This is a genomic window from Inquilinus sp. Marseille-Q2685 (assembly GCF_916619195.1).
Lineage (GTDB): Bacteria > Pseudomonadota > Alphaproteobacteria > DSM-16000 > Inquilinaceae > Inquilinus.
On record NZ_CAKAKL010000007.1, the window covers coordinates 1 to 55608 of the forward strand.

The following is a 55608-nucleotide window of genomic DNA, read 5'->3' on the forward strand; positions in this document are numbered from 1 at the left end:
GGGCCATCGGGGATGCGGGGCGGCATTCGCCTGCCCGCGATCGGCCGCTCGGGCCGCCGATAGGACGGGATCAACAACGCGGTATGCGTTCGGGTGGTTCCCGTCGCGCGCAAATCCATGTATGTCGTGGGGTCGCCTCGGGCCGCGTCGTCCAGCCTTGCAACCCCGAATCAGAGTGGCACTATGCTGAGAACCCGTCCTCGCAGTTTTGTCCTCGGTGCCCTGGCCGGCCTCGCGGTCGCGGTCGGCGTCGCCGTGCCGGGAACGGCCTCGGCGCAGAATGTGCAGTACATCTCCTCCAGCCGCGACTGGCACGCCTTCCAGTTCACCGAAAACGGCGGCAAGGCCTGCTACATCGCCTCGAAGCCGACCAAATCCGAACCCGCCAATGTCCGCCATGGCGACGTGTTTATCCTGGTCACCAACCGGCCGGCGGAGAAGCAGAAGAACGTGGTCAGCCTGCAGGTCGGCTACACGCTGAAGCAGGGCGCCGACGTCACCGCCACGATCGGCGGCAAGAACTTCCAGCTGTTCACCGACGGCAACACCGCCTGGTCACGCGACGCGGCGGCGGACGACGCGCTGGTCAACGCGATGAAGGCCGGCTCGACCCTGACGGTCAAGGCCACCTCCTCGCGCGGCACCGGCACCAGCTACACCTTCTCCCTCGCCGGCATCTCGGCGGCGCTGGGCGAGATCAACAAGGCCTGCGGCGCCTGACCGCAGGTCCCGTTCCCGGCGGTCGTCAGGCCGCCGCGGTTGATGTAAAACGGCTCGGCCCCTTCCGCATGGAAGGGGCCATCGCCATTTGAAGGCCCATTCGAGATTGCGCTGGAGTGAGTCGAATGGCGGCGAGGTTGAGAACCGGCGCGCAGCGGACCTGAAGGTCCGTGAGCACCGGAAGCGGAAACGTCGCCGCCAGGCGGCCACTCCAGTAGCATTATCGGATGGGCCGAAGGGGTCCTCTGGAGGTCCCGACCTATGGGTATCGAAACGCACGCCACCACCTTCGCGCCGCCGGCGCCCCGCGCCGACGGCCGCATCAACCTGGTCGGGCTCGACCGCGCCGAGCTGGCGGAGACGCTGGCCGGCCTGGGCGAGCCGGCGTTCCGCGCGCGCCAGCTGTTCGGCTGGATCTACAAGCGCGGCGCCACCGATTTCCAGGCGATGAGCGACCTGGCCAAGGGTCTGCGCGCCAAGCTGGCGGACGGTTTCGCCCTCGACCGGCTGCAGGTGGTGCGGCAGCAGGACTCCTTCGACGGCACGAAGAAGTGGCTGGCCCGGATGGATGACGGGCAGGAGATCGAATCGGTGCACATCCCGGAGGAGGATCGCGGCACGCTCTGCGTCTCCTCCCAGGTCGGCTGCACCCTGACCTGCAAGTTCTGCCACACCGGCACCCAGCGCCTGGTGCGCAACCTCGAGGCGGCGGAGATCGTCGGCCAGGTCATGCTGGCCCGCGATATCCTGGAGGATTGGGGGCGGGAAGGGGACGACCGCCGGCTCACCAACATCGTCATGATGGGCATGGGCGAGCCCCTCTACAATTTCGAGAACGTCAAGCGTGCGCTGAAGCTGGTGATGGACCCGGAGGGCATCGCCCTGTCGCGCCGCCGCATCACCCTGTCGACCGCCGGCGTGGTGCCGATGATGAAGCGCTGCGGTGAGGAGCTGGGCGTCAACCTGGCGGTGTCGCTGCACGCGGTGACGGACGAGCTGCGCGACCAGATCGTGCCGATCAACAAGAAGTACCCGGTCAAGGAGCTGCTGGACGCCTGCCGCGAATATCCCGGCGTCAACAACGCCCGCCGCATCACCTTCGAATACGTGATGCTGAAGGACGTCAACGACACCCCGGCCGATGCCCGCCAGCTGGTGCGCATCCTCAAGGGCATCCCGGCCAAGATGAACCTGATCCCCTTCAACCCCTGGCCGGGCGCGCCCTTCGAATGTTCGACGCCGGAGGCGATCGAGCGCTTCGCCGACATCCTGATGGAGGCCGGCTATGCCAGCCCGATCCGGACGCCGCGCGGCAGCGACATCCTCGCCGCCTGCGGCCAGCTGAAGTCGGACAGCGTGCGCCAGCGCGCCTCGCAGCGCGTCGCCGCCCCGGCCGCCGCCGTGCATTGACCGGCCACGCATGACCTTCGCCGATTTCCTCCACACCCCGGGCGCCTGGGCGCTGCTCTTCGCCCTGCTGGCGATGCCGGCGCTGGCCCGCATGCGGGCCCGCGCCGGCCTGGCCCGCGGCTGGGCGCTGCTGGCCCTGGTGCCGCATGTCGGCGTGCTGCTGGTCTTCGCCGTCCTGCTGTTCCGGCGCTGGCCGGTGGTGGCGTCGGCCGGGGAGGGGAAGCGATGAGCGGCGTGCTCGAGACCCTGTCCTCGCTCTACGGCCCGGGCTGGATGGCGTCCCTGCCGCATTGGGGCACCAACCTCGTCATCGGCGTCTACATCGTGCTGCTGATGAGCTTCGCCGCCTACGCCCTGGTCAAGGCGCGGGTGACGCCGCTGTGGTCGATCCTGCTGCTGGTGCCCTATCTCGACGTCGTCGTGCTCTGGGTCATCGCCTTCATCCGCTGGCCGCGCATCGACGGGCCGCGGCCGCATGTCGTGCACCGGGGATGAGGCGCCTGGGCCTGGCGCTGCCGCTGGCCTGGAATCTCCTCTCCTCCCCTGCCTTCGCCGCGGAGAGCGACATCCGTGGCTGGGACGGCCTGACCTGGGGCATGACCGCGCAACAGGTCGAATCCGCCCTGCCGCGGGCCGTGCCGCTGTCGCCGCCCTGGGATTTCGGCCCGCTCTATGCCGAGCGCATGGTGCGCGACGTGGTGGTCGGCGGCATCGCCTTCGACCTGGTGCCGGAGCTGGCGAGGAAGGACGGCCGCCTGGTCCAGATCCTGTTCGAGCGGCGCTCGCCGATCCCCGGCCCGGACGAGCTGCAATCCTTCGTCAACGACCTGCACGCCCGGCTGGGGCCGCCGGCCGAAAGCTGCGTCGTTCAGTCCGGCCTGGTGACCCGGCTGTGGCGCTTCCCCTCGGCCCAGGTGGCGCTGACCATGGTCGACTTCTCCGCCGACGGCAGCCGCGGCCGGCTGCAGCGCCTGCTGCTGCGCTACACCGCCGCCGGCCATGCGCCGGCCTCGCCGTGCGAACGGAACAAACCCAGATCATGAACGTGATGGCAACGGAAACGCTTTTTTCTGAAACCGTCGCGGTCTAGGGTCAACACCTGAACGAACGCCGCCATTCCCTCTCCGCCCCACCGGGAGCCAAGAGCATGAGTGATTCCTCCGACTACGTGCCGCCGAAGGTCTGGACCTGGGACAAGGCGAGCGGTGGCCAGTTCGCCAACATCAACCGCCCGATCGCCGGGGCGACGCATGAGAAGGAGCTGCCGGTCGGCCGCCACCCGTTCCAGCTCTACTCGCTGGCGACGCCGAACGGCCAGAAGGTCACGATCATGTTCGAGGAGCTGCTGGCCGCCGGCCACAGCGGTGCCGAATACGACGCCTGGCCGGTCCGGATCGGCGACGGCGAGCAGTTCGGCAGCGGCTTCGTTGCAATCAACCCGAACTCCAAGATCCCGGCGCTGGTCGACCGCAGCGGCCCGACCCCGGTCCGGGTGTTCGAATCCGGCGCGATCCTGATGCATCTCGCCGAGAAGTTCGGGGCCTTCCTGCCGGCCTCCGGCCCGGCCCGCGCCGAGACCCTGTCCTGGCTGTTCTGGCAGATGGGCAGCGCGCCTTTCCTCGGCGGCGGCTTCGGCCATTTCTACGCCTACGCTCCGACCAAGATCGAATACGCGATCAACCGCTACGCCATGGAGGCCAAGCGCCTGCTCGACGTGCTCGACCGACGGCTGGCGGAGAGCGAATACGTGGCCGGCGACCAGTACACCATCGCCGACATGGCGAACTGGCCCTGGTTCGGCGGCCTGGCGCTCGGCCGGGCCTACAACGCGGCGGAGTTCCTGGACGTGCAGAGCTACAAGCACGTGCAGCGCTGGGCCAAGGCGATCGACGCCCGGCCGGCGGTGAAGCGCGGCCGCATCGTCAACCGCCTCACCGGCGACCCGTCCGAGCAGCTGCACGAGCGCCACGACGCCGGCGACTTCGAGACCCGGACCCAGGACAAGCTCGCGCCGCAAGGCTAGCCGCCGCAGCAGGCCGGCCGGAGCCCGGTGCGCCCGGGCTCTGACCGGGCCGCATGGCTCGTCTGTTGCCCCACCGCCGCGATGCTCCTAATGTCCGGCGGTTTTTCCTTGTGGAGGCAGGCATGGCGGCGGATGGACAGCAGCAGGTCAAGAAGGTGGTTCTCGCCTATTCGGGCGGGCTCGACACCTCGGTCATCCTGAAATGGCTGCAGGAGACCTATCGCTGCGAGGTCGTGACCTTCACCGCCGATCTCGGCCAGGGCGAGGAGCTGGAGCCGGCGCGGAAGAAGGCCGAGCTGCTCGGCATCAAGCCGCAGAACATCTTCATCCGCGACGTGCGCGAGGAGTTCGTGCGCGATTTCGTGTTCCCGATGTTCCGCGCCAACGCGCTCTATGAGGGCGTCTACCTGCTCGGCACCTCGATCGCCCGGCCGCTGATCTCCAAACACCTGGTCGAGATCGCGGCCGAAGTCGGCGCCGACGCCGTGGCCCATGGCGCCACCGGCAAGGGCAACGACCAGGTCCGGTTCGAGCTGTCGGCCTATGCGCTCAACCCGCACATCAAGGTGATCGCGCCCTGGCGCCTGTGGGACCTGACCAGCCGCACCCGCCTGCTCGCCTATGCCGAGGAGCGGCAGATCCCGATCGCCAAGGACAAGTACGGCGAGCCGCCCTATTCGACCGACGCCAACCTGCTGCACATCTCCTACGAGGGCAAGGCGCTGGAGGACCCCTGGGTCGAGCCGGATGAGGCGATGTACACCCGCTCGGTCAACCCGGCCCAGGCGCCGGACGAGCCGACCTATGTCGAGATCGAGTTCGAGCGCGGCGACGCGGTGGCGATCGACGGCGAGCGCCTGTCGCCTGCGGCGCTGCTGACCAGGCTGAACGAGCTCGGCGGCCGGAACGGCGTCGGCCGGCTCGACCTGGTCGAGAACCGCTTCGTCGGCATGAAGAGCCGCGGCGTCTACGAGACCCCGGGCGGCACCGTGCTGCTGGCCGCGCACCGCGCGATCGAGTCGATCACCCTCGACCGCGGCGCCGCGCACCTCAAGGACGAGGCGATGCCGCGCTACGCGGAGCTGATCTACAACGGCTTCTGGTACTCGCCGGAGCGCGAGGCGATCCAGGCGCTGATCGACAAGACCCAGGAGCGGGTCAACGGCACCGTCCGGCTGAAGCTGTGGAAGGGCAACGTCATCGTCGCCGGCCGCAAGAGCCCGAACAGCCTGTACCGCCTCGACTACGTCACCTTCGAGGAGGATTCGGTCTACGACCAGCGCGACGCCCAGGGCTTCATCAAGCTGAACGCCCTGCGCCTGCGCCTCGGCGCCATGGCCCGCGACAAGTAGGAAAAGGAAGCGCCCCGCTGCAAGCAGCGGGGCGCGGTTCTGCCGGTTGGTCCGGCTTAGACGTAGGTGAAGTCCGAGGCCGTCAGGCCCAGCGCCGCCAGGTCGGCCACGCTGTGGACGTTCGACAGTTGGACGAAGGTGTCCGCGTGGTTGGCCGAGGTGACATAGGCCAGGTTCGCGGTACCGGTCGCGCTGTCGTAATAGGCGATGATGTCCCCGGCGGTCTCGCCCGAGATCCCCGCGGCGGCGGCATCGGCCGACGCGAAGCCCTTGTCGGTGACCACGACCACAGCCTCGCCATTGGCGTCGGCGGCAGCCCCGCTGAAGAAGCTGGTCACCGCGCTGCCCGAGGTGCCGTCGCCGTTGTCGACGAAGTTCGCGCCCGCGCCGTCGCGGCCGACGCCGACGGCGTCGAAGGCGAAGGTGTCGTGGCTCGGGTCGAAATCCGTGACCGTGCTGAAGCCCTGGATCGAACCGAACTTCGGGTCATGGAAGCGGAACAGGAAGCTGTCGTCGCCGGCGCCGCCGACGAGATAGTCCCTGCCGTCGCCGCTGATGAGGGTGTCGTTGCCGGCATCCCCGTAGAGCTTGTCGTTGCCTTCGCCGACATCGGTGCGCGCCGTGTCGCGGCCGTTGTCGCCGGCAAGGGTGTCGTTGCCGATGCCGCCATAGACGGCGTCGTTGCCCTCGCTGCCGAAGACGTGGTCGTTGCCAGCGCCGCCATAGACATGGTCGATGTTCTGGCCGCCGAAGACGAAGTCGTCGCCGTCCTCGCCGTAGACGTAATCGTTGCCCTGGTCGCCGTTGATATGGTCGGCCCCGGCGCCGCCGCGGACGGTGTCGTCGCCGAGATTGCCCGTGAGGGTGTCGTTGCCGTCGTCACCGCGGACGGTGTCGTTGCCGGAGCCGGCATCGATGTTGTCGTTGCCGCTGCCGCCCTTGGCGACGTCGTTGCCCCACCCGGCCAGAATGGTGTCGTTGCCGAGGTCGCCGTTGATGCGGTCGTGACCCCAGGGATCGATGATCAGATCGTCACCTGCGCCGCCGACAAGAATGTCGTCGCCCAGTCCTCCCACGATCGGATTTGGCATGACTGATTACTCCTTTATGCGGGAAACCTTATGCCCAAAGGCATAATACTCAGAATCATGACCGTTGCATGAATCATCACAAGATTTCCCTGATGTCTACACACAGAGTTCGGTGTGGAATCTGTCAAAAATGCGCCCGGCATTTTGTTAATGTTCGTTTCAAAGCCTGGATGTCACCGCAGGCTTTGTGTTGAGAGATCCAAGGCGGGATCTGCCTAAAACATGGTCTCCGAAAATCTCTTATCCGGAGGTTCAAATTTGTCACAGTCGAATCTCGCTTCGGCCGGAGGCTCGTTAGCCGAGTCGAGATCGAAACCAGAATCGGGAGAAGTCAGGGTGCCGTCGGCGCGTCGAAACCTGATTCCGTCAGGATCGTCTGGCCGGCCGGGGACAGGATGGACAGCGCCAGGCGATAGGCCTCCGGCGGAGCGTCCTTCAGCACGGTCAGGCCGTAGGCGGCGCCGACAGCCAGCGCCTTGGGCAGCGGCACGACCACGAGCTCGGGCCGCTCCGCCTGTGCCGCCTTGCCGCTGGTGCAGTAGCCGAGGAACATGTCGGCTCTGTCGTGCCGGATCAGCCAGGCGGCGGCGTTGGCGTCCTCCGGCAGGCCAAGCTTCCGGGCGCTGTCGGCGGCCCCGACCAGCTGCAGCGCCTTTCCGTCCAGCGTCGCATAGGCGCCGGGGCGCACCGCCTCGGCCTTGCGGAACATGGCCCAGGTGTAGTCGCCGGACGGGTCGCTGCCGGGGGTCGAGGTGCCGAGCCTGACCGCCGGGTCCAGCGCGCGATCGAGCACGTTGTCCGCCGTCAGCCCGACCTTCGGCGCGGCAATGGCGCAGAGCCGGTTGCGGGCGAACACGACCGGCGGGCCGCCCAGCCCCTCCCTGGCGAGCCTCTCGGGATGGCCGGTGAGGTGAAGATGTCGACCTTGTCCCCGGCCTCGATCCGCTCCCGCATCGCGCCGGAGAGGCCGAAGCGCGCGCTCACCTCCGTGCCGCCCGACTGCCGGAAGGCCTCGATGATCCGCAGCATCGCACCGCGCAGGCTGCCGGCGCCGTACAGGGTCAGGGCCGGATCCGCCCCCGCGGCGGGCGTCGCCAGAAGCACGCATCCGATGACAGCAGCCGCCAGCCGGCGCATGGCTTTCCTCCACCGCTTTCCGTCGCCGGACGCTAGCGGTGTCCTGCGATATGTTCAATCAGATATAACGAGAAGCCTGCGGCCATATCCGCGTATTCCGGCCGGTTGCGGCTTGCGCCGTTGCGCGGTCCATGCGCGCAAGTTTCGGTCGAATCCATATCGGGTGACTAGGCGATGGTCGAAAGGCTGCCTATGTGACTGGCTTCGGCTCACTTGGCCGACCGGCCGGGATCTCATTCGGCCGTGAACGACGGCGGCTTCGGCTGCCTATGGAGTGAAGACGTATGGCGACTGGTACCGTGAAGTGGTTCAACACCACCAAGGGCTTCGGGTTCATCCAGCCGGACAACGGCGGCAAGGACGTGTTCGTCCACATCTCGGCGGTGGAAGCGGCCGGGCTGCGGACCCTGAACGAAGGTCAGCAGGTCACGTTCGAGCTGGCGCGCGGCCGTGACGGCCGGGAGTCGGCGGCGAACCTGCAGGTTTCCTGACGGTCCGCATCGAAGGCTGAATCAAAAGGGCGGCATCCCCGAGGGATGTCGCCCTTTTTGCTTGAAGCGTCGCGGCGACCCGCGTCAGCGGTATCGCGAGCGGAAGCGCTCGCGGGGGGTCTCGCCGATCCGGGTGCCGGCCCGCAGGCCGCGCAAGGCCGTGGTCTCGCGCCAGGGCAGCGCGGCGTCCGCCGGCGGCTCGGCGATCTGGCGCCGGGGCGCATCGACCACGGGACGGGGCGCCTCCTCCGCCCCGGAGCCCTCGACCAACTCGGTCAGGGCGTCATAGACCTGCCGGATGATCTCCGGCACATGCGCGGCCTTGGTCTCGGTCCCGCGCAGATGCGCGGCCACGATCGCCGCAGTGACTTCGAGACCCTGGTTCGGCGTCGCCAGCGCCGCGCCGATCTCATCGATGGGCATCCGGCCCCCTCGTTGCTGTTGCTCTATCCGGTGACCTTCCAAGGACGTCCGGGCGGCGACGTCTATTCCGCCGGAAAACGAATTCCGGCCGCGCCGTCGCCACCGCCATCAAGGATCGAAAGGCCTATCGGTTCCCTCCTTCGGCGTAGGTGCGCCGGATCGTCGCTGCTGCCGGCGCGGTCGGTCGCGCCGGACCCCGAAAACAGAAAAGCCCGGCGCAAGCCGGGCTTTTCCAAAGGCTTGGGTGAAGAAGGGCTTATGCGGCCTGCTTCACCATGCTGCGCAGCACATATTGCAGGATGCCGCCGTTCTTGAAGTACTCCAGCTCGTCCAGCGTATCGATGCGGCAGAGCAGGGGCACGTCCTGGCGGCTGCCGTCCGCGCGGGTGATGGTCAGCACCATCTCCTGCCGCGGCTTCAGCCCGGCGGCGATGCCGAGGATGTCGAAGGTCTCGGTGCCGTCCAGCTTCAGGTCCAGGCGGGTGGTGCCGCCCGTGAACTGCAGCGGCAGCACGCCCATGCCGACCAGGGTCGAACGGTGGATGCGCTCGAAGCTCTCCGCCACCACCGCCTTGACGCCCAGCAGGCGGGTGCCCTTGGCGGCCCAGTCGCGGCTGGAGCCCGTGCCGTACTCCTTGCCGGCGATGATCACCAGCGGCACGCCCTCGGCCTGGTAGCGCATCGAGGCGTCGTAGATCGGCAGCGTGTCGCCCGAGGGCTGGTGCTTGGTGAAGCCGCCCTCGACGCCCGGCACCAGCTCGTTCCTGATGCGGATGTTGGCGAAGGTGCCGCGCATCATCACTTCATGGTTGCCGCGGCGGGCGCCGTAGCTGTTGAAGTCGAGCGGCCGGACCTGGTGCTCCAGCAGGTACTCGCCCGCCGGGCTGTCCTTCTTGATCGAGCCGGCCGGGGAGATGTGGTCGGTGGTGACGCTGTCGGCCAGCACCGCCAGCAGGCGGGCGCCGCGCACGTCGGTCACCGGCTCCGGCTCCTTCTGCATGCCGGTGAAGAAGGGCGGGTACTGGACGTAGGTGGAGCCGGGGTTCCAGTTGTAGGTCTCGCTCTCCGCCGTCTCGATGCTCCGCCATTCCTGCGGGCCCTCGAACACGTTGGCGTAGCGGCTGCGGAACATCTCCGGCGTCAGGCACTGCTCGATCGTCTCGGCGATCTCCTGCGCGGTCGGCCAGACATCCTTCAGATAGACCGGCTGGCCGTCGCTGCCGGTGCCCAGCGGCTCAGTGGTGATGTCCTTGGTCATCGTGCCGAGCAGGGCATAGGCCACCACCAGCGGCGGCGAGGCCAGGTAGTTCGACCGCACATGCGGGCTGATGCGGCCCTCGAAGTTGCGGTTGCCCGACAGCACGGCGGCGACGTTCAGGTTGCCCTTCTCGACCGCCGCGGCGATCTCGTCCGGCAGCGGGCCGGAATTGCCGATGCAGGTGGTGCAGCCATACCCGACGGTGTTGAAGCCGACGGCGTCGAGATCGACGTTCAGGCCGGCGGCGTTGAGGTATTCAGTCACCACCTGGCTGCCCGGGGCCAGCGAGGTCTTGACCCAGGGCTTGCGGGTCAGGCCGCGCTCGCGCGCCTTGCGGGCCACCAGGCCGGCCGCGACCATCACCGACGGGTTCGAGGTGTTGGTGCAGCTGGTGATCGCCGCGATCACCACATCGCCATGGTCCAGGTCATGGTCCATGCCCTCGACCTTGGTCGGGGCCGGGGCGGTGCCGGCATCGGCCAAGAGCTTGTTGAAGGCGGTCGCGGCCTGGGTCAGGGCGACCCGGTCCTGCGGCCGCTTCGGGCCGGCCAGCGACGGCTCGACATCGCCCAGGTCCAGCTCCAGCGTGTCGGTGAACACCGGGTCCGGGGTGCCGGCCTCGCGCCACATGCCCTGGGCCTTGGCATAGGCCTCGACCAGGCGGACGCGGTGCGGGTCGCGGCCGGAGAATTCGAGATAGCGCAGCGTCTCGGCGTCGATCGGGAAGAAGCCGCAGGTGGCGCCGTATTCCGGGGCCATGTTGCCGATCGTGGCGCGGTCGGCCAGCGGCATGTGGTCCAGGCCCTCGCCGTAGAACTCGACGAACTTGCCGACCACGCCCTTCTTGCGCAGCATCTGGGTGACCGTCAGCACCAGGTCGGTGGCGGTGCGGCCTTCCTTCAGCTTGCCGGTGATCTTGAAGCCGATCACCTCGGGGATCAGCATCGACACCGGCTGGCCCAGCATCGCCGCCTCGGCCTCGATGCCGCCGACGCCCCAGCCCAGCACGGCCAGGCCGTTGACCATGGTGGTGTGGCTGTCGGTGCCGACCAGCGTGTCGGGATAGGCGACCTGGTTGCCGGTGTTGCGGTCCTTCTCCACCCACACGGTCTGGGCCAGGTATTCCAGGTTCACCTGATGGCAGATGCCGGTGCCGGGCGGGACGACGCGGAAATTGTCGAAGGCGGTCTGGCCCCAGCGCAGGAAGGCGTAGCGCTCGTGGTTGCGCTCGAACTCCAGGTCGACATTCTTCTGGAAGGCGGTCGGGGTGCCGAAGGCGTCGACCATCACCGAGTGGTCGATCACCAGGTCGACGGCCGAGAGCGGGTTGATCCGCTGCGGGTCGCCGCCCAGCGAGACCATCGCCTGGCGCATCGCCGCGAGGTCCACCACCGCCGGCACGCCGGTGAAGTCCTGCATCAGCACGCGGGCCGGGCGGTAGGCGATCTCGCGGTCGGACCGGCGGTCCTTCAGCCACTGCGCCATCGCCTTGACGTCGTCGACCGTGACCGACCGGTCATCCTCGAAGCGCAGCAGGTTCTCCAGCAGCACCTTCAGCGAGAAGGGCAGGCGGGCGACGTCGCCGAGCTGGGCTTGGGCGGCCTCGAGGCTGAAATAATCGTAGCTCTTGCCGTCGACCGTCAGCTGGCGGCGGGTCTTGAGCGTGTCATGTCCGGTGAAGGTCACGGAAGGGCTCCTTCGGTCGAAGGCTGGTCGCAGATGGGCTGTGCGGCCTTCATGTAGCGCGTCCGCGCAAGCCGTTCAAATGCAACGGGTTAAGAACCGTTCGCAACTGCGAAATCGGCGATCCGGGGCAGCACCCGGTCGGCGGCCTCGAAATGCGGGGCATGCCGGCAGTCCGGCACCAGCCAGGTCTCGCAAGGCCCGGAGACTCCGGCCTTTATGGCGTCCAGCTGGGCCGGCGTGCCGTATTCGTCCTCCGCCCCCTGGATCGCCAGCACCGGGCAGCGGATCGAGGGCAGCAGATCGCGCATGTCGAAGCTGCGGAATCCGGGGGTCGGCCACAACTCGGCCCAGTTAGCGAAGGTGAAGTCCGTCTTCTCGCCGTGATAACGGGCCAGGACGGCACGCAGTTTCGACGCCGGGGTGTGGTAGGCGGCATGCGCGGCCGCGATGCCGGCCAGGGTCTCGTCCTCGACCATGACATGCGCCGCCTCGGTCGCCACCCAGGCGGTGCGATCCGGATGGGACGCGGCGAAGATCAGGGCGATGCTGCCGCCGTCGCTGTGCCCGACCAGCCCGGCGCGGCCGATGCCGAGCGCGTCCAGCACCCGCGGCAGCGCCTCGCGCCCCTCCCGATAGAGGTAGTCGTCGCGGCGCGGCGCCGGCAGCGGGTCGGACCGGCCGAAGCCCAGCCGGTCATGCGCCAGCACGGGATGGCCGGTGGCCTCGGCCAGCCGGGCCGCGACATCGACGCCGCGCCGCGTCCATTGCGCGACGGAGCCGAGCCCTTCGTGTAGAAGAAGGATGGGGAGGCGCCCGGCGCTGCCGGGCGGATCGAGGCGCTGCCAGTACAGGCTGTGCCCGTCGATGCGGACGAAGCCGTCGCTGCGCCGCAGCGCGGCGGAACCGTTCGCCGGGGTGGCCGCCGGGTTGTCCATCCGCCGCTCCGTCATCAAGCCAACACGTACTCGTCATGCCGTTGTCGCGCCGCCGTGGTCAACAGGGGCGCGAAAGTCGGGGGAGAATGTCCATGGGCAGGTTCGGGATCGTCGTGCTCGGCGCGCTGCTGGCCTGTGCCGCGCCGCCGGCCGGGGCGGAGGGCATCGGCCGGTTGCGGCTGATCGGCGAGGCGGCGCTGCCGAAAGGGCTGGACGTCCAGGGCACCATCGTCGGCGGCCTGTCGGGGCTGGACTGGGACCCGGCCGCCCGGCAGTGGATCGCGCTCAGCGACGACCGGTCGGAGAAGGCGCCGGCCCGCTTCTACGCCCTCTCCATCGACTACGATGCCGATGCGGTGCGCGGCATCGCCGTCACCGGCGTGACCACGCTGCGCGACGCGGCCGGCAACGGCTTCGCGCCGAAGAGCATCGATCCGGAGGCGATCCGCCGGGACCCCGCCACCGGGCTGCTCTACTGGAGCAGCGAGGGCGGGGTAAAGGCCGGGATCGACCCGGCGATCAGCGTCGCCGCGCCGGACGGGCGCTGGCAGCGCGGCTTCGACCTGCCGCAGCGCTACCGCGTCTCCGAGGACAGGGCTCTCGGCCCGCGCGACAACCAGGTGTTCGAGGGGCTGGCGCTCTCGCCCGACGGGCGCACCCTGTTCGCGTCGCTGGAGAACGCCCTGGTCCAGGACGGGCCGGCGGCCTCGCTGGCCGAGGGCAGCCCGGTGCGCATCGCCGCCTTCGACACGGCGACTGGCGCGCCGGGGCCGGAGCATGTCTACGTCACCGATCCGATCCCGGCGGCGCCGCTGCTGCCGGGCGGTTCGGCCGACAACGGCGTGTCGGAAATCCTGCCGGCCGGCGACGGCACGCTGCTGGTGCTGGAACGGGCCTATGCCCAGGGCCGCGGCAACTCGATCCGGCTGTACCGGGCCGATCCCGCCCTGGCCACCGACGTCTCCCGGCTCGATTCGCTGCTCGACGGCAGCTGGCTCGCCATGCCGAAGACGCTGCTGCTCGACTTCGGCACGCTCGGCGTCGCCCTCGACAATTTCGAGGCGATGGGCTGGGGCCCGGACCTCGCCAACGGCCACCGCAGCCTGGTCGTGCTGTCCGACGACAACTTCAACCCGATGCAAGTGACCAAGGCGCTGGTGTTCGAGGTGCTGCCCGACTGAGCGGCCACGAGGCGCATGAGCCCGGCTCATCCGCGGGTGAGAAACCACGATTGGACGGCCCTCGGCCTCCGCCTCACCTTGGCCTTCCGAAACGGAGGAGCCGAGGAATGGACACTACCCCACGGATTAACGGCCTGGCCGAGACCTGTCTCTATGTCGAGGACGTCGACCGGTCGGCCGAGTTCTACCAGCGCGTGCTGGGGCTCGAGGTGCTGTCCCGCTCGCCGCGGCTGGTGGCGCTGGACGCCGGGCGTCAGGGCGCTCTGCTGCTGTTCCGCCACGGTCTGACCTCCGACGGCATGGTCGACGACGAGGGCACGATCCCGGGCCATGAAGGGCAGGGGCGGCTGCACATGGCCTTCGCCGTCGCCATGGAGGACCTGCCGGCCTGGCGGGCGAAGCTGGAGCGGGAAGGCATTCCGCTGGCCGGCGAGACCCGGTGGCGGCAGCGCGGCGGCCGCAGCCTGTATTTCCGCGATCCGGACGGCCACGCGATCGAGCTGGCGACGCCGGGGCTGCGCTCCAACTACTAGGCGGCGAGCGCCCCGAGCTTTCCGCCGCGCCGCCACGAAGCGGCCATCGGCGGCCCGGACCCTGCGGGCTTCGCATCCATGAGCGAGGCCGCCATGAGCATCGACTCCCTCCCGCCCGCCGCCGCCTGGCCCGTCCGGCGTCTCCGCGCCGGGTCGCCGGCGCTGAAGGTGCTGGCCATCGTCTTCCTGACCGTCGCCTTCCTGCTGCCGGTCTTCCTGGTCACCGACGTGATCGGCGAGCGCGAGGACCGCTACCGCGCGGTGGTTGCCGAGATCGGCGGCAGCTGGGGCGGGCCGCAGCGCGTCATCGGGCCGATCCTGGTGGTGCCGTTCCGGGTGCCGTCCCCGCCCCATCTGGACGGCACGGCGGTGCCGCCGATGGAGCGCCAGCTCGTCATCCTGCCCGACCGCTACGAGGTCGAGGCCAAGGCGGCGCCGGAGACGCGCCGGCGCGGCCTGTTCGAGGCCGTGGTCTACACCGTCGACCTCGCCGTGTCCGGGCAGTTCCTGATCGGCGACGCCGCGTCCCTGGCCGGGCCGGAGGCGACGATCGACTGGGCAGGCGCCTATCTCTATGTCGGCGTCGCCGACCCGCGCAGCATCCGCGAGGGCGCGTCGCTGCGCTGGGGCGGGCGCGACCTGCCGTTCCAGCCCGGCGCGCCGGGTGAGCTGGGCCAGCGTTTTGGCGCCGGCATGACCCTGCGCGTGCCCGGCCTCTCGGCGGCCTCGGCGCAGACGGCGATCCCCTTCGCCACCACGCTGCGGCTGAACGGCAGCCAGCGCCTCGACTTCCTGCCGCTCGGCCGCTCCACCCGGGTGACCGCCAGCTCGAACTGGCCGGACCCCAGCTTCGACGGCGCCTTCCTGCCGGTGCGCTCCGGCATCGGCCCGCAGGGCTTCACCGCGGAGTGGGAGCTGTCCTATTTCGGCCGCGGCTATCCCCAGGCCTGGGTAGGCGGGGAGGGCGACTATCTCTCCGCCGTCTCCGGCTCCGGCTTCGGCGTGCGCTTCTTCCAGCCGGTCAGCGCCTATCAGCAGACCGAGCGGTCGGCGAAATACGGCATGCTGTTCATCGTCTTCACCTTCACCCTGTTCTTCCTGTTCGAGGCGGTGGCGCGGCTGCGCATCCACGTCTTCCAGTACGGGCTGGTCGGGCTGTCGCTGTGCCTGTTCTACCTGCTGCTGCTGTCCTTCGCCGAGCAGATCGGCTTCGCCGCCGCCTATGCCGTGGGCGCGGCCGCGGTGGTGGCGCAGATCGTCCTGTACTGCCGGCCGGTGCTCGGCACCTGGAAGCGCAGCCTGGTGCTGGGCGCGCTGCTGGCGATCCTGTACGGCGCCCTCTACGCGCTGATGCAGCTGGAGGACCTGGCCCTGCTGCTCGGCTCGGTCGGCCTGTTCCTGGCGCTCAGCGGCGTGATGTACGTGACCCGCCGGATCGACTGGTACGCCGCCGCGCCGGGGATGACCGAGACCGCCCGCGGCGAGCCGCCGGCCGCCTCCTGACCGGACCGGGATGGCCGCGCGACCCGGCGGCCCTCCCGAACTTCCGGTCTCATCGGCCCATCCGATCCCCTCTATGAACACGTGTCCGATCGTCATGAACACGTGTTCAAATCGTCACGCGGCCGTCTTCGAAGCCGCCTAGCATCGCCGTCGCGCCGGCCGGCTCGGTCGGCCGCGGCACCTGACGAAGGGGGGAATGATGGAACGGAGCACATTGTCCGGGATGGCCGTGGCGGCCGTCCTGCTGCTGTCGGGCGGGGCCTCGGCCGACGTGCCGGCGGGCCAGCCGTTGGCCGGGACCACCGCCTACAACGCGGCCTACTGGTCGCGGCCGCACAACGCCTATGAGAAGGCGCATTTCGCCAGGCTGACCGACGTGCTGGACCGCGGCAACCAGGTGGTCGAGATCGACATCTACGACCAGAGCGGCTTCCCGGTGAAGCACGACCTGGGCGATTCGAGCACCGACAACAACTGCAAGGCCGGCGCCGGCGGCCTGCTGCAGGATTGCCTGCGCGACATCAAGGCGTGGAGCGACGCCCATCCCGGCCACCTGCCGATCACGGTGCAGTTCGACCTCAAGCCCAGCCAGGGCCTGTGGGGCTGGGACGCCAGCTATATGGCCGGGCTGAACTCGCTGGTCGCGAACGAGTTCGGGGCCAAGGTCTACAAGCCGGAAAACCTGCGGGCCTTCACCGGCTACGCCTCGCTGCGCGAGGGTGTCTACCGCGCCGGCTGGCCGACGGTGGATTCGCTGCGCGGCAGGATCCTGGTGCTGATGATGGGCGGTCCCATCGGCGACAAGAACGACACCCAGGAAGAGTATGTGAACCAGTTCGGCAGCGCGGCGCAGATCTTCGTCTGCCCCGAGGCGCATGAGCCGAACGACTTCTATTGGAACGGCAACGCCAATGATTTCGACGACGCGAACACCAACAAATGGGTGGTCTGCGGCAACCACGAAGCGGTGCAGTACTGGTACAAGGACACGCTGACCGCCCAGCAGAACGGCCAGATCGTCAATCTCTGGTCCAGCACCGAGACCCAGTTCGATGCCTTCCACCAGATGTATCTGGCGGTGGGCTGGGGCGCCTCGATGATCAGCCGCGAGAGCCTCGACACCTGGTCCGGCAAGCTGCCGCTGAACGGCGTCCGTCGCTCGGTCTGGACCGGCTTCAGCCTGCGCAGCGCCCAGAGCGGCTATTGCGTCGAGATCCAGAGCGGCCTCTACGCCAACGGCTCGGACCTGAACCAGCGCCCCTGCACCGGCGGTGTTCCGCAGCAGTGGATCTATAGCGACGAAACCCAGCTGCGCTCGGTCGGCAACGCCGAATACTGCTTCGATATCGAGGGCGGCAACGGCAACAACGGCGACCGGCTGCACATCTGGGATTGCGACGGCGGCTCCAGCGAGAAGTGGCAACTGCAGCCCGACGGCCGGCTGATCGGCATGAACGGCCGCTGCGCCGACGTGGTCGACGGCACCAACGGCACCCGGCTGCAGATCCGCAACTGCACCAGCGGCGCCAGCCAGCGCTTCGACATCATCGGCAGCTCGAACGCCAACAACCCGCATTACTGACCGGTTGCGGGGGACGCCCTGCCGTCGGGGGGCGGCGCGGCACGAAGGGCAGGGCCGTCCGCGGTCCTGCCCCTTCCGTTCGGGGGCGTCGGGCTGCTATTGGCGGAGGATGACCGCCGCGACCATGCCCGAGCCGATCCTGACCGCCGACGGCCTGGCCTGCCTGCGCGGCGGGCGGCTGGTCTTCGCCGGGCTGTCGTTCCGGCTCGGCCCTGGCGAGGCGCTGGTGCTGACCGGGCCGAACGGCAGCGGCAAGTCCAGCCTGCTGCGCCTGGTCGCCGGGCTGGTGCCGGCCTTCGCCGGGACGCTGGGCTGGACCGGCGCCTCCGGCTCGATCGCCTATCTCGGCCACCAGGACGCGGTGAAGCCGGCACTGACCGTGCGCGAGGCGCTGCGCGTCTGGATCGCCCTGTCCGGCGCGGCGGCGGGGGAGGGGGCCGTCGACGCCGCCCTCGTCGCGGTCGGGCTCGAAGAGCTGGGCGACCTGCCGTGCCGCTACCTCTCCGCCGGCCAGCGCCGCCGCCTGGCCTTGGCGCGGCTGGAGCTCGGCCGCGCCGCGCTGTGGCTGCTGGACGAGCCGACGCTCGGTCTCGACGCCGCGTCGGTGGCGCGGCTGGAAGGGCGCATCGCCCGCCACCGCGCCTCCGGCGGGCTGGTGATGCTGGCGACGCATGTGCCGCTGGCGCTCGACGGCGCCCGCGGCCTGGCGCTGCAGGATTACGCGGCGGAGGACCTGCCGCTGTGAGCGCCTTCCTCGCCTTGCTGGCGCGCGACCTGCGCCTGGCCCTGCGCTCGGGCGGCGACGTCGCCGCGGTGCTGGCCTTCTTCGTCATCACCGTGGTGCTGTTCCCGCTCGGCGTGGGGCCGGAGCTGGCGCTGCTCGGCCGGATCGCCGCCGGCGTGGTCTGGGTCGCGGCGCTGCTGGCGACGCTGCTGGCGCTCGACCGCCTGTTCGCCCAGGACTACGAGGACGGGTCGCTCGACCTCTTGATGCTGTCGCCGCTGCCGCTGGAGGCCGTGGTGCTGGCCAAGGCGCTGGCCCATTGGCTCCTGACCGGCCTGCCGCTGATCCTGCTGTCGCCGCTGATGGCGGCGATGCTGGGGCTGCAGGCCGGAGCCTGGCCGGTGCTGGCGCTGTCGCTGCTGCTGGGCACGCCCTGCCTCAGCCTGATCGGCGCGGTCGGGTCGGCCCTGACCCTCGGCGCCCGGCGCGGCGGCGCCCTGCTGGCGCTCCTGATCCTGCCGCTGTTCGTCCCGGTGCTGATCTTCGGCGCCGCGGCGGTTGAGGCGGTGGCGACCGGCCTGACCGCCCGGCCGCACCTGCTGCTGCTCGGCGGCTGCCTCGCCGCCGCCCTGCCGCTGGCCCCGATCGCCGCCGCCGCCGCGCTGCGCCAGGCGCAGTCGTAGGGCTGCCCTTCTTATTGTCACCCTCGGGCTTGAGGAGGATCCAGGGGCGGCCAGAGCAGTTCGTGGTGGCCCTGGATTGCCGGGTCAAGCCCGGCAATGACGGGAATGAGGGGGCGCACTCTTAATCTCTCGCCTCTCGGCCTTCGTCCTAGATGACGCGGCGGTCCGCCTCGCGTAATGCTTGGGCAAAAGGAACCCGGCCGATGCTTCTCGTCCCCACCACCGTCGGACCCAGCCGGATCGAAGGGCTGGGCCTGCATGCCGCCGAACCGATCGCCGCCGGCACCGAGGTCTGGCGCTGGCACCCGGTGTTCGACGTCTTCATCCCGGACGCCGCCATCGCCCGGCTGCCCGAGCCGGCGCGCGACTTCCTCGACCGCTACGCCTATCCGGCGCCGGAGCTGCCGGGCGGCCTGTCGCTGAACCTGGACGACGCCCGCTTCATGAACCACAGCGACGACCCGACGCTGGAGACGGTGGGCGAGGTCTGCGTCGCCCGGCGCGACATCGCGGCGGGGGAGGAGCTGACCTGCGACTACGGCGCCTTCCATCCGGAGCTGCGCGACCTGATCCGGGCCGGCACGGCCGCGGGGCGCGGCAATTGAGCCGGCCGACACGCGGCCTAGCTTTGTCTATCGTAGGATCCAACGACCGCCACGCCACGCCATGCATCGCTTCGCCAATCCGGCCCGCTTCCTGCGCCTGAGCGCCGCCCTGCGGCCCTGGGCCCTCGGCGTCGCCCTGCTGACGCTCGCCGCCGGGCTGTGGCTGGCCCTGTTCGATTCGCCGCCGGATTACCAGCAGGGCGAGACGGTGCGGATCATGTATGTCCATGTGCCCTCGGCCTGGATGGCGATGATGGTGTACGCCACCATGGCCGTGGCCTCCGCCGTCGGCCTGGTCTGGAAGCATCCGGTGGCCGAGCTCTACACCAAGGCCGCGGCGCCGCTCGGCGCCGGCTTCACCGCGTTGTGCCTGCTCTCCGGCTCGCTCTGGGGCCAGCCGATGTGGGGCACCTGGTGGGTGTGGGACGCGCGGCTGACCAGCGTGCTGATCCTGTTCTTCATCTATCTCGGCTACATCGTGCTGGTCTCCGCCTTCGATGACCCGCAGCGCGGCCTCAGGGCCGGCGCGGTCCTCACCCTGGTCGGCGCCGTCAACCTGCCGATCATCAAGTTCTCGGTCGACTGGTGGAACACGCTGCACCAGCCGGCCTCAGTGATGAAGCTGGGCGGCTCCACCCTCGACTCGTCGATGCTGTGGCCGCTGCTGCTGATGGCCGTCGCCTTCACCGCGCTGTTCGCCTGGCTGGTGCTGCTGCGCACCGAGACCGAGATCGCCGAGCGGCGGATCCGCGCCCTGCGCCTGGCGGCCGCCACGGCCGCCCGGCGCGACGACACGCCGGGGCTGGAGCAGCCGATCGGATGACCGAATTCCTCGCGATGGGCGGCTACGCCCTGTATGTCTGGACCGCCTATGGCGCCGCCTTGGTGGTGCTGGTCGGGCTGACCGTCGGCACCCTGGCGCGGCGGCGCAGCAGCCGGCGCAGCCTGGAGGCGCTGGAGCAGCTGCGCGGCCGCGGGGGACGGGCATGACTCGCAAGCGCCGCCGGCTGATGCTGCTGGGCCTCGCCGCCCTCGGCCTCGGCACCGCCTCCGCCCTGGCCCTGACCGCCTTCCAGGACAACCTGCTGTTCTTCTACAGCCCGACCGAGCTGCATGACGGCAAGGTCGCGGAAGGGCAGCGCTTCCGCCTCGGCGGCCTGGTGGTGCAGGGCTCGCTGCACCGTCTGCCCGACGGGCAGACCATCACCTTCACCGTGACCGACACCGCCTTCGACGTGCCGGTGCGCTACGCCGGCATCGTCCCCGACCTGTTCCGCGAAGGGCAGGGGGTGGTGGCGCATGGCCGGGTCGGGGCCGACGGCACCTTCGTCGCCGACGAGCTCTTGGCCAAGCACGACGAGAAATACATGCCGCCCGAGGTCGCCAAGGCCCTGCGGGACGCAGGCCATCCGGGCGCGCCCGGGGCATCCGGCAAGCCGGCCCTGCCCACCGGAACGGTGGCCGCGCAATGATCCCCGAGCTCGGCCACTATGCCCTGGTCCTGGCGCTGATCCTCGCCCTGGTGCAGTCGACCCTGCCGCTGTGGGGCGCCGCCCGGCGCCATCCCGGGCTGATGGCGATCGCCGAGCCGGCGGCGACGCTGCAGCTGGCGGCCATCGGCATCGCCTTCGCGGCGCTGACCTGGGCCTATGTCGTCTCCGACTTCTCGGTGGCGCTGGTCGCGAACAACAGCCTCTCCACCAAGCCGATGCTCTACAAGGTCACCGGCGTCTGGGGGAACCACGAAGGCTCGATGCTGCTCTGGGTCCTCATACTGGCCCTGTTCGGCGCAGCGGTGGCCCTGTTCGGCGGCAACCTGCCGGCGACGCTGAAGGCCCGGGTGCTGGCGGTGCAGGGCATGATCGGCGTCGGCTTCCTCGCCTTCATCATCCTGACCTCGAACCCGTTCCTGCGGCTCGACCCCGCGCCGCTGGACGGCCGGGACATGAACCCGCTGCTGCAGGATCCGGGCCTGGCCTTCCATCCGCCCTTCCTCTATCTCGGCTATGTCGGCTTCTCGATGGCCTTCTCCTTCGCCGTCGCGGCGCTGATCGAGGGCCGGGTCGACCCCGCCTGGGCGCGCTGGGTGCGGCCCTGGACGCTGGCCGCCTGGTCGTTCCTGACGATCGGCATCGCGCTCGGCTCCTACTGGGCCTATTACGAGCTCGGCTGGGGCGGCTGGTGGTTCTGGGACCCGGTCGAGAACGCCTCGCTGATGCCCTGGCTGGCCGGCACCGCGCTGCTGCACTCGGCTCTGGTGGTCGAGAAGCGCGACGCGCTGAAGAGCTGGACCATCTTCCTCGCCATCCTCGCCTTCGGCCTCAGCCTGGTCGGCACCTTCCTGGTGCGCTCCGGCATCATCACCTCGGTGCACGCCTTCGCGGTGGATCCGGAGCGCGGCGTGTTCATCCTGCTGCTGCTGGCGCTGACCGTCGGCGGCGCCTTCACGCTCTACGCCATGCGTGCGCCGCGGCTGAAGCTGGGCGGCGTCTTCGCCCCGATCAGCCGGGAAGGGGCGCTGGTGCTGAACAACCTCTTGATCTGCACCGCCACGGTGACGGTGTTCATCGGCACGCTGTACCCGCTGCTCGACAAGTCGGTCTCGGTCGGCAAGCCCTTCTACCAGCTCACCTTCGTGCCGCTGATGACGCCGGTGGTGGCGGTGATGGTGATCGCGCCCCTGATGGCCTGGAAGCGCGGCGACCTGCCCGGCGTGCTCGGCCGGCTGAAATTCGCCGCCGCCGGCACGGTGGTCGTCACCCTCGCCGCGCTCTGGCTGCAGGGCCGCGGGCCGGTGCTGGCGCTGCTCGGCATCGCCTTCGGCGCCTGGGTCGTGCTCGGCGCCGCCACCGAGATCGCGGAGCGGGTGCGGCTGTTCCGGATTCCGCTGCGCGACAGCCTGTCCCGCGCGACAGGATTGCCGCGCAGCGCCTGGGGCACCGCCTTCGCCCATGCCGGGCTCGGCATCGCCCTGCTCGGCATGATCGCCTCCAGCTACTGGTCGACCGAGCGGCTGGTGCTGGCCAGGCCCGGCGACCGCCTCGGCCTCGCCGCCGGCTACGAGATCGTGTTCGACGGCGTGCAGGCGCGGCAGGGGCCGAACTACGAGACCCGCCTCGGCGACCTGCAACTGCTGCACGACGACGCCTTCGTCACCGACCTCGCGCCCGAGAAGCGCTTCTACCCGGTGGCGCAGATGCCGACCAGCGAGGTGGCGATCCACACCACCCTGGCCGGCGACGTCTATGTCGCCCTGGGCGAGGAGCAGGCGGACGGTCGCTGGAGCCTGCGGCTGTACCACCACCCGCTGGTGCCGTGGATCTGGGGCGGCGCCCTGGTCATGGCCTTCGGCGGCGCGCTGTCGCTCAGCGACCGCCGGCTGCGCGTCGGCGCACCGCGGCGCGCGGCGGCGCCGGCCGTCGGATCACCGGCTTAAGGATCGTCGATGCGCCGACTGCTGTTCCTCCTGCCGCTGCTGCTGCTCGTCGCCCTGGCCGTCGGGGTCGGCACCAGGCTCCTGTCCGGCAGCGACCCGCAATCGCTGCCCTCGGCCCTGATCGACAAGCCGCTGCCCACCTTCGACCTGGCGGCTCTGCCCGGCCGGTCGGACGGCCTCGCCAATGCCGATTTCGGCGGCGCGCCGATGCTGCTGAACGTCTTCGCCAGCTGGTGCGTGCCCTGCCTGGCCGAGCATCCGGTGATCACCAAGCTCGGACGCGAGGACGGCATCCCGGTGCTGGCCATCAACTACAAGGACAAGCCGGAGGACGCGCTGGCCTGGCTGAAGCGCAACGGCGACCCGTATCGCCGGATCGGCGCCGATGCCGACGGCCGCACCGCGATCGACCTCGGCGTCTACGGCGTGCCGGAGACCTTCGTGATCGACAAGGCCGGCCGCATCCGCTACCGCCACCCCGGCCCGCTGACCCCGGACATCGTCGACCGCGAGATCCGGCCGCTGCTGGCGGAGCTGGCGAAGTGAGGGGACGTGCCGTCCTCGCGGCGCTGTTTCTGGCTGTCGCCGCGGCCGCCCCCGCCGGCGCGATAGAGCCGCAGGAACAGCTGGCCGACCCGGCGCTGGAGGCGCGCGCCCGCACCATCAGCCAGGAGCTGCGCTGCCTGGTCTGCCAGAACGAGTCGATCGACGATTCGAACGCCGACCTGGCCCGCGACCTGCGCCGCATCGTGCGCGAGCGCCTGACGGCGGGCGACACCGACGACCAGGTGGTGGGCTTCGTCACTGCGCGCTACGGCGACTACGTCCTGCTGCGCCCGCCGCTCCGCGCCGGCACGCTGGTGCTGTGGTTCGGCCCGGTGGTGCTGCTGTTCGCCGCCATCGCCTTCCTGATCCTGCGCCGCCGCCGGCGCCCGGCCGAGGCGGCGCCGCTGTCGGCCGAGGAGAGCCGCCGCCTGGCCCGGCTGATGGACGAGGAACAGGCGCCGTGACCGGCTGGATCTTCTGGATCGTCGCCGCGGTGATGACCGGGGGCGCCGTGGCGCTGCTGCTGCGGCGCCTGTTCGCGACCGATGCCTCGCTCCCCTCCGGCTCCGACGCGGCGATCTACCGCGACCAGCTGAAAGAGTTGGAGCGCGAGCGCGCCGCCGGCGAGATCGGCGCCGCCGAGGCCGAGGCGGCGAAGGCCGAGATCGGCCGCCGCCTGCTGGCCGCGGCCGGGCAGGCGCAGCCGGCGGTCGCGGCCCCCGCCGTGCCGCCGCGCCGCGTCGCGTTCGGCCTCGCCGTGCTGCTGCCGATGGCGGCGCTGGCGATCTACCTGGCCGAAGGCACGCCCGGCCTGCCGTCGCAGCCCTTCGCCAGCCGCGACCCGGGCGAGCGCGAGGCGGTCCAATCCGCAGTGGCCGAGGCGCGGGCGCTGGAGCAGCGCCTGGCCGCGAACCCGCAGGACCGCGCCGGCTGGGTGGAACTCGGCCGGCGCTGGAGCCAGCTGGGGGAGAGCGCGAAAGCGGCCGACGCCTATGGCCGCGCCATCGGTTTATCGGGAGGTGGCCTGGATGGAGCCGATCCGGAGCTGATCAGCCTCTACGGCATGGCCTTGGTCGGCGCCAATGGCGGCACCGTCACCGAGACCGCCCGCGCCGCCTTCCAGCAGGTGCTGTCGCTGCGCCCCAACGACATCCGCGCCCGCTACATCCTGGGGGTGGGCAACGCCCAGGCCGGTGACGACCGGGCGGCGCTGGAATTGTGGCAGGGCGTCGTGCGGGATTCGCCGGCCGATGCCCCATGGCTGCCAGAGCTCCGGCAACGCCTGACCGATATGGCGCAGCGCCTTGGCCTCGACCCGAAGACCGCGATCCCGGAACCGCAGCCGGCAGCCCGGCCGGCGAACGGCCCGGCCGCCGCCATCGCCTCGCTGCCGCCGGACGAGCAGGCCAAGGCGATCCGCGGCATGGTCGACGGCCTGGCGGCGCGGCTGCAGCAGTCGCCCGACGATCTCGAAGGCTGGGTCCGCCTGGCCCGCGCCCGCGGCGTGCTGGGCGAGGCCGATGCCGCCGCCGACGCCTATGCCAGGGCCGCGGCGCTGGCGCCGGACAACAACGACCTGCTGCGCGCCTATGCCGACGCCCTGCTGGCCGCCGGAAAGGGCGAGGAGGTGCCGCCGCTGCTGGAGACCGGGCTGCGCCGCATCCTGGCGTCGGATCCGAACGACCTGCAGGCCCTCTGGTTCCTCGGCGTCGCCGCGCAGAAGGCGGGCCAGCCGGAGGAGGCGCGGCGGCTCTGGAGCCGGATGCGCGACCAGTTCCAGGAAGGCAGCGCCGAGCGCCGGGCGATCGAGGGCCGCATCTCCCAGCTGCCGGCCCCTGGCGCGGGGTGAGAAGGCGGCGCTCTATTTTCAGGAGATGCCATATCTAGATTGTCTATTAAGGGTTGAATTTACGCTGGCTCCGGCCTAGTGTGATCGGGACGTCCACCTGCCCGGAATTCCGATATGTCTCGATTGGCGATCCGTTGGCGGGGGGCGGGCAGGGTGGGGCTGGCCGGCCTGCTGCTGGCTGCCTGCACCCACTCCCTGATCGTGGTGAAGCCGGACATCCCCGGCGATCTGCGCCCGGCGCGGACACACGACTACCCGGTCGGGGAATATTTCGGTCCGTCGGTCACCTGGATCGCCGGGACGGCCATCTTCAAGACGTCGGATTGCAGCGCGCACGAATTTCCCTACTCCGTCGGGTCGGACATGGCCGATCTCTTGAAGGAGATCGACAGGGCGTCGTTCTCCCGGGTCGATCCCCTGACCGGGCCCCGGCAGGAAATCCCGGGGGTTCGGCGCACCATCGCCTTCGAGCTCGCCCTGATGCGGGTCTCCCTCAGCAGCGAGCGTATCAGCTGGGGGACGGCGCGGCGGACCGTCGAGGCCGAGCTGGAGATCCGGGTCGTGCTCTCGACCGACGGACACCGTGTTCCCCTGGACAAGGTGATCGGTCGCGGCGAGGCGCAGGCGCTGGGGTCGGTCTTCGCGGGCTGCGGCGCGATCGGCGACCTCATCCCCACGGCGATCGGCCGCAGCCTGCAGGCGGCCGCGGCGGACTACATGACCAGGATCGCCGATCCGCGGCGGTTCTGATGCCGCGGGGACATACGGCCTTCGTCACGTTCCGCCCGGCCGCCATCGGCCGCCGGGGACGATGTGGCCAAGATTCATCGATGCCCTGCAATTTACGCGATGAAATCCGGTGCCGGACTTTCGTCTTCGCGGCTGCGGCGTCGCGGCGTCGGGCCGCGGTTGACCGGCACCGGGAAACAATGCTTGTTTCGACTGCAACGAGAACTCGGGTGAGGCTCTTTTATCGTGGTCTCTGTTGCTGCCGCCGCGGCGCCCTCGGACGGGGCGATCGTCGTCGAGGATATGCACAAGCGGTTCGGCAAGCTCGAAGTGCTGAAGGGCGTTTCGCTGCGGGCCCGCCAGGGCGACGTCATCTCGATCATCGGCTCCTCCGGCTCGGGCAAGAGCACGCTGCTCCGCTGCATCAACCTGCTCGAGATCCCCAATGACGGCCGCGTCTGGGTCAACGGCGAGCTGATCCGGATGCGGAAGCTGCGCTCCGGCGAGGCCGAGCCCGAGGACAGCAAGCAGGTCGACCGGATCCGCGCCTCGCTCGGCATGGTGTTCCAGAGCTTCAATCTGTGGTCGCACATGACCGTGCTCGAGAACGTGATCGAGGCGCCGGTGCATGTGCTGAAGGTGCCGCGCACGGAGGCGGTCGAGCGCGCCGAGGCGCTGCTGGCCAAGGTCGGCATCGCCGACAAGCGCGACCACTATCCCAGCCATCTCTCCGGCGGCCAGCAGCAGCGCGCCGCGATCGCGCGGGCGCTGGCGATGCAGCCCAAGGTGATGCTGTTCGACGAGCCGACCTCGGCCCTCGACCCCGAGCTGGTGGGCGAGGTGCTGCGGGTGATCCGCCAGCTGGCGGAGGAAGGCAACACCATGCTGCTCGTCACCCACGAGATGCGCTTCGCCCGCGAGGTGTCGAGCAGGGTGATCTTCCTGCACCAGGGGCGGACGGAGGAGGAGGGGACGCCGGCCGAGGTGTTCGACAATCCGCGCTCGGAGCGGATCCGCCAGTTCCTGAAGGCGCAGCATTGATGGGTGCCGCTTCGCCGTGATGCTTGACCGCGCGCGGCAGTTTCGGAGAAATCGGCCCATCCAACCCGGGACCGCAGGGTCCCAGTTCTGAACGGGAGACTTCATGATGAAGAGCTGGTTGTCGCTGGCCGCCGCCGCGGCCCTCGCGCTGGCCGCCGGCACCGCCTCGGCGGAGACGCTGCGCGTCGGCACCGAAGGCGCCTATCCGCCGTACAACGCCACCGACGCCTCGGGCAAGCTGGTCGGCTTCGAGATCGATCTCGCCAACGAGCTGTGCAAGCGCACGAACATGACCTGCGAGATCATCCAGCAGGACTGGGACGGCATGATCCCGGCGCTGCTGAACAAGCGCTACGACGCGATCATGGCCGGCATGTCGGTCACCGAAGAGCGGATGAAGCAGATCGCCTTCTCCAAGCCCTACAGCACCACCCCGGCCTGGTTCGTCTCGGCCAAGGACGGCGTGCTGAAGGACGCCAAGACCCTGGCCGACATCCAGGCGGCGCTGAAGGGCAAGTCGGTCGGCGTGCAGCGCTCGACCATCCATCAGAACTTCCTCGAGGCCAAGGTGCCGGGCGCCGATGTGAAGCTCTACGACACCCAGGACGACCTCAACCTCGACCTGCAGAACGGCCGCATCGACGCCGGCCTGGCCGACAGCCTCGGCTGGAAGGACTTCCTGGCCAGCGACGCGGGCAAGGGCTACAGCAATTTCGGCCCCGGCCTGACCGGCAAGGACGACCCGATCTTCGGCCTCGGCGTCGGCATCGGCCTGCGCAAGGAGGACACGGCGTTGAAGGAGAAGCTGGACAAGGCGCTGGACGAGGTGAATGCCGACGGCACGATGACCAAGCTGTCGGTGCAGTGGTTCGGCTTCGACACCTCGATCAAGTAAGCGGAGAACGGGCGCCGGCCGATGCGGTGCCGGCGCCCGGCCTCAAGCGGGACGCGGGTCCCAGAACGGAAAAGACCATGACCAAGATCTGGTTGTCCCTGGTCGGGGCGGCGGCGCTGGCGCTGGGTGCCGGCGCGGCATCCGCCGACACGCTGCGCATCTGCATGGAAGGCGCCTACCCGCCCTTCAACAACACCGATTCCACCGGCAAGATCATCGGCTTCGAGGTCGACGTCGCCAATGATCTGTGCAAGCGGGCCGGCCTGACCTGCGAGATCGTGGCGCAGGATTGGGACGGCTTCATCCCGGCGCTGCTGAACAAGCGCTGCGGCGCCCTCATGGACGGCATGTCGATCACGGCCGAGCGGCTGAAGCAGATCGCCTTCTCCGTGCCTTACACCGACGCGCCGGCCTGGTTCGTCGCCGCCAAGGACGGGATCCTGAAGGACGCCAGGACCCTGGCCGACGTGAAGGCGGCGCTGAAGGGCAAGACCATCGGCGTGCAGCGCTCGACCACCCATCAGAACTTCCTCGAGGCCGAGTTCAAGGACGCTGAGATCAAGCTCTACGACACGGTCGACGAGCTCAACTTCGACCTCGTCAACGGCCGCATCGACGCCGGGCTGGGCGACAGCACGTCCTGGGCTTCGTTCCTGAAGAGCGACAGCGGCAAGAACTACGCCCATTACGGCCCGACCTTGACCGGCAAGGACAATCCGCTGTTCGGCCAGGGCATCGGCATCGGCCTGCGCCAGGAGGAGAAGGAGCTGAAGGCCAAGCTCGACACGGCGATCGAATCCATGAAGGCAGACGGGTCGCTGTCCAAGCTGGCGATGCAGTGGTTCGGCTACGACCCGCTGGCTCCAAGCAACTAAGAAGTTCCCGGGCGGCCTTACCGGCCGCCCGTTCCGTTCCAGGCAGCGGTAAGGCATGCAAGGACTGATCGATTCGCTGCTCCACTGGGCACAGCTCTTCGACTGGGGCGACCAGGGCTGGGGGGACGAGTTCGTCCTGGCCGCCGGGATGACCGTCCTGCTCTCCACGGCCAGCTTCATCTTCGGCATCGTGGTCGGGCTGATCGCCGCCTGCCTCAAGGTCTGGGGCGGCTTCGTGCTGCGCGGGCTGATGGAGGTCTACACCACCGTCGTCCGCGGCGTGCCGGAGCTGCTGATCATCTATCTGCTGTTCTTCGGCAACGAGCGGGCGATCAACGCCATCCTCGGCCTCATGGGCATCGCCCAGCCGTTCCAGCTGAACGAGTTCGCGATCGGCGTCCTCGCCGTCGGGCTGATCTCCGGCGCCTATTCGACCGAGGTGCTGCGCGGCGCCATCCAGGTCATCCCGCACGGCCAGATCGAGGCCGGCCGGGCCTTCGGCATGCACGGCTTCATGGTGTTCCGCCGCATCATCCTGCCGCAGACCATCCGCCTGGCCCTCCCGGGGCTCGGCAACATCTGGCAGCTGATCCTGAAGGACACGGCCCTGGTCTCCGTCGTCGGGGTGACCGAGCTGATGCGGATCAGCCAGGTGGCGGCGCGGTCGACGCGTGAGCCGTTCCCGTTCTTCATCACCGCGGCGGTGCTGTTCCTGGTCATCACCACCTTCTCGACCAAGATGTTCCGCAAGGCCGAGGCGCATTACGACCGCGGCGTGCGGCGGGCGGGCTGACCATGGATCTCGACCTGATCCTCGACACCTTCGGCCGGCTGCTCGGCGGCGCCCTGGTGACCGTCCAGCTGATCGTGCCGGCGCTGGCCATCGGCGTCGTCATGGCCATGGTGCTGGCGGTGATGCGGATGTCCGGCAACGGCATCCTGTCTCGCCTGTCCCGCGCCTATGTCTTCGTGTTCCGCGGCACGCCGCTGCTGGTGCAGATCTTCCTGATCTATTTCGGCCTCGGCCAGTTCCGCCCCTTGTGGGAAGCGCTCGGCGTCTGGAACTGGCCGCTGCGCGAGGCCTTCCCCTGCGCCGTGATCGCCTTCGCCATGAACACCGCCGCCTATACCAGCGAGATCATCCGCGGCGGCCTGCAGGCCGTGCCCTTCGGCCAGATCGAGGCGGCGCGCGCCTGCGGCATGTCGCGGTCGCTGGTGTTCCGGCGGATCACCGTGCCGATCGCCATCCGCCAGGCGCTGCCGGCCTATGGCAACGAGATCATCCTGATGGTGAAGGCCAGCTCGCTGGCCTCGATCATCACCATCATGGAGATCACCGGCATCGCCAAGCAGATCAACTCGCGCACCTTCGCGCCCTTCGAGGTGTTCACCGCCGCCGGCATCCTCTATCTCGCCATGAACTTCGTGGTGGCGCAGGGCGTGCGGGCGGTGGAATGGAAGATCACCCCGCATCTGCGCCGGCGCAGCTGACCGCCTCGTTCCGGCACTGTCGGGCGGCCGGGAAACGCGGCTAGACTGGCGCCGATGTTCACCTTCACGCCGCTCCGCCCCGCCGACCTGCCGCGCCTGCGCCTGTGGCTCGCCATGCCGCATGTCCGCGCCTGGTGGGGCGACCCGGACACCGCGATCCGCGAGATCCGCCGGCTGATGGCGTCGGACTGGGCCGAGCCCATGCTGGTCGCCTGGCAGGGCCGGCAGATCGGCTATCTGCAGGCCTATGACGCGGTCTCCGCGGCGCCGGGCGGCGCGGAGCCCGGCAGCTTCGGCATCGACCTGTTCATCGGCGAGCCGAGCTATGTCGGCAAGGGGCTCGGCACCGCCTTCCTCGGCGCCTACACCGACCGGCTGCTGAAGGGCGGCCGGGCCGCGCGCATCCTGGCCCGGCCGGCCCGCAGCAACCACCGCGCCGTCCGCTGCCTGGAAGGAGCGGGGTTCCACCGGCTGGACGATCCGGGCGGACCGATCCTGCCGATGGCCAAGGACCGGCCCGGCCTTTAGGACGAGCCGGGAAACTGCCGAGTCGCGGTCCGGCGCAGGCGTGTTATGATTCCCCAAAACCAGAACAGATCGGGGAATCGCCATGAACGTTGCCCGCATTCTGAATGTGAAGGGGAACACCGTCATCCATGTCGCGCCGGACCTGCGGCTGGCCGAGGCGGTGGCGCTGCTGCGCGACAAGCGCATCGGCGCCGTCGTGGTCAGCGGCGACGGCCGCCGGATCGACGGCATCCTGTCCGAGCGCGACGTCGTCCACCGCCTGGCCGACAAGGGGCCGGCCCTGCTGGACGAGCCGGTCTCCGCCATCATGGTCCGCACTGTCATCACCTGCGGCCTCGACGACACGGTGGCCGAGCTGATGGGAATGATGACCCAGCGCCGCTTCCGCCACCTGCCGGTGGTGGACGGGCAGGGGCTGCTCTGCGGCATGATCAGCATCGGCGACGTGGTGAAGGCGCGGCTCGACGAGATCGAGAGCGAGGCCGAGAGCCTGCGCGAATACATCACCACCAGCTGACTGCCCCGATCCAGCCGAACGAAGCGGGAACTGTCGGGCGGCAGGCCCTGTTCTTGCGAGTGAACGTCCGTGCCGGCGCCGCCGGCCGGCCGGCTCACAAGAACGAGGTGTCCGACATGTTCGGCAGTCTGCTCCACTGGGCCATCGTGTTCCTGATCGTCGCACTGGTCGCGGCGCTGTTCGGCTTCGGCGGCATCGCCGGCACGGCCATGGCCGGCGCCAAGCTCCTGTTCTGGGTCGCGATCGTGATCTTCGTGATCATGCTCGTCGCCGGCCTGGTCAGGCGCGGCTAGCGCGGTCCCGTCAGGCCTGCACCAGCGGCCGGATGCCCCGACAGGCGTCCGGCCGTTGTGGTGACAGGCCGTCCCGTCCTGTCATTGCCGGGCTTGACCCGGCAATCCAGAAGATGTCGACGCTCTCTGGATGCCCGGGTCAGGCCCGGGCATGACAATGAGGAGTTCGCTGGACACAACAAGTCCGTCCAGCAGCCGATCAGCAGGAATGTCATCGGAGAGATGGTGGAGCTGAGCGGGATCGAACCGCTGACCTTCTCATTGCGAACGAGACGCTCTCCCAACTGAGCTACAGCCCCACGAATTCGGACCCGGGCGGTTGGGCATCCCGGCGAACGGCGCGGAATATCGTGCCCGGTTCATGGCTTGTCAAGCGCCTGATCCGGGCGTCCGTCGCTTTTTCTCGGCGCTCGGTTTGAAACCTCCGACGGCTCGGATATAAGGGGGGCCGGGCCGCAGCCGTGGCGGCCGGTTCGGGTTTGCAGGCGGGACCATGACGGACTTCATCGGCCAAAAGACGGTCACCCTTTTCGGCGGCACCGGATTCGTCGGCCGCTACGTGACGCAGATGCTGGCGCAGCGCGGCTGGCGCATCATCGTCGCCTCGCGCCACCCGGACCGGGCCCTGCCGCTGAAGACGGCGGGGGCGGTCGGCCAGGTCGTCCCGGTCTTCGCCGATGTCCGCGACGACGGCTCGGTCGCGGCCGCGGTGGCCGGGGCGGATGCCGTGGTCAACCTGGTCGGCATCCTGTTCGAGCGCGGCAAGCAGCGCTTCGACGCCATCCATGCCGAGGCCGCGGGCCGGGTCGCCCGCGCCGCGGCCGCCGCCGGCGCCGGCCGCTTCGTGCAGATCTCGGCGATCGGCGCCTCGGCCGACAGCCCGTCTTCCTACGCCCGCACCAAGGCGGCGGGGGAGGCGGCGGTGCGCGCGGCCTTCCCGGGCGCATCGATCCTGCGCCCGAGCGTCGTCTTCGGGCCGGAGGACGGCTTCTTCAACCTGTTCGCCAACCTCGCCCGAACCGCGCCGTTCCTGCCGCTGTTCGGCGGCGGCACCACCCGGTTCCAGCCGGTCTATGTCCGCGACGTCGCCGCCGCGGTCGTCGCCTGCCTCGAGCAGGACGGCACCGCCGGCCAGACCTATGAGCTCGGCGGCCCGCGGGTCTACAGCTTCCGCGAGCTGATGGAGCTGACCCTGAAGCAGACCGGTCGCAGGAAGCGCCTGATGTCCCTGTCCTGGGGCATGGCCGTCTTCGAGGCGAAGCTGTTCGGCCTGCTGCCGAAGCCGCCGCTGACGCCGGACCAGGTGAAGCAGCTCAAGATCGACAACATCGTCGCCCCCGGCGCGAAGACGCTCGCCGATCTCGGCATCCAGCCGACCCCGGCCGAGCTGATCCTGCCGAGCTATCTCGACCGCTACCGCCCCGGCGGCCGCTTCGGCAACCGCATGGTGGCCTGACTCGGTCGTCTCGGTCCGTAGGTGGGTTCGCCGCTGGCGACCCCACCTGCGCAACCGTCATGCGGTCAGCGCCCGGCCGAGGAAGGGCAGGCTCTCGTCCATCCGGTAGTCGACCGAGGAGTGGTTGTCCGGGAACTCCTCGTAGCGGTGCGGCACGCCCAGCCGCTCCAGCGACCGGTGCAGGCGGCGGGCGCCGTAGATCAGGTTGTACTGGTCGATATCGCCGCAATCGATGTACAGGCCCTTCAGGGACTTCAGCGCGTCGGCATGCCGGTCGGCGATCCGCACCGGGTCCCAGTCCAGCCAGTTGGCCCAGCGCTCCTCGATCACCTCGCAGGTGTCCTGGGTGACCGGCAGCCGGATGCCGAGGAACTGCGACGGATCGGGGTCGTAGGTCGCCGCCATCGCCAGCTGCATCAGCACATGGATGTCGGCATCCGGGATCTTCTTGGCCGATTCCAGCGCGCCCATGAAGCGCTCGATCGAGTGCTCGTGCTTGGTCAGAGCGCGCAGCACGGTCGGCATGTCGGCCAGGTACACCAGCTCGAACCCCATGTCGCCGGAATGGCACGCCGCCGCGCTCCAGGTATCGGCCCGTCGCATGGCATGGATGATGGCGCCGTAGCCGCCGGAGCTCTTGCCGAACACACCGCGCCGGCCGGGCCCGCCGCAGCCGAGCCGCGCCTCCACGGCCGGCAGCATCTCGTCGATCAGGAAATCCTCCCACCGGCCCATGGCGGCGGAGTTGATGTACTGGTTGCCGCCCAGGCGGGTGAAGCAGTCCGGGAAGGCGATCACCACCGGCGGCAGCTTGCCCTCGGCGATCAGCCGGTCGGCGCGCTCGGGCACGTTCTCGCCGAAGTTCTTCCAGTTGGTGTGCGACGGGCCCCCGCCGGTGAAGCCGACCAGGTCGACCAGCAGCGGCAGGTCGCGCCCGTCATGTCCGGCCGGGATGTAGAGGTCGACACGGCGCTCATGCGGGTCGCCCAGCAGGTTGCCCCGCAGCACCCGGCTGTCGACGGTGATGCTCTCCAACTGCCCGCGCGGGGCGGTCCGGTCCTTGCGCATGCGTTCGCTCCCCTGGGGTTGTGATCCCACCCTAGACCGAGTCCCGGTCGGTCGCATCTCCTGGCCGCTCAGAAGGGCCGCAGATGGATCGGCTGCAGCGGCAGCGTCTGCCCTGGCTTAACGAAGACGACGACGAAGTCGAAGGGCCGGCCGGTCACGCCGCCCACGCGCTTGGCCAGGCTGAACTCGGTGCGCCAGGTGTCCAGCCCCTGATACTTCGCGGCCTCGCCCAGGCACCAGTCGTCGTCCTTCAGGCAGATCACGGCCAAGCCGCCGCGGCGCAGCCGGTCGGCGTCGATCCAGGGGGCGTAGGCCGGGGCGAAGGCGGTGAAGTCGGTCGGGTGGTCCGGGCTGTAGAAGGTCGCGCCCAGGGCGTAGCTCTCGGTTCCGGCGACGATGGCGAGCTTCGTGCCGACCCGCTGGCGCCACAGCGCCGTCACTCGTTCGGCCACCAGCCGCCGCGGCTCGGCCGCATGCTCGATGTCGTGCCGCAGGGTCCAGGCGCCGGCGAACGGGGCCATAGCGAGCAGCAGCAGCCCGCCGATGCCGGCCAGCAGCGCCAGCCGGCGCAGCGCCGCCCGGTCGATCGCGAGGCCCAGCCAGGCGATCGCGGCCAGCGGCGAGAGGCTGAAGATCGGGATAGCGAAATGGGTGTTGATCCGCACCGAGAAGATCAGCGCGATCAGCACCGTCAGCAGGAACGGGCCGAGCGCGAAGATCACCAGCGCCCGGCGGTCACCTGCGGACGGCATGGCGGGCCGGTTCTCCGGCGGCGCCGTCCGGCCGCGTCGCCATAGCCAGGCTAGTGCCGCGCCCAGCAGCGCGTGCAGCGCGGCGCAGCCGGCGACGAACACTGCGGCCTTGCCCAGGATCTCCAGCGGTTTGGAGCTGCCCTTGCTGGCCATGTACTGCATCGGGCCGATGGCGGCATGCAGGTGCCACAGCACATGCGGCGCCACCGCCGCGGCGAGGACGGCGACGGCGACATAGGGGGCGGGGCTGCTGAAGTAGCGGCGGCGGTCGGGATGGGCCAGCGCCGCGGCCAGGCAGCAGAGGAGGATGATGCCGCTGTAGTATTTCGACAGCATCGCCGCGGCCGCCGCCAGCCCCAGCGCCACGGCGCCGGCCAGGTCGCGCCGGTCGAAGCTGCGCAGGAACAGCAGCATCACCAGCGGCCACAGCGACAGCAGCACCGAATTGGCGTTGAAGTTCAGCGACTGGACCGTGAAGAAGGGCAGGGCCTCCAGCAGCAGCACCGCCGCCAGCCGGGCCGGGCCGGACAGGTATCGGCCGGCGATGCCCCAGACCGCGGCCAGCCCGATCGCGGCGTTGACCGAGGACAGCAGGGTGAAGGCCCAGTCCCGGGTCGGGAACAGGCTGAACCAGCCATGCACCACCCAGGCGTAGAAGGGCGGGTGCTTGTAGGTGCCGAGCGGCATCTCCTGCGCCCAGGAGAAGGCCTCGGTCATGTCGTTCTGCAGGTCTGATGGCGCCAGGTACAGCAGGCAGAAGGCGGTCCACATCACCACATGGGCCGCCAGCAGCAGCATCAGGCCGCGGGTGTCGCTGCCGGAGCGGCGGAGCGGGACGCTGATCGCGATGGACATGGTGCGGGCGGCGGCAATGGAACCGGCCCGTGGCGTTAGGCCCGGCCGGGGCCGGTGTCCAATTACCTCTTCGTATGCCGAGGGCGGATCCCCGCTCCGTCATTGCGAGGAGGCGAAGCCGACGAAGCAATCCAGGGGCCTGTTCGCACTGGCCCCTGGATTGCTTCCCCCGGCTCAGGGCCGGGGTCGCAATGACGGTGTGGGGCGGGAAGAAGCCCTCTGTGGATCAGATCGTACCCACCTCATAGGCCGTCTCGTAGCCGCCCGGCACGGCACTCTCCAGCAGCGGCTGGATCCGTGCCATGTGCTCGGTGAAGCGCGGGTCTTGGCGGAAGCGCTGGGCGTCTTCGGCGGTCTCGAACACGGTCACCAGCACGACGCTGCGCCCGTCCAGCGACCGGAACAGCCGCCCGCCGCGCAGCCCCGGGACCCGGCCGCGCACCCGGTGGTGCTGGGCCAGCTGCAGCTCCATGAACTCCTCGAACCGGCCGGGCTTCGGCGTGATCGTGCTGATCGAGACATAGGGCTTGGTCATGGTCGGCTCCCAGGGTGACGGCAGGAATCATCTTGCTACAGCTTCAAGCCTGCTTGAGGTCAAGGCCGGCAAACGCGATCGCAGTGGTATTACCGGCCGCTCTCGTTCATGGTATGTTCCATGGATGGGATGCGCCCCGATTGCGAGATGGAGGACCGGCCGGTCGACAGGGACCTGGCCTGGACGCAATGGGCGCTGGGCTCGCTGGCCGAGCTGGTCGACATTCATCTCCGCACGGCGCGGATGATGGCGACGGAGCAGTTGGCGACGCCGATCCTGCAGGCCAGGCCGGATTTCGCGCTGGCGCAGGTGCGCCTGGCCCGCTCGGTGCGGCTGTCGATCGCGATGAGCCAGCGGATCCGCGAGGGCTATCAGGAGCGCAGGGCCGGAACGGCGGAGCGCACGCCGGCGGAGGAGGCGGCCGCCGAAGCCGCCCCGGCCGAGGCAGTACCGGCAGCCGGGCCGAAGGACGGCGAGCCCCGGGCGGAACCGCGCGAGTCGCTGGTCGAGAGCGAATGCCTGGAGGACGAGCTCGAACCGGACGAGGCGGCGGAGGAGCGGCGCGACCTGGACCCAGCCCTGTTGCCCCGGGCCGGGACGGCGCCGCCGCGGTCGAGATCCCCGATCGCCTGCCCGACCGCCCTGCCGACGCCGTTCCCGTGGCCGCTCGGCCGGCTGAGGAATGGCATCCTGCACCCGACGAACCCGACACCGGCCGGCCCATGCCGGCTCTCCCGAAGCCGGACAGCAGCTGAGCCCGTGGGCGGTGCGACCGCGTGGGTTGGGTTCGCCATGCGAACCCAACATCTCGCCACCGCGCCTCTGTTAGGTTCGCGTGCCGTGAACCCAACCTGCGACACCGCTCCGCCTTCCATTCTCCCCCTCCCTTGCGGGAGGGGCAGGGGGAGGGGCCTGCGCGCGTCCGCGCGCGAACGTCCTGGTTACATCACGCGGGGATGTCGCCGGTCCTGGCCGCGACTACCCATGCCCTGGTCCCTCGCAAGGCTGGCCTGGGCGCGCGAGAGAGCAGCGTTTGAGCTTGCTCTCACGCCCTCTTGTGGAACAAGCAACGCCTGACAAGGCAACTGAGCGACACAATCAACCAATTGTTCCGAATCGGTCTCATTTTTCTTGAAACAATCGTTCCCGAATACTGCTCTAGCTGAGAATGGCTCTTAACAACGCGAAATTAGTCAACAAATATGACCTAATCGCGAAAAACTGCTCGCCAGAGCCTGCCGAAATCCGTAAATGTCGCGTCGGCCCCGCCGCTGCGGGGCTGTTCGACTCCGCGTGACGAGGGGCCGCCCATGGCGACGACCAAGATGCTGCAGTTCGTGAAGACCGCCGGCGAGATGCCGGCGAAACGCGCTGCCGAGACTCGTCGGCAGGACTGGCTCGAAGTCTACGGCCCCTATGTCCGGCAGAAGGCGGAGGAGCAGTCGTCGCGCTGCTCGCAATGCGGCGTGCCCTTCTGCCAGGTGCATTGCCCGCTGCACAACAACATCCCGGACTGGTTGAAGCTCACCGCCGAAGGCCGGCTGGAGGAAGCCTACGAGATCTCCTCCGCCACCAACTCCATGCCCGAGATCTGCGGCCGCATCTGCCCGCAGGACCGGCTGTGCGAGGGCAACTGCGTGATCGAGCAGTCGGGCCACGGCGCCGTCACCATCGGCTCGATCGAGAAGTACATCACCGACACCGCCTGGGCCGAGGGCTGGGTCAAGCCGCCGGCGCCGCTGCGCGAGCGCGCCCAGTCGGTCGGCATCATCGGCGCCGGCCCGGCCGGCATCGCCGCGGCCGAGCAGCTGCGCCGGCAGGGATATCAGGTCCATCTCTACGACCGCTACGACCGGGTCGGCGGGCTGCTGATCTACGGCATCCCCAGCTTCAAGCTGGAGAAGGACATCGTCGCCCGCCGGGCGCAGTGGCTGGCCGATGCCGGCATCTCCCTGCACCTGAACTTCGAGGTCGGCCGCGACGCCACGCTGCAGGAGCTGCGGTCGCGCCACGACGCGGTGCTGATCGCCACCGGCGTCTACAAGGCGCGCGACTTCCAGGCCCCGGGCTCCGGCCTCAAGGGCATCGTCGCGGCGCTCGACTACCTCACCGCCTCGAACCGCACGGGGCTCGGCGACGACGTGCCGGGCTTCGCCGACGGCACGCTGAACGCCGCCGGCAAGCGGGTGGTGGTGATCGGCGGCGGCGACACGGCGATGGACTGCGTCCGCACCGCGGTGCGCCAGGGCGCCGTCTCGGTGAAGTGCCTGTACCGCCGCAACCGCGCCAACATGCCGGGCAGCCAGCGCGAGGTGCAGAACGCCGAGGAGGAGGGCGTCGAGTTCGTCTGGCAGGCGGCGCCCGAATCCTTCCTGGGCGACGACGCCGTCACCGGCGTGCGCGCCCATTCGATCCATCTCGGCGTCGCCGACGCCACCGGCCGGCAGAGCCCGGTGGTGATCGAGGGCTCGGCCCACACCATCGAGGCCGACCTGGTGGTCAAGGCGCTGGGCTTCGACCCCGAGGACCTGCCGACCCTGTTCGACGCGCCGGGCCTGCCGGTGACCAAGTGGGGCACGGTCAAGGTCGACCACAAGACCATGATGACCGCGGTCGACGGCATCTTCGCCGCCGGCGACATCGTCCGCGGCGCCAGCCTCGTCGTCTGGGCGATCCGCGACGGCCGCGACGCCGCCGCCGCGATCGACCGTTACCTCGTCGCCCAGTCTGCCGCCGTGCCGGCGGTCGCGGCGGAATAAGCGAGCCGGAAGGAGCCAGCCATGAGCCAGTTCGAGAAGAACCCTGGTGTGAAGTCCGCCGGCCAGCGCTTCGTCGAGGAATACGACGCCAATGTCGCCCGGCTGATCGAGGCCCATGCCTACGACCCGGCGGAGGAGCACGACGCCTGCGGCGTCGGCTTCGTCGCCACGCTCGACGGCAAGCCGCGGCGCGAGGTGGTGCAGGCCGGCATCGACGCGCTGAAGGCGGTGTGGCACCGCGGCGCGGTCGACGCCGACGGCAAGACCGGCGACGGCGCCGGCATCCATGTCCAGATCCCGCAGCAGTTCTTCCACGAGCATGTCGAGCGCGTCGGCCACCGGCCGATGCCCGGGCTGATCGCGGTCGGCCAGGCCTTCCTGCCGCGCACCGACCTGGAGGCGCAGGAGAAGTGCCGCTGCCTGGTCGAGGGCGAGATCCTCAGCTTCGGCTACTACATCTACGGCTGGCGCCAGGTGCCGATCAACGTGGCGATCATCGGCGACAAGGCGAACGCCGCCCGGCCGGAGATCGAGCAGATCATGATCGCCAACCCCAAGGGGGTGCCGGAGGAGCAGTTCGAGCGCGACCTCTACGTCATCCGGCGGCGGATCGAGAAGGCGGCGCAGGCGGCCGGCATCGCCGATTTCTACCTGTGCTCGCTGTCCTGCCGGTCGATCATCTACAAGGGCATGTTCCTGGCGGCGCAGCTGACCGCCTTCTACCCGGACCTGCTGGACGAGCGCTTCGTCTCCAACTTCGCGATCTACCACCAGCGCTATTCGACCAACACCTTCCCGACCTGGCGCCTGGCCCAGCCCTTCCGCATGCTGGCCCATAACGGCGAGATCAACACGCTGAAGGGCAACAGCAACTGGATGCGCGCGCATGAGACGCGCATGGCCAGCCCGGTGTTCGGCGACGCGATCGAGGACATCAAGCCGGTGATCCAGGGCGGCAGCTCGGATTCGGCCGCACTCGACGCGGTGTTCGAGGTGATGGTCCGCGCCGGCCGCGACGCGCCGATGGTCAAGGCCATGCTGGTGCCGGAGGCGACGCCGATCGAGGCCGACATCCCGCCGGCGCATCGCGCCTTCGTCAGCTACTGCAATGCGGTGATGGAGGCCTGGGACGGCCCGGCCGCGCTGGCCATGTACGACGGCCGCTGGGTGATGGGCGGCATGGACCGCAACGGCCTGCGGCCGATGCGCTACACCATCACCAATGACGGCCTGCTGATCGCGGGGTCCGAGGCCGGCATGGTCCGGCTCGATGACAGCCGCATCATCGAGAAGGGGCGGCTTGGCCCCGGCCAGATGCTGGCGGTCGACTTGGCCGAGGGGCGCCTCTACCGCGACCGCGAGATCAAGGAGGTGCTGGCCGCCAAGCAGCCGTTCCAGGACTGGACCAAGCGGATCAAGGTGATCGACGGGCTGATCCGCGCCGGCGGCGAGGACACCGGCGCGGCGATGCCGCGCGAGGAGCTGCGCCGCCGCCAGGTCGCCATGAACATCACCATGGAGGACCTGGAGCTGATCCTGCACCCGATGGTGGAGGACGCGAAGGGGGCGGTGGGGTCGATGGGCGACGCCGCGCCGATCGCCATCCTGTCCGACCTGACCCGGCCGCTGCACCCCTTCTCCCGGCAGAACTTCAGCCAGGTCACCACCCCGCCGATCGACTCGCTGCGCGAGCGGCGGGGGATGAGCCTGCGCACCCGGCTGGGCAATCTCGGCAACATCCTCGACGAGGATGCCAGCCAGTGCGACCTGCTGCAGCTCGACAGCCCGGTGCTGACCAACGCCGAATACGAGGCGATGCGCGCCTATATGGGCACGACGGCGGCGGAGATCGACTGCACCTTCGACCTGCATGGCGGCGAGCAGGCGCTGCGCGACGCGCTGCGCCGGATCTGCCGCGAGGCCGAGGACGCGGTGCGCGGCGGCGCCACCCATATCGTCCTGACCGACCAGCATGTCGGGCCGGACCGGGTGGCGATCCAGATGATCCTGGCCACCGGCGCCGTCCACACCCACCTGATCCGCCAGTCGCTGCGCACCTTCACCTCGCTGAACGTGCGCTCGATGGAATGCGTCGACGTGCACCATTTCGCGGTGCTGATCGGCGTCGGCGCCACCACGGTGAACGCCTATCTGGCGCAGGAGGCGATCGCCGACCGTCAGCGCCGCGGCCTGTTCGGCGACCTGTCGCTCGACGCCTGCATGAAGCGCTACCGGCAGGCGGTCGACGACGGGCTGCTGAAGATCATGTCCAAGATGGGCATCTCGGTGATCTCGTCCTACCGCGGTGGCTGCAACTTCGAGGCGGTCGGCCTGTCGCGCTCGCTCGTCGCCGAATTCTTCCCGGGCATGCCCAGCCGCATCTCCGGCATCGGCATGGCCGGCCTTCAGATGAAGGCGATCGAGATGCACGAGGCGGCGTGGAACAAGAACGTCGTCACCCTGCCGATCGGCGGCTTCTACCGCTATCGCCAGGGGCAGGAGCGTCACGCCTGGGAAGGGCGGATGATCCACATGCTGCAGCAGGCGGTGGCGACCGACAGCTACTCGCTGTACCGGAAATATTCCGACATGGTCCGGCACCAGGCGCCGGTGGCGCTGCGCGACCTGCTGGAATTCGTGCCGGTGCGCGAGTCGATCTCGATCGACGAGGTCGAGAGCATCACCGAGATCCGCAAGCGCTTCGTCACCCCCGGCATGTCGCTCGGCGCGCTGAGCCCGGAGGCGCACGGCACGCTGAACGTCGCCATGAACCGGATCGGCGCCAAGTCGGATTCGGGCGAGGGCGGCGAGGACCCGGCCCGGTTCCGGCCGGACCGGAACGGCGACAACTGGAACTCCGCGATCAAGCAGGTCGCCTCGGGCCGCTTCGGCGTCACCGCGGAATACCTGAACCAGGCGCGCGAGCTGGAGATCAAGGTCGCCCAGGGCGCCAAGCCCGGCGAAGGCGGCCAGCTGCCCGGCTTCAAGGTGACGGTGGAGATCGCCAAGCTGCGCCACGCCACCCCGGGCGTGATGCTGATCAGCCCGCCGCCGCACCACGACATCTACTCGATCGAGGATCTGGCCCAGCTCATCTACGATCTGAAGCAGATCAACCCGGACGCCAAGGTCACGGTCAAGCTGGTCAGCCGCACCGGCATCGGCACCATCGCCGCTGGCGTCGCCAAGGCCAATGCCGACATCATCCTGATCTCCGGCCATGTCGGCGGCACCGGCGCCTCGCCCCAGACCTCGCTGAAGTTCGCCGGCGTGCCGTGGGAGATGGGCCTGTCCGAGGTGCATCAGGTGCTGACCCTGAACCGGCTGCGCCACCGCATCCGGCTGCGCACCGACGGCGGCATCAAGACCGGGCGCGACGTGGTGATCGCCGCCATCCTCGGCGCCGAGGAATACGGCATCGGCACCGCCAGCCTGATCGCCATGGGCTGCATCATGGTCCGGCAGTGCCACTCCAACACCTGCCCGGTCGGCGTCTGCACCCAGGATCCGGAGTTGCGGGCCAGGTTCACCGGCTCGCCCGAGAAGGTGGTGAACCTGTTCAGCTTCATCGCCGAGGAGGTGCGCGAGATCCTGGCCCAGCTCGGCTACCGCTCGATCAACGAGATCGTCGGGCGGACGGAGCTGCTGCGCGAGGTCAGCCGGGGCGCCGCCCATCTCGACGACCTGGACCTCAACCCGCTGCTGGCCAAGGCCGACCCGGGCGAGCATGCGATGTACTGCACGCTCGAGGGCCGCAACCCGGTGCCGGACACGCTGGACGCGCAGATGATCGCCGATGCCCGGCCGCTGTTCGAGCTCGGCGAGAAGACCCAGCTGACCTACTCGATCCGCAACACCCACCGCGCCGTGGGCACGCGGATGTCGTCGATGATCACCCGCAAGTTCGGCATGACCGGGCTGCAGCCGGGCCATGTCACGGTGCGGCTGCGCGGCAATGCCGGCCAGTCGCTCGGCGCCTGGGCGGTGCAGGGGCTGAAGCTCGAGGTGTTCGGCGACGCCAACGACTATGTCGGCAAGGGCCTCTCCGGCGGCACCATCGTGGTCCGGCCCTTCGCGGCGTCGACGCTGAAGACCAACGAGAACACCATCATCGGCAACACGGTGCTGTACGGTGCCACCTCGGGCAAGCTGTTCGCCGCCGGCCAGGCGGGAGAGCGCTTCGCGGTGCGCAACTCCGGCGCCACGGTGGTGGTCGAGGGCTGCGGCTCGAACGGCTGCGAGTACATGACCGGCGGCACGGCGGTGATCCTGGGCCCGGTCGGCGACAACTTCGCCGCCGGCATGACCGGGGGCATGGCCTTCGTCTACGACGCCGACGGCAGCTTCGCCCGCCGGGTCAATCCGGAGAGCGTGCTGTGGCAGCGGATCGAGACCCGTCACTACGACGAACTCGTCCGGTCCCTGATCGCCGAGCATGTGCGCGAGACCCAGAGCGCCTGGGCCGCCTCGATCCTGCACGACTGGCCGATCGAGCGGTCGAAGGTCTGGCAGGTGGTGCCGAAGGAGATGGTGTCGCGGCTGCAGCACCCGATCCATGGCGAGGAGGAGGCGCTGCGCATCCCGGCGGAGTAGGCCAACGACGCTCGCTGCAACCCACCAAAACTGTCATGCCCGGGCTTAACCCGGGCATCCAGAGATGTCGAGGCCACTCTGGGTGGCCCCTGGATTGCCGGGTCAAGCCCGGCAATGACAATGGGACGAAGAAGGGTCCGGCTCGGTCGTGACGCTCAGGTCGCGGCGTAGCGCTGGTACAGCCCGTTGCGGAACACGCCTTTCGGGTCGTGCCGGCGCTGTGCCGCCATCACCTCGTCCCAGGCGGGATAGGCGCGGCGCAGCTGCTCGCCGGTCGCGTGCAGCCGGTAGGGCAGGTAGTAGGTGCCGCCGGCATCGATCGCGGCATCGATCAGGCCGCGGGTCCTGCGCTGCATCCGTTCTTCCCCGGCGGCGGACTTCTCCTGCACGAACAGCATGACCAGGCCGAACACGTCCTCGCGGGCATAGGCCAGGGCCGTGCGGTCGTCGCGCCGCACGTCGCGCACCGTGACGTTCAGCAGGTTGCCCTCGTCGCGCCGGATGATCCGCCGGGCCGCCTGGGTGAAGTCCCACAGCCGGGCCCGGGGCACGAAGTATTCGTGCAGGATGTCGGTCGACCCGGCCTCGCGGTTGGCGAAGACCGAAGCCGGCTCGTTCAGCAGGCTGTTGCGGCTGGTCCGCTCCGCCAGCCACGGCCCGGCCTCGCGCTCCAGCCACCAGCGCAGCGCCTTGCCGGTGCCGCTGCCGGCGGCGTTGCGGAACACCAGCCGCTGCATCCCGCCATGGTCCAGGGCGGGCAGGGGCAGCACCGTGCCGCGCGTCTCCGGCACCGGCACGTACCAGCCCAGCACCGCCTCCTCGAACAGCCGGTCCGGATCGACCGACAGCCTTCCATAGGCCATCTCCACGGGCGATCCCGGCGCGGCGACCCGCTCGGCGAGGGCGGCGGCGTAGTCGCGGGTCGGCATGGTGGCGAAGTCCGGCACGTACATCGCGTTCGGCAGGATGGCGATCTCGGCCTCCAGGATCACCCCGAACAGCCCGTAGCCGCCCAGCGCCAGGCCGAAGATCTCGTCATCGGGGCCGCAATCGACCACCGTCCCGTCGGCGGTCAGCAGCCGCAGCCGGCGCACCGTGCCCGCGGCCGGCGGGCTGTTGGCGTGCCAGCCATGGGCGTTGACGCTCAGCGTGCCGCCGATGCTGAAGTCGTTGTTCGACTGCATCACGGCGGGGGAGAAGCCGGCCGCGTTCAGCGCCGGCACGACGTCGCGCCACAGCGCCCCGCCGCCCACCCGCATCACCCGCGCCTCGGCGTCGATCGTGAGGCCGTTCAGCGGCAGCGCGTCCAGCACCCAGCCGTCGCGCAGCAGGCTCTGCCCGCCCATCGAATGGCGGGCGCCGGAGACGGCCAGGCCCGGCTCCTCGCCGGCCGCGATCCGCCGCAGCAGCGGCGCCAGCCGCGTCGCCGCCGCGTCCGGATCCGCCTCGGCGAAGGCGACGCCGCGCACCGGCGTCGGGTTCAGGCCGCTGGCATCGTCCAGCAGCGTCCGCGGCGGGGCCGGCGGCGGCAGCCGGGCCGCGTCGGACAGGCGCTGCAGCCAGGCCCCGCCGATGCCTCCCAGCGTCGTCGCGGCCAGCGCCACGGCACCCGTCGCCAGCACGCGCCGGCGCGTCGATCCCCTCCTGGCCATGCTTCCCCCGCATCGTCCCCGCCGGCGATTGTATTACCGGCGGGGGTGCGGGATTATGGCAAGGCGTATTGCGCGATGCCGTTGCCGAACGACCAGTTCTCCTTCGCCACCTCGATCAGGCTGATGAACACGTCCTCCCGGCGCAGCCCGGGATTCTCGGCCAGCCGGTCGGCGAGGCGGCGGTACAGGGCCTGCTTCTGCTCGACGGTCCGGGTGTTGCTGACCGTGGCCTGGATGAACACGACGTCGCCGGTGCGGGCGATGCCGGGATAGCTCGGGTCGTAGTCGAAGCCGGCGTCGTCATGCTCGTGCACCAGGATGAAGCGGTCGTTCTCCGGCACATTGAAGGTCTCGCGCAGGGACAGGTAGACGGCGTCGCGGATGGCCTGGATGTGGCTGGCGGGCTTGCCCTTGCGCAGCGAGATCCGGACGAGGGGCATGATGGCGTCTCCGATGTCGGGCGGCGGGTGCCGCGGTGCCTCTCGGTGTAGCGCCGGCTTGATCATTTCGGAATGCACTCGATATCACTATCAATGATGATGATTTGAAATGATGGCATGATGCGCCCCCTCGACCTCGACGCCGTCCAGGCCTTCGTCCTGGTCGCCGACCATGGCAGCTTCACCCGCGCCGCCGATGCGCTCGGCGCCACCCAGTCCGGCATCAGCCTGCGGCTGAAGCGGCTGGAGGACCGGCTCGGCGCCCGGTTGGTCGAGCGCACGCCGCGGCTGGTGCGGCTGACGCCGCAGGGCGAGGCCTTCCTGCCGCGGGCGCGGCGGCTGCTGGAGGCGCAGGACGAGGCGGTCGCCGCGGTCTCGGCCCGGCCGCGGCGGCTGGTGCTGGGCATCAGCGACCATGTCGCGGGGCCGGAACTGCCGGGGTTGCTGGCCCGGGTGGCGGGGCAGGGGCCCGGCCTGGCGCTGGAGGTCCGTCTCGACTCGTCGCTGGATCTCCTCCGGGACTACGACGCCGGGTCGCTCGACGCTGTGATCGTCCGCCGCGACGCCGGCCGCCGCGACGGCGAGGTGCTGTTCCGCGACGAATTCGGCTGGTTCGCGTCGACCGGCTGGCATCATCGGTCGGGCGAGCCGCTGCCGCTCGTCACTCACAGGGAGCGCTGCGGCGTGCGGGTCGCGGCGCTGCGCGCGCTCGACGCCGCCGGCATGCCCTGGGTCGAGGTCTTCGTCGGCGGCGGCGGCGCGGCTGTCGCGGCGGCCGCCATGGCCGGGCTCGGCGTGTCGCCGCTGGCGCGCCGGACGGCGCCGCCCGGCACGGTCGATGTCGGGCCGCGGCTCGGCCTGCCGGCCCTGGCTGCGGGTGAGGTGATGCTGCATTCGCGCCTGTCCGACGCCCGGCTCGCCAGTGCCCTGCGCGGCCTCGCCGCCGCCTTCCGCCTGCCGGTGGCGGCGTGACTCGCGGTCGCAGCCAGACCAAAGGCTCGGGCCCGCCGGATAGTTCCCCGCCCCGGCGCGGGGGAGGCATGTGTCGCCGCAGCGCAACGCGGCCCTTACCGAAATACCGTGGCATCGGTTAGAGTTCGCGCGCCATGCGAACCCTCTATCACATCTGGCTCTCCGCCCAGTCCCGCATCGTCCGGCTGCTGCTGGCCGAGAAGGACCTGCATTGCGACATGAAGGTCGAGCGGGTCTGGGAGCGCCGCGAGGAGTTCCTCGCCCTCAACCCGACGGGCGAGGTGCCGCTGCTGATCGAGCCGGACGGCACGACGCTGACCGATGTCTGGGTCATCGTCGAGTATATGGAGGAGGTGCACCCCGAGGTGCCGCTGCTCGGCGACACCACCCTGGCGCGGGCCGAGACCCGGCGCCTGCTGGTCTGGTTCGACCAGAAGTTCGGCCGCGAGGTGACCGAGAACCTGGTCGGCGAGAAGTTCATGAAGCGGGTGATGCGCAGCGGCCAGCCCAGTTCCGACGCGATCCGCGCCGGCCGGCAGAACGTGCACTACCACCTGGAATACATCTCCTACCTGGCCGAGACCCGGCGCTGGCTGGCCGGCGACGAGTTCAGCCTGGCCGACATCGCCGCGGCCGCCCATCTCTCGGTGGTCGACTATCTCGGCGACGTGCCCTGGGACGCCCACCCCGAGGCGCGGCAATGGTATTCCCGCATCAAGTCCCGGCCCAGCTTCCGGCCGCTGCTGGACGACCACGTCCCCGGCATTCCGGCGCCGGCGCATTACCGCGACCTGGATTTCTGATACGAGGGCCCTTATCTTCGTTGTTGAGAGTGAATCTCAACAAATTGGACTCACAATGATCGTCATGGCGAGCCCCGAAGGGGCGTGGCCATCCAGCGGCTCGATGCTCGAGACAAGAGGCCCCTGGATCGCCGCGTCGCTTCGCTCCTCGTGATGACGGCAAGGGGTGCGAGAGATGGATGCCTTGGATCTTCTGCTGAAGCGCCGCTCGGTGCCGGCCCGCAACATGGTCGAGCCCGGGCCGGATGCGGCGGCGCTGGAGCGGATCCTGCGGGCCGGCACGCGGGTGCCCGATCACGGCAAGCTGGCGCCCTGGCGCATCCAGGTGCTGCGCAAGGACGGGCAGCGCCGGCTGGGCGAGGCGATGGCCGAGATCTTCGCCCGCGAGAACGCCGACGCCAACGAGGCGCAGATCGAGGCGATGCGGCAGAAGCCGGCCCTGGCGCCGCTGCTGCTGGTCGTCACCCACAAGCCCCAGCCCGGCAAGATCCCGGAGCTGGAGCAGATCCTGTCCGGCGGCGCGCTGTGCCAGAATATCCTGATGGCGGCGCACGCCCAGGGCTATTGCGGCAGCTGGAACACCGGCTGGCCGGCCTTCCACCCGCAGATCGTCGAGCTGCTGGGCCACGACCCGGCGACCGACAAGATCCTCGGCTTCATCTATCTCGGCACCGCGTCCGAGCCGATGGAGGACCGGCCGCGTCCGGATCTCGCCGACGTCGTCTCCGAATGGTCCGGCCCGCTGGTGCAGGTGGCCTGAGGCGCCTCACGCCGCCGCGGCGACGCGGTGCGAGTCCATCAGAAGCGCGAGGAATTCCCGTGCCGCGGGGTTGACCGGGCCGTCCCCGGCGCCGCGCTCGGCATGGGCGACGCCCAGCTCCCAGCAGATCTCGGGCGGGGCCAGCGTCGCCACCGCCAAGGGCGGCCGGTGCGGGTCGGCCGGATGGGCGGCGACGATCTCCTCCGGCACCAGGGCGATGCCGAGGCCGAGGGCGACGAGGTCCAGCGCGGTCGGCAGGTCGTTGACCTCGAAGCCGGTGCGGCGTTCCACCCGGATCCGGGCGAAGGCCTGGTCGACCAGCTGCCGCGTGCCCCAGTCGGTCTGGAAGTCGACGAAGGTCTCGCGGCCCAGCCGGCTCAGGGGTACGTTCTTGCGGCCCGCCAGCGGATGGTCGTGGCTGCAGGCGGCCACCAGCTCCTCGCAGGCCAGCATGGTGGCATGGACGTCGGGGGGCGGCGCCGGCTGCATCGGCACGAAGGCCAGGTCCACCCGGCTGTCGCGCAGCTTCTCGAACAGCCGGTCGGACCCGCCCTGGCACAGCCGGATCTCGACCCCCGGATGGGCGGCGTGGAAGCGGGCCAAGAGGGCCGGCAGGTCGACGAAGGGCGCCAGGCTGTGGGTGGTGCCGATCGCCAGACGGCCGCGGGCCAGCCCCTGCACCGCGGCGACGGCGTCGCGGGCGCCCTGCGCCGCGGCCAGCACCCGCCGCGCCTCCTCGGCCAGCACCCGGCCGGCGGCGGTCAGGTCCACCCGCCTCGTGCTGCGGATGAACAGGGGCGCGCCCAGCTCCTCCTCCAGCGCCCGGATCGAGGCCGACAGGCCGGACTGGACGATGTTCCCCCGCCGGGCGGCGCGGGTGAAATGCTGCTCCTCCGCCACCGCCAGGAAATGCTCCAGCTGCCTCAGATCCATGGTCTGCCCGATCGCGCCGATTGTTCTTCAATCATGCTGAATGTGATCTGAACATTCAATTGGAAAGCTGAATGTGATGTCCCCATCCTTGGTGCCGGACATGACGGGAGCAGACCGATGAGCGAAGGCCACACGCATCTGCCGACACGGCGTTTCGGCACCACCGACATGGCGATCACCCGGGTCGGCTTCGGCGCCTGGGCGATTGGCGGCGCCGGCTGGGCCGCGGCCTGGGGCGAGCAGGACGACGACGCCTCGGTGGCGGCGATCCGCCACGCCGCCGATGTCGGCATCAACTGGATCGACACGGCCGCCGTCTACGGCCTGGGCCATTCCGAGGAGATCGTCGGCCGCGCCCTGCGCGAGATACCGGCGGACAGGCGGCCCTATGTCTTCACCAAGGGCGGGCTGATCTGGGACGAATCGGCTCGCACCGCCCCGCCGAAGCGCGTCGGCGCCCCGGACAGCCTGCGGCGCGAGGTCGAGGCCTCGCTGCGCCGCCTCGGGGTCGAGCGGATCGACCTGTACCAGCTGCACTGGCCGGCCGAGGACGGCACCTCGATCGAGACCCTTTGGCAGACCTTCCTCGACCTGAAGAAGGAAGGGAAGGTGCGGGCGGTCGGCCTGTCCAACCACGATGTCGAGCTGCTGACCCGGGCGGAGGCGGTCGGCCATGTCGACACGCTGCAGCCGCCCTTCTCGGCCATCCGGCGCGACATCGCGGGGGCGGAGCTGCCCTGGTGCGCGAAGCACGACACCGGCGTCATCGTCTACAGCCCGATGCAGTCCGGCCTCTTGACCGGCGCCTTCACGGCGGAACGGGCGGCGGCGCTGCCGAAGGACGACTGGCGCTCGCGCTCGCCGCATTTCACCGGCGACGGCCTGGCCCGGAACCTGGCGCTGGCCGAGGCGCTGAAGCCGGTGGCGGCGCGCCACGGCACCTCCGTCGCCGCGGTGGCTGTGGCCTGGACCCTGGCCTGGCCGGCGGTCACCGCCGCCATCGTCGGCGCCCGCAGCCCGGAGCAGGTCGACGGCTGGCTCGACGCCGCCACGCTGGAGCTGACGCCGGAGGATGTCGACGAGATCGCCGCGGCGATCGAACGCACCGGCGCCGGCACCGGGCCGGTCAGGCCGACCCGCTGAGGCGCGTCGCGGCAGCCCTACTTCTGCCGCGGCTCCCGCAGCGTCGTGCCGGCGGCGACCTGGCGGCCGGCGCGGCTGGCCAGCACCGCCTCCAGCAAGGTCCGCGCGGCGTTCCGCACCTCCTCGCGGATCGCCGCATCGGCATCCAGCGCGGCGTGGCTGGTGGCGTAGGGCTCCCAGTAGCCGATGTAGCGGTCGACCTCCGCCAGCGGCCCGGCCGGGACGAGATGCATGTAGCTCAGCCAGTCGGACAGGCTGCGGCGCACGCCTTCGACGCCCTCGACATCGCCGTGCACCACTACGGCGAAGTGGCGGCCGGCGAGGTGCCGGGGATAGTCCCAGCCCGCCATCTCGATCTCCTTGGCCCGCTTGGCGTCCTTGCCCTGGGTCAGGGTCGGATCCGGGTTGCCGCCATCGGCGCAGACCAGCCGGTCCATCATCAGCTTCACCGGCGAGGAGACCTGGTACCAGTTCACCGGCGTCACGATCATGACCCCGTGCGCCGCGACCCAGAGCGGATAGATCTCGTTCATCCAGTCCTGCACCTGGCCCAGCGAATGGTTCGGGTAGCAGGAGCAGGGCCAGTGGCAGAGGGCGGGCGCGGTCGAGAAGCAGGCCTTGCAGGGATGGATGTGCCGTCCGTACTCCGAGGCCAGCCGGCTGAGGTCGAGCAGATCGGTCTCGACCCCCGCGGCGGCGGCGAAGACCTCTCGGGCCGTCTCCATCAGCCGATAGCTTTTCGAGATCTCGCCCGGGCAGGTGTGCTCGCTGCGCGAGGACCCGCTGATCAGCAGGATCCGGGCGGGGAGGGCAGGATCGGCATGCTGGTGCTCCGCGTCCCGGATCGCCTCCCGCGCCGCGATCCAGTCGACCGACAGGTCGTAGTCGGGATCGGCGAAGCCCGGCCCGGCCTTCCGCGTCCGCGGGCTCTTCCGCGAATGGCTGTAGGCATCCCACGCCGCGGCGGCGATCCGGCCGACCTCCTCCTGCAGGGGATCGAAGGCGGGATCCTGGAACTGGCCGAGGAAGCGCCGCCGAAACTCCTCCTCGCTCAGGCCGGGGCTCGGGGAGCCCGTGCGCGGCTCCAGGTCGGGCGGGCCGGATCCGTCGCCGGTCACGCCAGCAGGTCCTCGATCCGGATCGGCAGGCTCCTGATCCGCTTGCCGGTCGCGTGGTATACGGCGTTGGCGACGGCGGCCGCGGTGCCGACATTGCCCAACTCGCCCAGCCCCTTGATGCCGGCGGTATTGACCCTGTCGTCCCGCTCGGGGACCAGGATGACGTCGACCTCGCCGATATCGGCGTTCACCGGGATCAGGTATTCGGCGATGTCGGTGTTGACGAAGCGGGCGCTGCGCTCGTCGATCTCGGTCTTCTCGTGCAGGGCCGAGCCGACGCCCCAGATCATCCCGCCCATCAGCTGGCTGCGGGCGGTGCGCGGGTTCATGATCCGCCCGGCGGCGAAGGCGCCGACCATGCGCGGCACCCGGATCTCGCGGGTGCGGGCATGGATCCGGATCTCGACGAACTCGGCCCCGAAGGCATAGCGGATGAAGTCCTCGCCCTTCGGGCCGCCGGCCAGCGCGTTGGCGCCGCGGTACAGCTTGTCGATCGAGCCGGGCGGCAGGCCCTTGGGTACGGACTCGGCGTATTCCTCGATCGCCCCGGCGCCGATCCGGCCAAACGCCGCGTGCAGCTCCTCGGCCTGCCCGTCCGGGCCGACCAGCCGGCCGTCGCGCAGGTCGTAGCCCGACAGATCGTTGTCCCGGCCCGCCTTGGCGCGGAACAGGGTCTCGCGGATCGCATCGCAGGCCTTGATCACCGCCGTGCAGACGCTCGCGGTCATGTTCGACCCGCCGGCGACCGGGGCGGGCGGCAGCGCCGTGTCGCCCAGCACCACCTCGACCCGGTCGAGCGGCAGGCCCAGCCGCTCCGCCGCCGCCTGCCCGATCACGGTGTAGGCCCCGGTGCCGAGGTCGTGGGCGGCCGTCGCCACCTGGACCCGGCCGTCGCCCAGCAGCCGGACGCGGGCCGAGGCGGCGGCGATCAGGCTCGGATAGCAGGCGGTGGCGCAGCCCCAGCCGACCAGCCAGTCGCCGTCGCGCATCGATCCGGGCCGCGGGTCGCGCCGGGCCCAGCCGAAAGTCGCGGCGGCGGTGTCGTAGCAGGGCATCAGGGACCGGCTGCTGTAGGGCACGTTCTTGATCGGCTCGGCCACTGTGTCATTGACGCGCCGCAGCTCCACCGGATCCATGTCCAGCTTCACCGCCAGCTCGTCCATCGCGCTCTCCAGCGCGTACATGTAGGGCACCTCGGCCGGGGCGCGCATGAAGCCGGGCGTGCCGCGGTCGGCGTGGACGACGTGGACCTTGGAGCGGACGTTCGGCGCGGCGTACATCCGCGTCGTCGTATCGGTGCCGGCGACCATGTAGGAATCGGGCCGGGAGGTGACCTCCCACCCCTCGTGGTCGAGCGCGACCAGACGGCCGTCCTTGCCGGCGGCGAGCTTCACCCGGTGCCGGGTCTCGGCCCGGTAGCTGGTGGTGGTGAAGCCCTGGGTGCGGCTGGTCGTCAGCTTCACCGGCCGGCCGACCCGGCGGGCGGCGATCGCCGTCAGGGCGGTGCGCGGCGTGACCGAGGCCTTCGACCCGAAGGCGCCGCCGACGAAGGGGCTGACCACCTGGACGTTCTCCGGGTCGAGGCCGAGCTGCTGCGCCACGCCGTGCTTCAGGCCATAGACGATCTGGCTCGGCTCGTGGATCGTCAGCCGCACCCCATCCCAGGCGCAGGTGGTGGTGAACAGCTCGATCGGGTTGTGATGCTCGATCGGCGTCGCATATTCGGCCTCGACCGTCGCGGCGGCGCTCCTCGCGGCCGCATCCACGTCGCCGACCGCGGGGTCCTCATGCGACTCGCTGGCCTCGGCCGCGGCGACCGTGTCGACGCCCGGCGCGTCGAAGCCCCAGCTCGGCGCCGGGTCGGCGCGGTACTGCAGCCGCACCCTGTGCGCCGCATCCCGTGCGGCCTCGAAGGTCTCGGCGGTGACCATGGCCACGATCTGGCCGTCATGCCAGATCCGGGCGCTGTCGAGCGGGCGGATCGTGGTCGAGGCATAGCCGCCGGCGGTGAAATGCTTCATCGGCGCGACCTGGCCGTGCGCGTCGCGCCAGGTGAGGATGTCGAGCACGCCGGGCACGGCCTTCGCGTCCTCCAGCTCGATGCCGGCGATCTCGCCCTTGGCCACCGCGCTGGTGACCAGCACGGCATAGGCCGGGTTCTGCACCGGGGCGTCGGACGGGTAGCGCGCCTCGCCGGTCACCTTGCGGCGGCCGTCGATTCGCGGCTCGGGGCGGCCCATATTGGGGCCGGGCTCGGGGGCGGCTCTCACCATGTCACGCCTCCATCCTTGCGGTCTGCAGCAAGGCGCGCACCAGCGTGCGGCGCCCGAGTTCCACCTTGAACGCGTTGTGCCGCTGCGGCCGGGCCGAGGCGAAGGCCGCCTGCGCCGCCGCTTCGGCCGCATCCTCGTCGAGCGGCTTGCCCTTCAGCGCCGCCTCGGCGGCGCGGGCCCGCCACGGCACCGTCGCCACCCCGCCCAGCGCGATCCGGGCCTCGCGCACCGTCCCGTCGGCGATGTCGAGCGCCACGGCGGCGGAGGCGAGCGCGAAGGCGAAGGATTCCCGGTCCCGGATCTTCAGGTAGAGGGACCTGCGGGTCCACGGGCCGCCGGGCACGTCGATCGCGGTGATGACCTCGCCGGGGCCGAGCCGGGTCTCGCGATGCGGCTCGCCGTCCGGCAGGCGGTGCAATTCGGAGACCGGCATGGTGCGGGCGCCGTCCGGCCCGACGATGTCGAGCGTCGCGTCCAGCGCGATCAGCGCCTGTGCGAAGTCCCCGGGATAGGTCGCGATGCAGGCGTCGCTGGTGCCCAGCACCGCATGCTGGCGGTTGACGCCCTGGATCGCGGCGCAACCCGATCCGGGCGCGCGCTTGTTGCATTCGGCCCAGGAAGTGTCGCGGAAATAGGGGCAGCGGGTGCGCTGCAGCAGGTTGCCTCCCAGCGTCGCCATGTTGCGCAGCTGCTGGCTGGCGGCGAGGTCGAGCGACTGCGCCACAACCGGATAGTCCCGCCGGATGTCCTCGTCCGCGGCGACATCCGCCATCCGGGCCGTGGCGCCGAGACGCAGGCCCCGCGCCGTGCTCTCGATCCGGTTCTCGCCGATGCCGGTGATGTCGATCAGCCGCTCCGGCCGCATCACGTCGAGCTTCATCAGGTCCAGCAGCGTGGTGCCGCCGGCGATGAACTGCGCGGCGTGTCCGGCGGCGGCACGGACCGCCTCCTGCGCCGAGGCGGCACGGTCGTAGTCGAAGGGGCGCATCTCAGCCCTCCATCTGGGGCTTGGCCTGAAGGACGGCGGCGACGATGTTCGGATAGGCGGCGCAGCGGCACAGATTGCCGCTCATGTATTCGCGGATCTCGGCCTCGCTGCCGGCATGTCCCTCCTCGACACAGGCGACGGCGGACATGATCTGCCCGGGCGTACAGTAGCCGCACTGGAAGGCGTCGTGGTCGATGAAGGCCTGCTGCATCGGATGCAGGGCCCCGTCGGGCGCCAGCCCTTCGATCGTGGTGACCTCGTGCTCCTCCGCCATGACGGCGAGGACGAAGCAGGACAGCACACGCCTTCCGTCCAGCAGCACGGTGCAGGCTCCGCACTGCCCGTGATCGCAGCCCTTCTTCGAGCCGGTCAGGCCGACATGCTCGCGCAGGGCGTCGAGCAGGGTGGTCCGGCCGTCGAGGGCAAGGCTGTGGTCCTGGCCGTTGATCCTGAGCGTCACCGGCACCAGCCGGCCGCCATCCCGCGAGGCCGTGCGCTCGGCTCTCTCGGCGAGCGCCGGGCCGGGACCGGCGAGCGGGAAGGCCGCGGTGGCGGCGGTGATGCCCAGGAAGGCGCGGCGCTTGACGTCGGGCAGGCTGGCGGGCTGGCTGTCTGCTTGCATCGCCTGGCTCCAGATTGTGTCGGGGACCGCGGCCGCCGTGGCGGCGCGGCCTTTATCGACGACAATGAGCCCGCGGCAGCCCCGGTTCCGGAAGCCCGCCCGCCGGTCAGGTCTCGACCGCCAGCCCGGCGAACGGGTCGCGCCAGGCGTCGATCCGGTTCAGCCGGTCGTGCCAGCGCATGATATGGGCGTACTGCGTCACCGGGATCCCGGCGCGCTCGGCGAAGGGCAGGGCGGTCGCCACCCGGAAGTCGGCATAGGTCGGGCGGTCGCCGACCAGCCAGGTGCGGCCGGCCAGGATCTCGTCGAGCACGGGGCTGCAGACGGCCAGATCCTCGGCGGCGTCGTC

The 55608-nt window shown here is 70.1% G+C and carries 54 protein-coding genes, 1 tRNA gene and 1 pseudogene (1 of these 56 only partly in view); 39 read left to right on the plus strand and 17 right to left on the minus strand.

All coding sequences use genetic code 11. The annotated features are described in order from the left end of the window. Positions 1-183 precede the first annotated feature (183 nt). From LG391_RS25715 to LG391_RS25745, 7 genes are all read left to right on the plus strand, one after another. The gene (locus tag LG391_RS25715) at positions 184-720 is read left to right on the plus strand and encodes an invasion associated locus B family protein (protein WP_225770911.1); all 537 of its coding nucleotides are present in this window, start codon (positions 184-186) and stop codon (positions 718-720) included. Positions 721-981: 261 nt separating this feature from the next. Then, positions 982-2130: a 23S rRNA (adenine(2503)-C(2))-methyltransferase RlmN gene (rlmN, locus tag LG391_RS25720; protein WP_225770912.1), complete on the plus strand. Its 1149-nt coding sequence runs from the start codon at positions 982-984 to the stop codon at positions 2128-2130. A 10-nt stretch (positions 2131-2140) separates the two neighbouring features. After that, positions 2141-2359 carry a hypothetical protein gene (locus tag LG391_RS25725; protein ID WP_225770913.1) on the plus strand — a complete coding sequence of 73 codons (219 nt, stop codon included), beginning with the start codon at positions 2141-2143 and terminating at the stop codon, positions 2357-2359. Continuing rightward, positions 2356-2625, plus strand: coding sequence for a hypothetical protein (locus LG391_RS25730; protein ID WP_225770914.1), 270 nt, complete (start codon positions 2356-2358; stop codon positions 2623-2625). Before LG391_RS25725 ends, LG391_RS25730 begins: the two co-directional genes overlap by 4 nt. Further along, a complete protein-coding gene (locus LG391_RS25735; protein ID WP_225770915.1) occupies positions 2622-3173 on the plus strand; it encodes a hypothetical protein in 552 nt (183 codons plus the stop codon). The genes LG391_RS25730 and LG391_RS25735 overlap by 4 nt, the downstream gene beginning before the upstream one ends. Positions 3174-3277: 104 nt before the next feature. Next, entirely contained in the window at positions 3278-4153 is an 876-nt protein-coding gene (gene yghU / locus LG391_RS25740) for a glutathione-dependent disulfide-bond oxidoreductase (RefSeq protein ID WP_225770916.1), read from the plus strand. 122 nt (positions 4154-4275) lie between these two features. Next, a complete protein-coding gene (locus tag LG391_RS25745) occupies positions 4276-5505 on the plus strand; it encodes an argininosuccinate synthase (RefSeq protein WP_225770917.1) in 1230 nt (409 codons plus the stop codon). A 56-nt stretch (positions 5506-5561) separates the two neighbouring features. On the opposite strand, the gene LG391_RS25750 is transcribed toward LG391_RS25745, so the two are convergent. Next, positions 5562-6596 (minus strand): calcium-binding protein, encoded by a 1035-nt coding sequence (locus LG391_RS25750; protein ID WP_225770918.1) that lies wholly within the window; start codon positions 6594-6596, stop codon positions 5562-5564. A gap of 331 nt (positions 6597-6927) precedes the next feature. Then, positions 6928-7733 (minus strand): annotated as a pseudogene (locus LG391_RS25755) (molybdate ABC transporter substrate-binding protein). A 284-nt stretch (positions 7734-8017) separates the two neighbouring features. On the opposite strand from LG391_RS25755, the gene LG391_RS25760 reads away from it, so the two are divergent. After that, complete coding sequence (locus LG391_RS25760; RefSeq protein WP_225770919.1) at positions 8018-8224, plus strand: cold-shock protein; 207 nt, start codon at positions 8018-8020, stop codon at positions 8222-8224. Positions 8225-8308: 84 nt separating this feature from the next. Here LG391_RS25760 and LG391_RS25765 read toward each other — a convergent pair whose 3' ends face one another. The 3 genes from LG391_RS25765 to LG391_RS25775 form a co-directional block, all read right to left on the minus strand. After that, positions 8309-8647: a MucR family transcriptional regulator gene (locus LG391_RS25765; protein ID WP_225770920.1), complete on the minus strand. Its 339-nt coding sequence runs from the start codon at positions 8645-8647 to the stop codon at positions 8309-8311. A 256-nt stretch (positions 8648-8903) separates the two neighbouring features. After that, positions 8904-11591 (minus strand): aconitate hydratase AcnA, encoded by a 2688-nt coding sequence (gene acnA, locus LG391_RS25770; protein WP_225770921.1) that lies wholly within the window; start codon positions 11589-11591, stop codon positions 8904-8906. Positions 11592-11680: 89 nt separating this feature from the next. Beyond that, on the minus strand, positions 11681-12526 hold the full coding sequence (locus LG391_RS25775; protein WP_225770922.1) for an alpha/beta fold hydrolase: 846 nt from the start codon (positions 12524-12526) through the stop codon (positions 11681-11683). A gap of 92 nt (positions 12527-12618) precedes the next feature. Here LG391_RS25775 and LG391_RS25780 point away from each other — a divergent pair, with 92 nt between their 5' ends. The 23 genes from LG391_RS25780 (at position 12619) to LG391_RS25890 (ending at position 31537) form a co-directional block, all read left to right on the plus strand. Then, positions 12619-13707, plus strand: a complete 1089-nt coding sequence (locus LG391_RS25780) for an esterase-like activity of phytase family protein (RefSeq protein ID WP_225770923.1) — start codon at positions 12619-12621, stop codon at positions 13705-13707. 107 nt (positions 13708-13814) lie between these two features. After that, positions 13815-14240: a VOC family protein gene (locus tag LG391_RS25785; protein WP_225770924.1), complete on the plus strand. Its 426-nt coding sequence runs from the start codon at positions 13815-13817 to the stop codon at positions 14238-14240. Positions 14241-14333: 93 nt separating this feature from the next. Further along, positions 14334-15743 carry a cell envelope integrity protein CreD gene (creD, locus tag LG391_RS25790; protein ID WP_225770925.1) on the plus strand — a complete coding sequence of 470 codons (1410 nt, stop codon included), beginning with the start codon at positions 14334-14336 and terminating at the stop codon, positions 15741-15743. A gap of 196 nt (positions 15744-15939) precedes the next feature. Next, the gene (locus LG391_RS25795) at positions 15940-17325 is read left to right on the plus strand and encodes a Ca2+-dependent phosphoinositide-specific phospholipase C (protein ID WP_225770926.1); all 1386 of its coding nucleotides are present in this window, start codon (positions 15940-15942) and stop codon (positions 17323-17325) included. Between the two features lie 109 nt (positions 17326-17434). Continuing rightward, positions 17435-18070, plus strand: coding sequence for a heme ABC exporter ATP-binding protein CcmA (ccmA, locus tag LG391_RS25800; RefSeq protein ID WP_225770927.1), 636 nt, complete (start codon positions 17435-17437; stop codon positions 18068-18070). Next, complete coding sequence (ccmB, locus tag LG391_RS25805; RefSeq protein WP_225770928.1) at positions 18067-18732, plus strand: heme exporter protein CcmB; 666 nt, start codon at positions 18067-18069, stop codon at positions 18730-18732. The genes ccmA and ccmB overlap by 4 nt, the downstream gene beginning before the upstream one ends. 203 nt (positions 18733-18935) lie before the next feature. Beyond that, a complete protein-coding gene (locus LG391_RS25810) occupies positions 18936-19337 on the plus strand; it encodes an SET domain-containing protein (RefSeq protein ID WP_225770929.1) in 402 nt (133 codons plus the stop codon). Positions 19338-19398: 61 nt separating this feature from the next. Beyond that, positions 19399-20160, plus strand: a complete 762-nt coding sequence (locus LG391_RS25815; protein WP_225770930.1) for a heme ABC transporter permease — start codon at positions 19399-19401, stop codon at positions 20158-20160. After that, positions 20157-20327, plus strand: coding sequence for a heme exporter protein CcmD (ccmD, locus tag LG391_RS25820; RefSeq protein ID WP_225770931.1), 171 nt, complete (start codon positions 20157-20159; stop codon positions 20325-20327). Before LG391_RS25815 ends, ccmD begins: the two co-directional genes overlap by 4 nt. Further along, positions 20324-20809 carry a cytochrome c maturation protein CcmE gene (gene ccmE, locus LG391_RS25825; RefSeq protein ID WP_225770932.1) on the plus strand — a complete coding sequence of 162 codons (486 nt, stop codon included), beginning with the start codon at positions 20324-20326 and terminating at the stop codon, positions 20807-20809. The genes ccmD and ccmE overlap by 4 nt, the downstream gene beginning before the upstream one ends. Beyond that, positions 20806-22773 carry a heme lyase CcmF/NrfE family subunit gene (locus LG391_RS25830; RefSeq protein WP_225770933.1) on the plus strand — a complete coding sequence of 656 codons (1968 nt, stop codon included), beginning with the start codon at positions 20806-20808 and terminating at the stop codon, positions 22771-22773. Before ccmE ends, LG391_RS25830 begins: the two co-directional genes overlap by 4 nt. A 9-nt stretch (positions 22774-22782) precedes the next feature. Next, positions 22783-23319, plus strand: coding sequence for a DsbE family thiol:disulfide interchange protein (locus LG391_RS25835; RefSeq protein ID WP_225770934.1), 537 nt, complete (start codon positions 22783-22785; stop codon positions 23317-23319). After that, on the plus strand, positions 23316-23783 hold the full coding sequence (locus LG391_RS25840) for a cytochrome c-type biogenesis protein (RefSeq protein ID WP_225770935.1): 468 nt from the start codon (positions 23316-23318) through the stop codon (positions 23781-23783). Before LG391_RS25835 ends, LG391_RS25840 begins: the two co-directional genes overlap by 4 nt. Further along, on the plus strand, positions 23780-25168 hold the full coding sequence (gene ccmI, locus LG391_RS25845; protein WP_225770936.1) for a c-type cytochrome biogenesis protein CcmI: 1389 nt from the start codon (positions 23780-23782) through the stop codon (positions 25166-25168). The genes LG391_RS25840 and ccmI overlap by 4 nt, the downstream gene beginning before the upstream one ends. A gap of 153 nt (positions 25169-25321) precedes the next feature. Then, on the plus strand, positions 25322-25918 hold the full coding sequence (locus LG391_RS25850) for a hypothetical protein (protein WP_225770937.1): 597 nt from the start codon (positions 25322-25324) through the stop codon (positions 25916-25918). A gap of 282 nt (positions 25919-26200) precedes the next feature. Continuing rightward, entirely contained in the window at positions 26201-26938 is a 738-nt protein-coding gene (locus LG391_RS25855; RefSeq protein ID WP_225771252.1) for an ABC transporter ATP-binding protein, read from the plus strand. A 103-nt stretch (positions 26939-27041) separates the two neighbouring features. Next, positions 27042-27833 carry a transporter substrate-binding domain-containing protein gene (locus LG391_RS25860; RefSeq protein ID WP_225770938.1) on the plus strand — a complete coding sequence of 264 codons (792 nt, stop codon included), beginning with the start codon at positions 27042-27044 and terminating at the stop codon, positions 27831-27833. A gap of 77 nt (positions 27834-27910) precedes the next feature. Further along, positions 27911-28708, plus strand: a complete 798-nt coding sequence (locus tag LG391_RS25865) for a transporter substrate-binding domain-containing protein (protein ID WP_225770939.1) — start codon at positions 27911-27913, stop codon at positions 28706-28708. A gap of 55 nt (positions 28709-28763) precedes the next feature. Further along, positions 28764-29501, plus strand: a complete 738-nt coding sequence (locus LG391_RS25870; protein WP_225770940.1) for an ABC transporter permease — start codon at positions 28764-28766, stop codon at positions 29499-29501. 2 nt (positions 29502-29503) lie between these two features. Further along, positions 29504-30199, plus strand: a complete 696-nt coding sequence (locus LG391_RS25875) for an ABC transporter permease (protein WP_225770941.1) — start codon at positions 29504-29506, stop codon at positions 30197-30199. 54 nt (positions 30200-30253) lie between these two features. Next, on the plus strand, positions 30254-30727 hold the full coding sequence (locus LG391_RS25880) for a GNAT family N-acetyltransferase (RefSeq protein WP_225770942.1): 474 nt from the start codon (positions 30254-30256) through the stop codon (positions 30725-30727). An 82-nt stretch (positions 30728-30809) separates the two neighbouring features. Beyond that, positions 30810-31244 carry a CBS domain-containing protein gene (locus LG391_RS25885; protein ID WP_225770943.1) on the plus strand — a complete coding sequence of 145 codons (435 nt, stop codon included), beginning with the start codon at positions 30810-30812 and terminating at the stop codon, positions 31242-31244. A gap of 128 nt (positions 31245-31372) precedes the next feature. Further along, positions 31373-31537, plus strand: coding sequence for a DUF1328 domain-containing protein (locus tag LG391_RS25890; RefSeq protein WP_225771253.1), 165 nt, complete (start codon positions 31373-31375; stop codon positions 31535-31537). Between the two features lie 223 nt (positions 31538-31760). Here the strand turns inward: LG391_RS25890 and LG391_RS25895 are convergent. After that, positions 31761-31836, minus strand: a tRNA-Ala gene (locus LG391_RS25895). A 194-nt stretch (positions 31837-32030) separates the two neighbouring features. On the opposite strand from LG391_RS25895, the gene LG391_RS25900 reads away from it, so the two are divergent. After that, the gene (locus LG391_RS25900) at positions 32031-32993 is read left to right on the plus strand and encodes a complex I NDUFA9 subunit family protein (protein WP_225770944.1); all 963 of its coding nucleotides are present in this window, start codon (positions 32031-32033) and stop codon (positions 32991-32993) included. A 57-nt stretch (positions 32994-33050) separates the two neighbouring features. Here the strand turns inward: LG391_RS25900 and LG391_RS25905 are convergent, their stop codons facing one another. The 3 genes from LG391_RS25905 to LG391_RS25915 form a co-directional block, all read right to left on the minus strand. Next, the gene (locus LG391_RS25905) at positions 33051-34061 is read right to left on the minus strand and encodes an alpha/beta hydrolase family protein (protein ID WP_225770945.1); all 1011 of its coding nucleotides are present in this window, start codon (positions 34059-34061) and stop codon (positions 33051-33053) included. 68 nt (positions 34062-34129) lie between these two features. Then, the gene (locus LG391_RS25910) at positions 34130-35668 is read right to left on the minus strand and encodes a glycosyltransferase family 39 protein (RefSeq protein ID WP_225770946.1); all 1539 of its coding nucleotides are present in this window, start codon (positions 35666-35668) and stop codon (positions 34130-34132) included. Positions 35669-35894: 226 nt separating this feature from the next. Then, on the minus strand, positions 35895-36203 hold the full coding sequence (locus LG391_RS25915; RefSeq protein WP_225770947.1) for an antibiotic biosynthesis monooxygenase: 309 nt from the start codon (positions 36201-36203) through the stop codon (positions 35895-35897). Between the two features lie 120 nt (positions 36204-36323). On the opposite strand from LG391_RS25915, the gene LG391_RS25920 reads away from it, so the two are divergent. From LG391_RS25920 to gltB, 3 genes are all read left to right on the plus strand, one after another. Continuing rightward, positions 36324-37280: a hypothetical protein gene (locus LG391_RS25920; protein WP_225770948.1), complete on the plus strand. Its 957-nt coding sequence runs from the start codon at positions 36324-36326 to the stop codon at positions 37278-37280. Between the two features lie 233 nt (positions 37281-37513). Beyond that, on the plus strand, positions 37514-38962 hold the full coding sequence (locus tag LG391_RS25925; RefSeq protein ID WP_225770949.1) for an NAD(P)-dependent oxidoreductase: 1449 nt from the start codon (positions 37514-37516) through the stop codon (positions 38960-38962). Between the two features lie 21 nt (positions 38963-38983). Further along, positions 38984-43555, plus strand: coding sequence for a glutamate synthase large subunit (gene gltB / locus LG391_RS25930; protein WP_225770950.1), 4572 nt, complete (start codon positions 38984-38986; stop codon positions 43553-43555). Positions 43556-43710: 155 nt separating this feature from the next. Here the strand turns inward: gltB and LG391_RS25935 are convergent, their stop codons facing one another. Continuing rightward, on the minus strand, positions 43711-45207 hold the full coding sequence (locus LG391_RS25935; RefSeq protein ID WP_225770951.1) for an FAD-binding oxidoreductase: 1497 nt from the start codon (positions 45205-45207) through the stop codon (positions 43711-43713). A 53-nt stretch (positions 45208-45260) separates the two neighbouring features. After that, a complete protein-coding gene (locus LG391_RS25940; RefSeq protein ID WP_225770952.1) occupies positions 45261-45647 on the minus strand; it encodes a tautomerase family protein in 387 nt (128 codons plus the stop codon). Positions 45648-45764: 117 nt separating this feature from the next. Here LG391_RS25940 and LG391_RS25945 point away from each other — a divergent pair, with 117 nt between their 5' ends. The 3 genes from LG391_RS25945 to LG391_RS25955 all read left to right on the plus strand — a co-directional run bounded on the left by LG391_RS25945 (position 45765) and on the right by LG391_RS25955 (position 48182). Next, positions 45765-46619 carry a LysR family transcriptional regulator gene (locus tag LG391_RS25945; protein WP_225770953.1) on the plus strand — a complete coding sequence of 285 codons (855 nt, stop codon included), beginning with the start codon at positions 45765-45767 and terminating at the stop codon, positions 46617-46619. Positions 46620-46753: 134 nt separating this feature from the next. After that, positions 46754-47422, plus strand: coding sequence for a glutathione S-transferase family protein (locus LG391_RS25950; protein ID WP_225770954.1), 669 nt, complete (start codon positions 46754-46756; stop codon positions 47420-47422). Positions 47423-47606: 184 nt separating this feature from the next. Next, positions 47607-48182, plus strand: a complete 576-nt coding sequence (locus LG391_RS25955) for a nitroreductase (protein ID WP_225770955.1) — start codon at positions 47607-47609, stop codon at positions 48180-48182. A gap of 6 nt (positions 48183-48188) precedes the next feature. Here the strand turns inward: LG391_RS25955 and LG391_RS25960 are convergent, their stop codons facing one another. Next, positions 48189-49115 (minus strand): LysR family transcriptional regulator, encoded by a 927-nt coding sequence (locus tag LG391_RS25960; protein WP_225770956.1) that lies wholly within the window; start codon positions 49113-49115, stop codon positions 48189-48191. 117 nt (positions 49116-49232) lie between these two features. On the opposite strand from LG391_RS25960, the gene LG391_RS25965 reads away from it, so the two are divergent. Next, positions 49233-50258 (plus strand): aldo/keto reductase, encoded by a 1026-nt coding sequence (locus tag LG391_RS25965; protein ID WP_225770957.1) that lies wholly within the window; start codon positions 49233-49235, stop codon positions 50256-50258. 17 nt (positions 50259-50275) lie between these two features. Here LG391_RS25965 and LG391_RS25970 read toward each other — a convergent pair whose 3' ends face one another. From LG391_RS25970 to LG391_RS25990, 5 genes are all read right to left on the minus strand, one after another. Then, positions 50276-51376 carry a flavodoxin family protein gene (locus tag LG391_RS25970; RefSeq protein ID WP_225770958.1) on the minus strand — a complete coding sequence of 367 codons (1101 nt, stop codon included), beginning with the start codon at positions 51374-51376 and terminating at the stop codon, positions 50276-50278. After that, positions 51373-53649, minus strand: coding sequence for a xanthine dehydrogenase family protein molybdopterin-binding subunit (locus LG391_RS25975; RefSeq protein ID WP_225770959.1), 2277 nt, complete (start codon positions 53647-53649; stop codon positions 51373-51375). Before LG391_RS25975 ends, LG391_RS25970 begins: the two co-directional genes overlap by 4 nt. 1 nt (position 53650) lies before the next feature. Continuing rightward, positions 53651-54637, minus strand: coding sequence for a xanthine dehydrogenase family protein subunit M (locus LG391_RS25980; RefSeq protein WP_225770960.1), 987 nt, complete (start codon positions 54635-54637; stop codon positions 53651-53653). 1 nt (position 54638) lies between these two features. Beyond that, positions 54639-55259, minus strand: coding sequence for a (2Fe-2S)-binding protein (locus tag LG391_RS25985; protein ID WP_225770961.1), 621 nt, complete (start codon positions 55257-55259; stop codon positions 54639-54641). A 106-nt stretch (positions 55260-55365) separates the two neighbouring features. After that, positions 55366-55608, minus strand: partial view of a glutathione S-transferase family protein gene (locus tag LG391_RS25990; RefSeq protein ID WP_225770962.1) — the 3' portion only. Its footprint extends 381 nt past the window's final position; the window shows 243 of its 624 coding nt (coding positions 382-624); the start codon falls outside the window, past its right edge; it ends in the stop codon at positions 55366-55368.

What these genes read in the sequence shown, in the direction of transcription:
- LG391_RS25715 (WP_225770911.1), top strand. Translation starts at nt 184, where the DNA reads ATGCTGAGAACCCGTCCTCGCAGTTTTGTCCTCGGTGCCCTGGCCGGC.
- rlmN (WP_225770912.1), top strand. Translation starts at nt 982, where the DNA reads ATGGGTATCGAAACGCACGCCACCACCTTCGCGCCGCCGGCGCCCCGC.
- LG391_RS25725 (WP_225770913.1), top strand. Translation starts at nt 2,141, where the DNA reads ATGACCTTCGCCGATTTCCTCCACACCCCGGGCGCCTGGGCGCTGCTC.
- LG391_RS25730 (WP_225770914.1), top strand. Translation starts at nt 2,356, where the DNA reads ATGAGCGGCGTGCTCGAGACCCTGTCCTCGCTCTACGGCCCGGGCTGG.
- LG391_RS25735 (WP_225770915.1), top strand. Translation starts at nt 2,622, where the DNA reads ATGAGGCGCCTGGGCCTGGCGCTGCCGCTGGCCTGGAATCTCCTCTCC.
- yghU (WP_225770916.1), top strand. Translation starts at nt 3,278, where the DNA reads ATGAGTGATTCCTCCGACTACGTGCCGCCGAAGGTCTGGACCTGGGAC.
- LG391_RS25745 (WP_225770917.1), top strand. Translation starts at nt 4,276, where the DNA reads ATGGCGGCGGATGGACAGCAGCAGGTCAAGAAGGTGGTTCTCGCCTAT.
- LG391_RS25750 (WP_225770918.1), bottom strand. Translation starts at nt 6,596, where the DNA reads ATGCCAAATCCGATCGTGGGAGGACTGGGCGACGACATTCTTGTCGGC.
- LG391_RS25760 (WP_225770919.1), top strand. Translation starts at nt 8,018, where the DNA reads ATGGCGACTGGTACCGTGAAGTGGTTCAACACCACCAAGGGCTTCGGG.
- LG391_RS25765 (WP_225770920.1), bottom strand. Translation starts at nt 8,647, where the DNA reads ATGCCCATCGATGAGATCGGCGCGGCGCTGGCGACGCCGAACCAGGGT.
- LG391_RS25775 (WP_225770922.1), bottom strand. Translation starts at nt 12,526, where the DNA reads ATGGACAACCCGGCGGCCACCCCGGCGAACGGTTCCGCCGCGCTGCGG.
- LG391_RS25780 (WP_225770923.1), top strand. Translation starts at nt 12,619, where the DNA reads ATGGGCAGGTTCGGGATCGTCGTGCTCGGCGCGCTGCTGGCCTGTGCC.
- LG391_RS25785 (WP_225770924.1), top strand. Translation starts at nt 13,815, where the DNA reads ATGGACACTACCCCACGGATTAACGGCCTGGCCGAGACCTGTCTCTAT.
- creD (WP_225770925.1), top strand. Translation starts at nt 14,334, where the DNA reads ATGAGCATCGACTCCCTCCCGCCCGCCGCCGCCTGGCCCGTCCGGCGT.
- LG391_RS25795 (WP_225770926.1), top strand. Translation starts at nt 15,940, where the DNA reads ATGATGGAACGGAGCACATTGTCCGGGATGGCCGTGGCGGCCGTCCTG.
- ccmA (WP_225770927.1), top strand. Translation starts at nt 17,435, where the DNA reads ATGACCGCCGCGACCATGCCCGAGCCGATCCTGACCGCCGACGGCCTG.
- LG391_RS25810 (WP_225770929.1), top strand. Translation starts at nt 18,936, where the DNA reads ATGCTTCTCGTCCCCACCACCGTCGGACCCAGCCGGATCGAAGGGCTG.
- LG391_RS25815 (WP_225770930.1), top strand. Translation starts at nt 19,399, where the DNA reads ATGCATCGCTTCGCCAATCCGGCCCGCTTCCTGCGCCTGAGCGCCGCC.
- ccmD (WP_225770931.1), top strand. Translation starts at nt 20,157, where the DNA reads ATGACCGAATTCCTCGCGATGGGCGGCTACGCCCTGTATGTCTGGACC.
- ccmE (WP_225770932.1), top strand. Translation starts at nt 20,324, where the DNA reads ATGACTCGCAAGCGCCGCCGGCTGATGCTGCTGGGCCTCGCCGCCCTC.
- LG391_RS25830 (WP_225770933.1), top strand. Translation starts at nt 20,806, where the DNA reads ATGATCCCCGAGCTCGGCCACTATGCCCTGGTCCTGGCGCTGATCCTC.
- LG391_RS25835 (WP_225770934.1), top strand. Translation starts at nt 22,783, where the DNA reads ATGCGCCGACTGCTGTTCCTCCTGCCGCTGCTGCTGCTCGTCGCCCTG.
- LG391_RS25855 (WP_225771252.1), top strand. Translation starts at nt 26,201, where the DNA reads ATGCACAAGCGGTTCGGCAAGCTCGAAGTGCTGAAGGGCGTTTCGCTG.
- LG391_RS25860 (WP_225770938.1), top strand. Translation starts at nt 27,042, where the DNA reads ATGATGAAGAGCTGGTTGTCGCTGGCCGCCGCCGCGGCCCTCGCGCTG.
- LG391_RS25865 (WP_225770939.1), top strand. Translation starts at nt 27,911, where the DNA reads ATGACCAAGATCTGGTTGTCCCTGGTCGGGGCGGCGGCGCTGGCGCTG.
- LG391_RS25870 (WP_225770940.1), top strand. Translation starts at nt 28,764, where the DNA reads ATGCAAGGACTGATCGATTCGCTGCTCCACTGGGCACAGCTCTTCGAC.
- LG391_RS25875 (WP_225770941.1), top strand. Translation starts at nt 29,504, where the DNA reads ATGGATCTCGACCTGATCCTCGACACCTTCGGCCGGCTGCTCGGCGGC.
- LG391_RS25880 (WP_225770942.1), top strand. Translation starts at nt 30,254, where the DNA reads ATGTTCACCTTCACGCCGCTCCGCCCCGCCGACCTGCCGCGCCTGCGC.
- LG391_RS25885 (WP_225770943.1), top strand. Translation starts at nt 30,810, where the DNA reads ATGAACGTTGCCCGCATTCTGAATGTGAAGGGGAACACCGTCATCCAT.
- LG391_RS25900 (WP_225770944.1), top strand. Translation starts at nt 32,031, where the DNA reads ATGACGGACTTCATCGGCCAAAAGACGGTCACCCTTTTCGGCGGCACC.
- LG391_RS25905 (WP_225770945.1), bottom strand. Translation starts at nt 34,061, where the DNA reads ATGCGCAAGGACCGGACCGCCCCGCGCGGGCAGTTGGAGAGCATCACC.
- LG391_RS25910 (WP_225770946.1), bottom strand. Translation starts at nt 35,668, where the DNA reads ATGTCCATCGCGATCAGCGTCCCGCTCCGCCGCTCCGGCAGCGACACC.
- LG391_RS25915 (WP_225770947.1), bottom strand. Translation starts at nt 36,203, where the DNA reads ATGACCAAGCCCTATGTCTCGATCAGCACGATCACGCCGAAGCCCGGC.
- LG391_RS25920 (WP_225770948.1), top strand. Translation starts at nt 36,324, where the DNA reads ATGGATGGGATGCGCCCCGATTGCGAGATGGAGGACCGGCCGGTCGAC.
- LG391_RS25925 (WP_225770949.1), top strand. Translation starts at nt 37,514, where the DNA reads ATGGCGACGACCAAGATGCTGCAGTTCGTGAAGACCGCCGGCGAGATG.
- gltB (WP_225770950.1), top strand. Translation starts at nt 38,984, where the DNA reads ATGAGCCAGTTCGAGAAGAACCCTGGTGTGAAGTCCGCCGGCCAGCGC.
- LG391_RS25935 (WP_225770951.1), bottom strand. Translation starts at nt 45,207, where the DNA reads ATGGCCAGGAGGGGATCGACGCGCCGGCGCGTGCTGGCGACGGGTGCC.
- LG391_RS25940 (WP_225770952.1), bottom strand. Translation starts at nt 45,647, where the DNA reads ATGCCCCTCGTCCGGATCTCGCTGCGCAAGGGCAAGCCCGCCAGCCAC.
- LG391_RS25945 (WP_225770953.1), top strand. Translation starts at nt 45,765, where the DNA reads ATGATGCGCCCCCTCGACCTCGACGCCGTCCAGGCCTTCGTCCTGGTC.
- LG391_RS25950 (WP_225770954.1), top strand. Translation starts at nt 46,754, where the DNA reads ATGCGAACCCTCTATCACATCTGGCTCTCCGCCCAGTCCCGCATCGTC.
- LG391_RS25960 (WP_225770956.1), bottom strand. Translation starts at nt 49,115, where the DNA reads ATGGATCTGAGGCAGCTGGAGCATTTCCTGGCGGTGGCGGAGGAGCAG.
- LG391_RS25965 (WP_225770957.1), top strand. Translation starts at nt 49,233, where the DNA reads ATGAGCGAAGGCCACACGCATCTGCCGACACGGCGTTTCGGCACCACC.
- LG391_RS25975 (WP_225770959.1), bottom strand. Translation starts at nt 53,649, where the DNA reads ATGGTGAGAGCCGCCCCCGAGCCCGGCCCCAATATGGGCCGCCCCGAG.
- LG391_RS25980 (WP_225770960.1), bottom strand. Translation starts at nt 54,637, where the DNA reads ATGCGCCCCTTCGACTACGACCGTGCCGCCTCGGCGCAGGAGGCGGTC.
- LG391_RS25985 (WP_225770961.1), bottom strand. Translation starts at nt 55,259, where the DNA reads ATGCAAGCAGACAGCCAGCCCGCCAGCCTGCCCGACGTCAAGCGCCGC.